The 55,874-nt window shown below is 66.9% G+C and carries 49 protein-coding genes and 1 CRISPR repeat array (1 of these 50 running past the window's edge); of the genes, 27 read left to right on the forward strand and 22 right to left on the reverse strand.

What is annotated here, in order from left to right; genetic code table 11:
- The first annotated feature begins 8 nt into the window (after window positions 1-8).
- Both AAN986_RS24875 and AAN986_RS24880 read left to right on the forward strand, forming a co-directional pair.
- Window positions 9-368 carry a type II toxin-antitoxin system RelE/ParE family toxin gene (locus AAN986_RS24875; RefSeq protein WP_047217758.1) on the forward strand — a complete coding sequence of 120 codons (360 nt, stop codon included), beginning with the start codon at window positions 9-11 and terminating at the stop codon, window positions 366-368.
- Complete coding sequence (locus tag AAN986_RS24880) at window positions 365-688, forward strand: transcriptional regulator (protein ID WP_012203174.1); 324 nt, start codon at window positions 365-367, stop codon at window positions 686-688. Before AAN986_RS24875 ends, AAN986_RS24880 begins: the two co-directional genes overlap by 4 nt.
- A gap of 27 nt (window positions 689-715) precedes the next feature.
- Here the strand turns inward: AAN986_RS24880 and AAN986_RS24885 are convergent, their stop codons facing one another.
- From AAN986_RS24885 to AAN986_RS24900, 4 genes are read right to left on the reverse strand one after another with little or no spacing between them, the layout of a single operon-like run.
- Window positions 716-2,443 carry an ABC transporter ATP-binding protein gene (locus AAN986_RS24885; RefSeq protein WP_047217759.1) on the reverse strand — a complete coding sequence of 576 codons (1,728 nt, stop codon included), beginning with the start codon at window positions 2,441-2,443 and terminating at the stop codon, window positions 716-718.
- Window positions 2,440-3,378: an ABC transporter permease gene (locus AAN986_RS24890; RefSeq protein WP_012203172.1), complete on the reverse strand. Its 939-nt coding sequence runs from the start codon at window positions 3,376-3,378 to the stop codon at window positions 2,440-2,442. Before AAN986_RS24890 ends, AAN986_RS24885 begins: the two co-directional genes overlap by 4 nt.
- The gene (locus AAN986_RS24895; protein ID WP_016446522.1) at window positions 3,375-4,340 is read right to left on the reverse strand and encodes an ABC transporter permease; all 966 of its coding nucleotides are present in this window, start codon (window positions 4,338-4,340) and stop codon (window positions 3,375-3,377) included. Before AAN986_RS24895 ends, AAN986_RS24890 begins: the two co-directional genes overlap by 4 nt.
- A 6-nt stretch (window positions 4,341-4,346) precedes the next feature.
- Window positions 4,347-5,939, reverse strand: a complete 1,593-nt coding sequence (locus AAN986_RS24900) for an ABC transporter substrate-binding protein (RefSeq protein ID WP_349335506.1) — start codon at window positions 5,937-5,939, stop codon at window positions 4,347-4,349.
- Between the two features lie 355 nt (window positions 5,940-6,294).
- Between AAN986_RS24900 and AAN986_RS24905 the strand changes: the two genes are divergently transcribed.
- Together AAN986_RS24905 and AAN986_RS24910 are read left to right on the forward strand one after the other, a co-directional pair.
- The gene (locus AAN986_RS24905; protein ID WP_239973598.1) at window positions 6,295-6,786 is read left to right on the forward strand and encodes a DUF2501 domain-containing protein; all 492 of its coding nucleotides are present in this window, start codon (window positions 6,295-6,297) and stop codon (window positions 6,784-6,786) included.
- 204 nt (window positions 6,787-6,990) lie between these two features.
- A complete protein-coding gene (locus tag AAN986_RS24910) occupies window positions 6,991-7,632 on the forward strand; it encodes a histidine phosphatase family protein (protein WP_349335507.1) in 642 nt (213 codons plus the stop codon).
- Window positions 7,633-7,656: 24 nt separating this feature from the next.
- On the opposite strand, the gene AAN986_RS24915 is transcribed toward AAN986_RS24910, so the two are convergent.
- Window positions 7,657-8,661 carry a tripartite tricarboxylate transporter substrate-binding protein gene (locus AAN986_RS24915; protein WP_047217760.1) on the reverse strand — a complete coding sequence of 335 codons (1,005 nt, stop codon included), beginning with the start codon at window positions 8,659-8,661 and terminating at the stop codon, window positions 7,657-7,659.
- Window positions 8,662-8,897: 236 nt separating this feature from the next.
- Between AAN986_RS24915 and AAN986_RS24920 the strand changes: the two genes are divergently transcribed.
- From AAN986_RS24920 to AAN986_RS24940, 5 genes are all read left to right on the forward strand, one after another.
- Window positions 8,898-10,733, forward strand: a complete 1,836-nt coding sequence (locus AAN986_RS24920; RefSeq protein ID WP_349335508.1) for a lysoplasmalogenase family protein — start codon at window positions 8,898-8,900, stop codon at window positions 10,731-10,733.
- A 291-nt stretch (window positions 10,734-11,024) separates the two neighbouring features.
- A complete protein-coding gene (locus tag AAN986_RS24925) occupies window positions 11,025-11,261 on the forward strand; it encodes a hypothetical protein (protein ID WP_012203161.1) in 237 nt (78 codons plus the stop codon).
- 214 nt (window positions 11,262-11,475) lie between these two features.
- Complete coding sequence (locus AAN986_RS24930) at window positions 11,476-11,874, forward strand: hypothetical protein (protein ID WP_349335509.1); 399 nt, start codon at window positions 11,476-11,478, stop codon at window positions 11,872-11,874.
- An 18-nt stretch (window positions 11,875-11,892) separates the two neighbouring features.
- Window positions 11,893-14,652 carry a magnesium-translocating P-type ATPase gene (mgtA, locus tag AAN986_RS24935; protein ID WP_349335510.1) on the forward strand — a complete coding sequence of 920 codons (2,760 nt, stop codon included), beginning with the start codon at window positions 11,893-11,895 and terminating at the stop codon, window positions 14,650-14,652.
- Between the two features lie 51 nt (window positions 14,653-14,703).
- Complete coding sequence (locus AAN986_RS24940) at window positions 14,704-15,420, forward strand: MgtC/SapB family protein (RefSeq protein WP_012203158.1); 717 nt, start codon at window positions 14,704-14,706, stop codon at window positions 15,418-15,420.
- A 7-nt stretch (window positions 15,421-15,427) separates the two neighbouring features.
- On the opposite strand, the gene ruvB is transcribed toward AAN986_RS24940, so the two are convergent.
- The gene (gene ruvB, locus AAN986_RS24945) at window positions 15,428-16,513 is read right to left on the reverse strand and encodes a Holliday junction branch migration DNA helicase RuvB (protein WP_016451874.1); all 1,086 of its coding nucleotides are present in this window, start codon (window positions 16,511-16,513) and stop codon (window positions 15,428-15,430) included.
- A 7-nt stretch (window positions 16,514-16,520) separates the two neighbouring features.
- On the reverse strand, window positions 16,521-17,093 hold the full coding sequence (gene ruvA, locus AAN986_RS24950) for a Holliday junction branch migration protein RuvA (RefSeq protein WP_016446532.1): 573 nt from the start codon (window positions 17,091-17,093) through the stop codon (window positions 16,521-16,523).
- A 125-nt stretch (window positions 17,094-17,218) separates the two neighbouring features.
- Here ruvA and AAN986_RS24955 point away from each other — a divergent pair, with 125 nt between their 5' ends.
- On the forward strand, window positions 17,219-18,190 hold the full coding sequence (locus tag AAN986_RS24955) for a PhoH family protein (protein WP_016446533.1): 972 nt from the start codon (window positions 17,219-17,221) through the stop codon (window positions 18,188-18,190).
- A gap of 76 nt (window positions 18,191-18,266) precedes the next feature.
- Window positions 18,267-18,725: an rRNA maturation RNase YbeY gene (ybeY, locus tag AAN986_RS24960; RefSeq protein WP_349335511.1), complete on the forward strand. Its 459-nt coding sequence runs from the start codon at window positions 18,267-18,269 to the stop codon at window positions 18,723-18,725.
- 14 nt (window positions 18,726-18,739) lie between these two features.
- On the opposite strand, the gene AAN986_RS24965 is transcribed toward ybeY, so the two are convergent.
- Window positions 18,740-19,726 carry an MDR family oxidoreductase gene (locus tag AAN986_RS24965; protein ID WP_349335512.1) on the reverse strand — a complete coding sequence of 329 codons (987 nt, stop codon included), beginning with the start codon at window positions 19,724-19,726 and terminating at the stop codon, window positions 18,740-18,742.
- Between the two features lie 41 nt (window positions 19,727-19,767).
- The gene (locus AAN986_RS24970) at window positions 19,768-20,358 is read right to left on the reverse strand and encodes a CoA transferase (RefSeq protein ID WP_349335513.1); all 591 of its coding nucleotides are present in this window, start codon (window positions 20,356-20,358) and stop codon (window positions 19,768-19,770) included.
- On the opposite strand from AAN986_RS24970, the gene AAN986_RS24975 reads away from it, so the two are divergent.
- A complete protein-coding gene (locus AAN986_RS24975) occupies window positions 20,345-20,650 on the forward strand; it encodes a LysR substrate-binding domain-containing protein (RefSeq protein WP_349335514.1) in 306 nt (101 codons plus the stop codon). The two genes, AAN986_RS24970 and AAN986_RS24975, sit on opposite strands and share 14 nt — an antisense overlap.
- Window positions 20,651-20,840: 190 nt before the next feature.
- Complete coding sequence (locus AAN986_RS24980; protein WP_013804301.1) at window positions 20,841-21,599, forward strand: sulfite exporter TauE/SafE family protein; 759 nt, start codon at window positions 20,841-20,843, stop codon at window positions 21,597-21,599.
- A 271-nt stretch (window positions 21,600-21,870) separates the two neighbouring features.
- Here the strand turns inward: AAN986_RS24980 and AAN986_RS24985 are convergent, their stop codons facing one another.
- On the reverse strand, window positions 21,871-22,293 hold the full coding sequence (locus tag AAN986_RS24985) for a helix-turn-helix transcriptional regulator (RefSeq protein WP_349335515.1): 423 nt from the start codon (window positions 22,291-22,293) through the stop codon (window positions 21,871-21,873).
- 199 nt (window positions 22,294-22,492) lie between these two features.
- Here AAN986_RS24985 and AAN986_RS24990 point away from each other — a divergent pair, with 199 nt between their 5' ends.
- Window positions 22,493-22,879 carry a hypothetical protein gene (locus AAN986_RS24990; protein ID WP_349335516.1) on the forward strand — a complete coding sequence of 129 codons (387 nt, stop codon included), beginning with the start codon at window positions 22,493-22,495 and terminating at the stop codon, window positions 22,877-22,879.
- 7 nt (window positions 22,880-22,886) lie between these two features.
- A CRISPR array of direct repeats spans window positions 22,887-27,293; the repeat unit is 28 nt; unit sequence TTTCTGAGCTGCCTATGCGGCAGCGAAC.
- Window positions 27,294-27,423: 130 nt separating this feature from the next.
- Here the strand turns inward: AAN986_RS24990 and cas6f are convergent.
- From cas6f to csy1, 4 genes are read right to left on the reverse strand one after another with little or no spacing between them, the layout of a single operon-like run.
- Window positions 27,424-27,990 (reverse strand): type I-F CRISPR-associated endoribonuclease Cas6/Csy4, encoded by a 567-nt coding sequence (gene cas6f, locus AAN986_RS24995; RefSeq protein ID WP_034366869.1) that lies wholly within the window; start codon window positions 27,988-27,990, stop codon window positions 27,424-27,426.
- 5 nt (window positions 27,991-27,995) lie between these two features.
- Window positions 27,996-29,024, reverse strand: coding sequence for a type I-F CRISPR-associated protein Csy3 (gene csy3, locus AAN986_RS25000; protein WP_016451881.1), 1,029 nt, complete (start codon window positions 29,022-29,024; stop codon window positions 27,996-27,998).
- Between the two features lie 54 nt (window positions 29,025-29,078).
- Complete coding sequence (gene csy2 / locus AAN986_RS25005) at window positions 29,079-30,161, reverse strand: type I-F CRISPR-associated protein Csy2 (RefSeq protein WP_349335517.1); 1,083 nt, start codon at window positions 30,159-30,161, stop codon at window positions 29,079-29,081.
- Window positions 30,158-31,507: a type I-F CRISPR-associated protein Csy1 gene (gene csy1, locus AAN986_RS25010; protein ID WP_349335735.1), complete on the reverse strand. Its 1,350-nt coding sequence runs from the start codon at window positions 31,505-31,507 to the stop codon at window positions 30,158-30,160. The genes csy2 and csy1 overlap by 4 nt, the downstream gene beginning before the upstream one ends.
- A gap of 166 nt (window positions 31,508-31,673) precedes the next feature.
- On the opposite strand from csy1, the gene AAN986_RS25015 reads away from it, so the two are divergent.
- Together AAN986_RS25015 and AAN986_RS25020 are read left to right on the forward strand one after the other, a co-directional pair.
- Complete coding sequence (locus tag AAN986_RS25015) at window positions 31,674-31,955, forward strand: type II toxin-antitoxin system RelE/ParE family toxin (protein WP_043789322.1); 282 nt, start codon at window positions 31,674-31,676, stop codon at window positions 31,953-31,955.
- A gap of 81 nt (window positions 31,956-32,036) precedes the next feature.
- A complete protein-coding gene (locus AAN986_RS25020; RefSeq protein ID WP_012203141.1) occupies window positions 32,037-32,348 on the forward strand; it encodes a HigA family addiction module antitoxin in 312 nt (103 codons plus the stop codon).
- Between the two features lie 3 nt (window positions 32,349-32,351).
- On the opposite strand, the gene cas3f is transcribed toward AAN986_RS25020, so the two are convergent.
- The 5 genes from cas3f to AAN986_RS25045 form a co-directional block, all read right to left on the reverse strand.
- The gene (cas3f, locus tag AAN986_RS25025) at window positions 32,352-35,840 is read right to left on the reverse strand and encodes a type I-F CRISPR-associated helicase Cas3f (RefSeq protein WP_349335518.1); all 3,489 of its coding nucleotides are present in this window, start codon (window positions 35,838-35,840) and stop codon (window positions 32,352-32,354) included.
- Window positions 35,837-36,859, reverse strand: a complete 1,023-nt coding sequence (cas1f, locus tag AAN986_RS25030) for a type I-F CRISPR-associated endonuclease Cas1f (RefSeq protein ID WP_349335519.1) — start codon at window positions 36,857-36,859, stop codon at window positions 35,837-35,839. Before cas1f ends, cas3f begins: the two co-directional genes overlap by 4 nt.
- Before the next feature lie 117 nt (window positions 36,860-36,976).
- Window positions 36,977-38,752: a dipeptidase gene (locus tag AAN986_RS25035; protein ID WP_349335520.1), complete on the reverse strand. Its 1,776-nt coding sequence runs from the start codon at window positions 38,750-38,752 to the stop codon at window positions 36,977-36,979.
- 122 nt (window positions 38,753-38,874) lie between these two features.
- A complete protein-coding gene (dtd, locus tag AAN986_RS25040) occupies window positions 38,875-39,345 on the reverse strand; it encodes a D-aminoacyl-tRNA deacylase (protein ID WP_099734741.1) in 471 nt (156 codons plus the stop codon).
- Window positions 39,342-40,334 (reverse strand): cation diffusion facilitator family transporter, encoded by a 993-nt coding sequence (locus AAN986_RS25045; protein WP_349335521.1) that lies wholly within the window; start codon window positions 40,332-40,334, stop codon window positions 39,342-39,344. Before AAN986_RS25045 ends, dtd begins: the two co-directional genes overlap by 4 nt.
- A 73-nt stretch (window positions 40,335-40,407) precedes the next feature.
- Between AAN986_RS25045 and AAN986_RS25050 the strand changes: the two genes are divergently transcribed.
- The 8 genes from AAN986_RS25050 (at window position 40,408) to AAN986_RS25085 (ending at window position 50,168) form a co-directional block, all read left to right on the forward strand.
- A complete protein-coding gene (locus tag AAN986_RS25050) occupies window positions 40,408-41,946 on the forward strand; it encodes an ATP-binding protein (protein WP_349335522.1) in 1,539 nt (512 codons plus the stop codon).
- Window positions 41,943-42,584, forward strand: coding sequence for a response regulator (locus AAN986_RS25055; protein WP_209799108.1), 642 nt, complete (start codon window positions 41,943-41,945; stop codon window positions 42,582-42,584). Before AAN986_RS25050 ends, AAN986_RS25055 begins: the two co-directional genes overlap by 4 nt.
- 157 nt (window positions 42,585-42,741) lie before the next feature.
- The gene (locus tag AAN986_RS25060; protein ID WP_026062812.1) at window positions 42,742-43,245 is read left to right on the forward strand and encodes a heme-binding protein; all 504 of its coding nucleotides are present in this window, start codon (window positions 42,742-42,744) and stop codon (window positions 43,243-43,245) included.
- A gap of 210 nt (window positions 43,246-43,455) precedes the next feature.
- A complete protein-coding gene (locus AAN986_RS25065; protein WP_349335523.1) occupies window positions 43,456-45,528 on the forward strand; it encodes an EAL domain-containing protein in 2,073 nt (690 codons plus the stop codon).
- A 3-nt stretch (window positions 45,529-45,531) separates the two neighbouring features.
- Entirely contained in the window at window positions 45,532-47,028 is a 1,497-nt protein-coding gene (locus AAN986_RS25070) for an AMP nucleosidase (protein WP_016446546.1), read from the forward strand.
- A 62-nt stretch (window positions 47,029-47,090) separates the two neighbouring features.
- A complete protein-coding gene (locus AAN986_RS25075) occupies window positions 47,091-48,374 on the forward strand; it encodes a GGDEF domain-containing protein (protein ID WP_017407066.1) in 1,284 nt (427 codons plus the stop codon).
- A 24-nt stretch (window positions 48,375-48,398) separates the two neighbouring features.
- The gene (locus AAN986_RS25080; RefSeq protein WP_034366837.1) at window positions 48,399-49,340 is read left to right on the forward strand and encodes an ATP-binding cassette domain-containing protein; all 942 of its coding nucleotides are present in this window, start codon (window positions 48,399-48,401) and stop codon (window positions 49,338-49,340) included.
- Window positions 49,341-49,346: 6 nt separating this feature from the next.
- Complete coding sequence (locus AAN986_RS25085; protein WP_016446549.1) at window positions 49,347-50,168, forward strand: ABC transporter permease; 822 nt, start codon at window positions 49,347-49,349, stop codon at window positions 50,166-50,168.
- 14 nt (window positions 50,169-50,182) lie between these two features.
- Here the strand turns inward: AAN986_RS25085 and AAN986_RS25090 are convergent, their stop codons facing one another.
- The gene (locus AAN986_RS25090) at window positions 50,183-51,775 is read right to left on the reverse strand and encodes a choline dehydrogenase (RefSeq protein WP_047219642.1); all 1,593 of its coding nucleotides are present in this window, start codon (window positions 51,773-51,775) and stop codon (window positions 50,183-50,185) included.
- A 157-nt stretch (window positions 51,776-51,932) separates the two neighbouring features.
- On the opposite strand from AAN986_RS25090, the gene AAN986_RS25095 reads away from it, so the two are divergent.
- Window positions 51,933-52,781: a 3-hydroxybutyryl-CoA dehydrogenase gene (locus tag AAN986_RS25095; RefSeq protein WP_016446551.1), complete on the forward strand. Its 849-nt coding sequence runs from the start codon at window positions 51,933-51,935 to the stop codon at window positions 52,779-52,781.
- A 75-nt stretch (window positions 52,782-52,856) separates the two neighbouring features.
- Here AAN986_RS25095 and AAN986_RS25100 read toward each other — a convergent pair whose 3' ends face one another.
- Both AAN986_RS25100 and AAN986_RS25105 read right to left on the reverse strand, forming a co-directional pair.
- Window positions 52,857-54,185 (reverse strand): HipA domain-containing protein, encoded by a 1,329-nt coding sequence (locus AAN986_RS25100; protein ID WP_016446552.1) that lies wholly within the window; start codon window positions 54,183-54,185, stop codon window positions 52,857-52,859.
- Window positions 54,182-54,586, reverse strand: a complete 405-nt coding sequence (locus AAN986_RS25105; protein WP_016446553.1) for a helix-turn-helix domain-containing protein — start codon at window positions 54,584-54,586, stop codon at window positions 54,182-54,184. Before AAN986_RS25105 ends, AAN986_RS25100 begins: the two co-directional genes overlap by 4 nt.
- A 212-nt stretch (window positions 54,587-54,798) precedes the next feature.
- Here AAN986_RS25105 and AAN986_RS25110 point away from each other — a divergent pair, with 212 nt between their 5' ends.
- Window positions 54,799-55,614 carry a crotonase/enoyl-CoA hydratase family protein gene (locus AAN986_RS25110; RefSeq protein ID WP_047218472.1) on the forward strand — a complete coding sequence of 272 codons (816 nt, stop codon included), beginning with the start codon at window positions 54,799-54,801 and terminating at the stop codon, window positions 55,612-55,614.
- 102 nt (window positions 55,615-55,716) lie between these two features.
- On the forward strand, window positions 55,717-55,874 hold the start of the coding sequence (locus AAN986_RS25115; RefSeq protein ID WP_047218473.1) for a MarR family transcriptional regulator. 313 nt of this gene lie beyond the right edge of the window; 158 of the gene's 471 nt are visible here — the first part of the coding sequence; its start codon is at window positions 55,717-55,719; its stop codon lies off the right edge, out of view.

The following is a 55,874-nucleotide window of genomic DNA, read 5'->3' on the forward strand; positions in this document are numbered from 1 at the left end:
TCCAATCCATGCGAATCCAGCTCCAGGAGTACATCCGCGAAGACGGCAGCAGCGCGTACCAGACATGGTTCAACGGGCTGGATGGCCAGGCGGCCGCCAAGGTGGCCGTCGCCATGGCCCGCATGGAGTTGGGCAACACCTCCAATATCGAATGGTTCCGGGGTATTGGCGAATACAAGATCGACTGGGGCCCGGGCTACCGCATCTATCTCGCCAAGGACGGGGAAAGATTGATCATCCTGTTCGGGGGCAGCACGAAAAAGGGTCAGCAGAAGGCCATCGACGAAGCCGTGGCCCTGCACAGCGAATACAAGGCTCGCAAGAGGCAACGCCCCTCGGACAATGCCAAAAGAGGAACGAAGGCATGACGCTCACCCGCGATTTCAAACAAACGGTCATTCAGCGCATTGAGCGCGACCCTGCTTTCGCACAGGCGCTGCTTGATGAGGCGGCCACTCTTTTTCTGAGCGGTGAGCCAGAAACGGCACGCCTCGTCCTGCGCGATCTCGTCAACGCAACGGTGGGTTTCGAGACGCTGGCCGACCTCACGCACAAGCCGAGCAAGAGCCTGCACCGCATGCTTTCGCCGAAAGGCAACCCCAGCATGGACAATCTTGCCGCGATCTTTGCCGCCATCAAGAACTGGCTTCAGGTCCGGTTCGACGTGCGGGTCGTTGCCGCGACCTGAACGCCAGGCCATGACAGTGCACTTTGCTCAGTGCACATGCTCCATATCCGGCACGGCAGCCATCAGCGCGCGCGTGTACGGATGCTGCGGCGCATCGAGCACGGCGCCAGCCTCGCCGGTCTCGACCAGGCGGCCGCGCCGCATGACGCCGATGTCGTCGCACATGTGGCGGATCACGGCCAGGTTGTGGCTGATCAGCAGGTAGGTCAGGCCGAATTCCTCCTGCAGGTCGCGCATGAGGTTGAGCACCTGGGCCTGGACCGAGACGTCCAGCGCCGAGGTGGGTTCGTCGCAGATGATGAACTCGGGCCGGCTGGCCAGGGCGCGCGCAATGGCGATGCGCTGGCGCTGCCCGCCCGAGAACTGGTGCGGATACTTGCGCGCATCGTCGGGCTTCATGCGCACGCGGCGCAGCGCCTCCTGCACGCGCTCGGCCGTCTCGTCCTTGCCGGCCGTGAGGGCCAGCACCTGCAGGGGCTCGGCAATCAGTTCCTGCACGGTCCAGCGCGGGTTCAGGCTGGCATACGGGTCCTGGAAAATCATCTGGAAGCGCCGGCGCATGGCCACGGTCTGGGCGGCCGGGCTCCACTTGTCCACGCCGTCGAACAGCACGGTGCCGCTGGTGGGCGGCGTCAGCCCGGCCACCATGCGCGCCACCGTGGATTTGCCCGAGCCGGACTCACCGACCAGGCCGAAGGTGGAGCCCCTGCGGATGGAGAAGCCGACGCCGTCCGCGGCCTTGAGGATCTTTTTGTCCTCGCGCGCCAGCAGCCGGGCCAGCCAGCCGCTGGACAGGTCGAACTCCTTGCACAGATCCCTGACCTCCAGCAGGGCAGCCGCGGGCTCCTGCGCTCCGGCCCCGGGCTGCCAGGGCACGGCGGGCGCGGCCGGGCCGCCGCCCACCTCGGGCACGGGCAGGCGCTGCACGCGGTGGTGCACGCTGGGAATGGCGCCCATCAGCACCTGGGTGTAGGGCTGCTGCGGCGCGTCCAGCACCTGGCGCACGGGGCCGGTTTCCAGCACGCGGCCCTGGTACATGACCATGACGCGGTCGGCCGTCTCGGCGATCACGCCCATGTCGTGGGTGATCAGCATGGCGGCCGCGCCGCGCTCCTTGCACACGCGGCGCAGCAGGGCAATGATCTGCGCCTGCACGGACACGTCCAGCGCCGTGGTGGGCTCGTCGGCAATGATGAGTTCGGGCTCGGCGCACAGCGCCAGGGCGATGGCCACGCGCTGGCGCATGCCGCCCGAGAACTGGTGCGGATACTGGGCCATGCGCTCGCGCGCCTGCGGGATCTCCACCTCTTCGAGCAGGGCCAGCGCGCGCGCCTCGGCCTCCTTCTCGGAGACGGGCAGGTGCGTGCGGATGGTCTCCACCAGGTGCCGGCCCACGGTATAGACCGGGTTCAGGCTGGTCAGCGGGTCCTGGAAGATGGAGCCTATGCGCCGGCCGCGCATGCGCCGCAGGTCCTCGCCGCGCAGCGTGTCGATGCGCTCGCCGCGCAGCTGCACCGTGCCGGCCGAGATGCGGCCCGGCGGCTCGATCAGGCCGATCACGGCGGCGCCCGTCATGGACTTGCCCGCGCCAGACTCGCCGACCACGCCCAGGATCTCGCCGGGCGCAATGTCGAAGGACACATCGTCCAGCACCTGCACGGGGCCCTTGTAGGTGTCGAAGGTGACGGACAGGCCGCGAACGCTCAGCACCGCAGGCTGTGCGGGGGGCTGCCCGGATTGTTGTGTCGTGCTCATTGCAGCTTGGGGTTCAGTGCGTCGCGCAGCCAGTCGCCGACGAGGTTGACGGACAGCGCCAGCGCCAGCAGCACCAGCGAGGGGAACAGCAATATCCACCACTCGCCCGAGAACAGGAAGCCCTGGCCGATGCGGATCAGCGTGCCCAGCGAAGGCTGGGTGGGCGGCAGGCCCACGCCCAGGTAGGACAGCGTGGACTCGGCCACGATGGCATGCGCGAAGCTGATGGTGGCGATCACCAGGATGGGCGCCAGCAGGTTGGGCAGGATGTGGCGCACCAGGATGGCCACGCGGCTGCGGCCTATGAGCTGGGCCGCCAGCACGTAGTCCTTGTGCTTTTCCACCATCACCGCGCCGCGCACGGTGCGCGCGTACTGCACCCAGTCGGACAGGCCGATGGCCACGATGATCACGAAAACCGCCATGTCGTCGCGGTAGCCCTCGGGCAGCAGGCCGCGTGCGATGCCGAAGACCAGCAGCGCCACCAGGATCACGGGAAAGGTCAGCTGCACATCGGCGATGCGCATCATCAGCGTGTCGAACCAGCCGCCCGCATAGCCGCAGACCAGGCCCAGCGGCACGCCGATCAGCAGGGACAGCCCCACGGCCGACACGCCCACCAGCACCGACATGCGCAGCCCGTAGAGGATGGCGCTCCACACATCGCGGCCCTGGTCGTCCGATCCCAGCGCGTACAGCGTGCCGCTGGTGCCCGCCTGGCCCGGCGGCGTGAAGGCATCCATCAGGTCCAGATTGGCCGGATCGAAGGGGTTCTGCCACGCCAGCCAGGGCGACAGCAGCGTGGCCGCCACGATCAGCGCCAGCACCAGCGCCGCCGCCTGCACCAGGCGCGAGCGTGCAAACGCGCGCTTGACCGGCGAGTCGCTAGCGCGCCAGCCCGTGGGAGGGATTGCTTGTTTGGCGGAATCGGTCATCGGTTTCTCAAGCGGGGGTCCACGATCACGTACAGGAAATCGACGAGCAGGTTGATGCCCACGTACAGCAGCGCGATGAACATCAGGTAGGCGGCGATCAGCGGCACGTCCACGCCCTGGATGGAGGAGATGAACAGCAGGCCCACGCCGGGCCACTGGAACACGGTCTCGGTGACGATGGCAAAGGCGATCAGCGAGCCGATCTGCAGGCCCGCGATGGTGATCACGGGAATCAGGGTATTGCGCAGCGCATGGCCGAAGTACAGATCGCGCTCACGCAGCCCGCGCGCACGGCCGAAGCGCATGTAGTCGGCGCGCAGCACCTCCAGCATCTCGGCGCGCACCAGGCGCATGATCAGCGTCATGTTGTAGAAGCCCAGCGTGATGGCCGGCAGGATCAGCGCCGACCAGCCCGAAGCCGTCAGCAGCCCGGTCTCCCAGCCGCCCAGCTTCACCGTCTCGCCGCGCCCGAAGGACGGCAGCCAGCGCAGCTCCACGGCAAACAGGTAGATCAGGGCGATGCCGATCAGGAAGGTGGGCAGGGACACGCCCACCAGCGACACCGTCATGATCGAGCGGCTCAGCCAGCCCTCGCGCCGTATGGCCGTGTACACGCCCAGCGCCACGCCGATGACCAGGGCGAACAGCGCCGCCGTCATCGCCAGCTCCAGCGTGGCGGGCAGGCGCTCGGCAATGATCTCGGTCACGGGGCGCTTGAGCCGGTAGGAGATGCCCAGGTCGCCCTGCAGCACCTTGCCCACGTAAGCCAGGTACTGCAGCGGCACGGGCTTGTTGAAGCCCAGGCTTTCCGTCAGCGCCTCGCGCTCGGCAACCGTCGCGTCCTCGCCCAGCAGGCTGATCGTGGGATCGCCGATATGGCGGAACACCATGAACGAGACAAAGGAAACGGCCAGCAGGACCAGGGCGGACTGGCCCAGCCGGCGCAGCAGATGGACCAGCATCGGCGCTTACTTCTTCTCGAACTTGACGAACTTGAAGTGCAGCGCGTTGTCCGGGTGCACGGGCACATTGAGCCGGGGCACGGACGCGAAGTGGATCACCTGGTCATGCAGCGCAATGTAGAAGCGCTCCTTTTGCACGGTCTCCCAGATGCTCTTGATGGTGGCATCGCGCTTTGCCTTGTCGCTCTCCGAGGACAGGGACAGGATCTTGGCATCCACATCGGCATTGCTGTAGTGCGTCGCGTTCTGCGCGCCACGGCTGTCCTTGCCGCGCGTATGCACCAGGAAGTCGAAGATGTAGGCCGAGTCGTAGGTGGGCACGCCCCAGCCGTACAGGTAGAAGTCGCTGTCCGCCTTGGTCAGCGAGACGCTGTGCATGGCGATCGGCCGGGCCGAGACTTCGGTCTTGATGCCGATGCGGCCCAGGAAGCCTGCCACCGCCGTGGCAATGGCCTCGTCGTTCACATAGCGGTCGTTGGGCGTGTTCAGCGTGATGGTGAAGCCGTTGGGGTAGCCCGCCTCGGCCAGCAGTTGCTTGGCCTTGGCGGCATCCGCCTTGGGATAGGCCGCAAAGGCCTTGTCGTAGCCGTTGACGAACGACGGCGCGATCACGCCCGTGGGAATCGACAGGCCGCGCATCACCGAGCGCTTGATCGCATCGCGGTCGATGGCCAGCTCGATGGCCTGGCGCACCTTGGGATCGGCCAGCGGATTCTTGCCCTTGACGTTGCTGCTCTTGAGCTCGGCCGCACCCACGTTCAGGCCCAGGAAGATGGAGCGGTTCTCGGGGCCTTCATTGATGCGCAGGCGCTTGTCCTGCTTCAGGCGCGCCACGTCCTGCGCGGGAATGTCCTGGGCGAAATCCACCTCGCCCGACAGCAGGGCCGCCACGCGCGTGGCCGGCGACTTGATGGGCAGGTAGACCAGCTCGGTCACCTGCAGCGGGAACTGGCCCTTGCCCCAATAGTCGGGGTTGAGCTTCATCACCGTCCGGGAATCGACCTCGCGGCTGGCCAGCACATAGGCGCCCGTGCCGTTGGCCGCGCGCGTGGCGCCGTTCTCGGTCTTGCTGGCCGTGTCCTGCGTGGTCTCGGCGCCGTTGGCCTTGGACCACTTCTCGCTCATGATGAAGAGATTGGTCAGGTTGTCGGGGAAGATCAGGTTCGGGCCCTTGGTCTTCACCTGCACCGTGAGATCGTCCACGGCCTTGGCCTCCTCCATCGAGGACAGCAGGGACTTGACCTGGGCGTTCTCGCCCTTGGCGCGGTTCAGCGAGAAGACCACGTCGCGCGCCGTGAACGGCGTGCCGTCATGGAACTTGACGTTGGGGCGCAGCTTGAACTCCCAGACCGACGGGTCTGAGGTCATCTTCCACGAGGTGGCCAGCGTGGGCACCAGCTTGCCGTCGGCCGAGCGGATGACCAGGGTTTCGTAGATCTGGTGCAGCAGCACGAAATTGGTGCCCACGTTGAAGGCATGCGGGTCCAGCGAAGTCGGATCGGAGCCGCGCGCCCAGCGCACGGTCTCGGCCTGGGCCAGCACGGCCGAGGTCAACAGGCCTGCGGCCAGCAAAGAACTGCCCAGAATCTTCATGATCATTTGTCTGCTCCCCTGTGGATTGATTGGAAGGGCGGCGGTCATGCGACGCAGCAGCCCGGACGCCGCAAGAAGCGGGCCATATAGGTGCGCCCCACTGTAAATAACTTTTACAGCTTGTTGAATTGATTTTTATACTTAAAAGCCATTTCCAAATAACAAGACCGCCGCCTGCGGCCCGCCATTGGCGTGCGGCCATCATGGACAGGCCAACGGCTTTGACAGCTAGTGAAAACGCGAAAGACCGCCACGGCCTGCTCTGGCAAAGGTTTGCAATCGGGCACAGGTCTGCGCCGCACGGCGTGCTAATTTCAGGCCCTGTATCGAGCCTGCGGGTTGCCGCGGAAAGGAAGCATCCATGAAGACATCCATTGCCAGCGCACTACTGTGCGCCATGCTGGGCCTGGGCGCCCTGCCTGCCCAGGCGTCGGGCCTTGGCGACTCGCTGCGCCAGGCCTCGGGCCTTGGCGGTGAGAAGGCCGCCGCCAGCAGCGAAGGCGCCGGCTCCGGCCTCGGCGGCATGCTGGGTGCGGGCGCAGGCGGTGCGGGCGCGCTGTCCGCCCTGGGCCTGAGCCCCTCGGCCACGGCCGGCAATGCGGCAGGCGTCATCTCCTACTGCATGAAGAACAACTACCTCAATGCCGACAAGGCGGCCCAGGTCAAGGACCAGTTGCTGGGCAAGCTGGGCATGCAAAAGCAGGAAGAGCCCAAGGACACGGGATTCCAGAACGGCCTGGGCGGCTTGGTCACCGGCTCCAACGGCAAGAGCTTCAGCATCGACAAGCTCAAGGGCGACCTCAAGGAGAAGGCCTGCGATTTCGTGCTGGACAACGCTAAATCGCTGATCTGACCCCCTGAGCGGCTGCGCCGCTTCCCCCTTCTCGCTTCGCGGAGGGGGACGACGCCTTCGGCTGGGCGCCCCCGCCGCGAGGCGGCTCTTGCTCGGCGTCCCTGAGTTGGGCCGCGCCAGTTTCAACGGTGGCGCGCGATGCAGGCTTGCCTGGCTTGCGGGACAATGCCTGCTCCTTTTTGCAGCACCCCACGCCAGCCCCTCATGCAAGCCACGCGCATCATTGCCATCCGCCACGGAGAAACCGCCTGGAATGTGGACGCCCGCATCCAGGGCCATCTGGACATTCCTCTGAACGACATGGGACTTTGGCAGGCCGCCCAGGCCGGCAAGGCCCTGGCGGGCGAGCCGGTGGCCGCCATCTACAGCAGCGACCTTCTGCGTGCCTATGCCACGGCCGAGGCCGTGGCCGCGACCACGGGCGCATCGCTGACGGCCGACAAGGGCCTGCGCGAGCGCTGCTTCGGCAGCTTCGAGGGCCAGACCTTCAACGATATCGAGGCGTCCCACCCGGAGGATGCGCTGCGCTGGCGCAAGCGCGATCCCGAGTTCGTGCCCGCAGGCGGCGGCGAGTCGCTGCTGATGCTGCGCGACCGCATCTCGGCCACGGTGAACCGGCTGGCCAGTGGCCATCCCGGCGAGCAGATCGTGATCGTGGCGCATGGCGGCGTGATGGATGTGCTCTACCGCCTGGCCACGCACCAGGAAGTGCAGGCGCCGCGCACCTGGGCGCTGGGCAACGCGGCCATCAACCGCCTGCTGTGGACGCCCCAGGGCCTGGGCCTGGTTGGCTGGGGCGATGTGCAGCACCTGGAAGGCGGTGCGCGCGACGAGGTTTTCAGCTGAACTCCCGCACTGCAGCGCAGTCCCTCATTCCACCTGGATATTGGCGGACTTGACGATCTGCGTGTAGCTCGCCTTTTCCTTTTTCAGGAATTGGGCGAACGTGGCCGGCGTGCCCGAGCCGGGCGTGGCGCCGCTGTCCTGCAGGCGCTTGCGGACCTCGGGCAGCTTCAGCACCTCGGCCAGTTCGGCGGCCAGGCGGCTGACCACGGGTTCGGGCGTGCGGGCGGGGGCGAACAGGCCGGTCCAGGCTTCCAGCTCGAAGCCCTTGAGATCGGGCGCCTCCGCAAAGCTCATCACCTCGGGAATCACATCGATGCGCTGTGCCGAGGTCACGCCCACGCCTTCCAGCTTTTTCTGCTGCACCAGCGGCGTGGCGCCGGTGGTCATCAGAATGCCCAGATCGACCTGGCCGCCCATGACCTCGCTGGTGACCTGTGCCACGCCACGATAGGGCACATGGACCAGGCGGATGCGGGCACGCTCCTGCAGCCGCTCCATGGCCAGGTGCAGCACCGTGCCCACGCCCGGCGTGGCATAGGTCAGCGCGCCGGGCCGGGCGCGGGCCATGCTGATCAGCTCGTTGAGGTTGTGCACGGGCAGGCCAGGGCGGGCCACGATCACCATGGGCGCCACCGAAGTCAGGCCCACGGGAGCCAGATCACGCTCGGCGTCATAGCGCACGGAGGAGTTCACCAGTTGCGCAATGCTCACCGGCCCGTCAAAGCCCAGCAGCAGCGTGTAGCCATCGGCATGCGAGCGCGCCACCTTGCTCACGCCCAGCACGCCGCCGGAGGCCGGCACGTTGTCCACCACCACCGACTGGCGCAGCCGCGCACCCAGCTTTTCGGCCACCAGCCGCGCCGTGGCGTCCACATCGCTGCCCGCGCCGAAGGGCACGATCAGCGTGATGGGCCCGCCTGCCGGCCAGGGCTTGCCCGCGCCCGGCGCGGCATGGGCGGCGGGTGCAGCAGCAAGGGCCGCAGCCACTGAGGCTGCAGCCGATAGCAGGGAGCGTCGGGACAGGTGCATGGAGCGTGGGCATGCGCGGCGCATGCCGGCGAAGGCGGTGCGGGCTGGCAATGGCCTGCAGGGCAGGGACGGCCAGCGCGTGGAAAGCGGGCGATTCTGCCATAGGGCGCAATTTTCCTGCCACACGCTTGCCACGAAGCCCTATTTATTGCAATCCGTTTCAACCCTTGTGATTCCGTGTCCTAGGGTTCTCGCCTAAGGCGCTGCCCCGCCGCCATGCCCAGAATTGGCTGACCATGCTCTCACCCAGCCAAGTCATTGTCTTCGCCACGCCTGCCTTTTTGCTGCTGATCGCGCTGGAATGGGGCGTGAGCCTGTGGCGCGGGCGCAATGCCTACCGGCTGGCCGACGCCATCAGCTCCATCAGCCTGGGCATGCTCAGCCAGACCAGCGCCGTCTTCACCACGCTGCTGCGCGTGGGCCTGTACACGCTGGCCTTCGAGCACCTGGCGCTGTGGCGCAACGATGCCTTCTGGACCAGCATTCCCGGCTGGCTGCTGGCCCTGCTGTTCTACGACTTCTGCTACTACTGGCTTCACCGCATGGGCCACGAGGTGGCCGTGCTGTGGGCAGCCCACGCCGTGCACCACCAGAGCCAGGACTACAACCTGTCGACGGCGCTGCGCCAGACCAGCTCGGGCGCGCTGCTGGGCTGGCTGTTCTACCTTCCCATGGCGCTGGCCGGCGTGCCGCCGCTGGTGTTTGCCATCGTGGGCCTGATCGATCTGCTCTACCAGTTCTGGGTCCATACCGAGCAGGTGCGGCGCCTGGGCTGGTTCGACCGCTGGTTCTGCGCGCCCAGCAACCACCGCGTGCACCACGCCGTCAATGACTGCTACCTGGACAGGAACTACGGCGGCATCCTCATCGTCTGGGACCGCCTGTTCGGCACCTTCAAGCCCGAGGACGACAGCGAGCCCTGCGTCTACGGCACGCGCGGCCTGCTGCAAAGCTGGGATCCGCTGTGGGCCAACGCCGTGGTGTACCGGCAACTCATCCATGACAGCTGGCATGCGCGGCGCTGGGGCGACAAGCTGCGCGTCTGGCTCAAGCCGCCCGGGTGGCGCCCTGCCGACGTGGCGCAGCGCTTTCCCAGGCCGGCCTTCGACCTGGACGCGCACCGCGTGCTCTACGCACCCGACATGCAGCGCAGCCTGCGCTGGTTTGCGGGCCTGCAGTTCGTGGCGCTGATCGCCGGGGTGTCGCTGTTCCTGTGGCATGCCGACCAGTCCTCGACGGCGCGCAATGCGCTGTGGTTTGGCGTGCTGCTGGCCTGCCAGTGGGCACTGGGCGCGGCCATGCAGGGGCGCATCAGCCTGTGGGTGGCCCTGGCCATCGAGGCCGGCGCGCTGGCCACCGCCACCAGCGTGCTGGACATGCTGCACTGGCACTGGCTGTTCAAGCCGCTGGCCATGGTCTTTGCGCTGATCGCTGTCATGCAGATGTGGCGCGGCAGCGCGGCGTTCTCGGCGCTGGCGAAACCCGCGCGCGGCGCCTGCTGGCTGGCCGCGGCGCTGGCGGCCTCGATGGCGGGCGACGTGTTCCTGATGCTGCCCGATCTGTTCATCCCGGGCCTGGCCAGCTTCCTGCTCGCCCACCTGGCCTATATCGTGCTGCTGCGCCAGGATGCGCCCTGGTTTGCGCACCGGCCCTCGCTGGCCGCCACGCTGGCCCTGGGCGTTGCCATGTATGCCGTGCTCTGGCAGGGGGGGCTGCCCGCCGCGCTGCGCCTGCCCGTGGCCGCCTATGTGCTGGTCATTGCGCTGATGGCGGCCCAGGCCCTGGGCCGCGCCAGGCACCTGGGCGGCCAGCCCGCCTGGACCGTGGCCATCGGCGCCTGCTTCTTCATGGTCAGCGACTCGCTGCTGGCCATCAACCGCTTCGTGCAGCCTTTCGACGGGGCGCAAGCCGCCGTGCTGACCACCTACTACGCGGCGCAGTTGCTGATCGTGCAGGGCTGGCTGGCCCGTCGTGCAGCGGCATCAGGGTTGACCCCAGGCAGATCGCAAGGCACAATGGCGGGATCGCATTTTCAGGAGTCCTTCCGTGGACAGTGCCAGTTCAACCAGTGACAAACAGCGCGCCGCAATGGCTACGCTTCTGGCTGACTGACCGACTCCTGTGATGGGAGCGGCCATGTCGGCCGGCTTCTATCCATTGCTGCGTTTCCCCTTGGATCTTCGCGCCGCCCGGCGCTGCAGTTGCGCTTGGCATGCATCAGGTACGCCGCTCCTGCACCGAAGATTCCAATGGCTGTTGATCACTGATCGCGTGCCCGTGTGGCTGCCATCGAGCAGCGCGCGGCCCACGCTGCTTGACGGCCCTGCCCGCGGCAGTCTTCCTGGTTCGCCAAGGAGAAAGCCATGTCCACACCGTTCGTCCGCCCCGCAATGCAACGCCTGCAGCCTGCCACTGCCGCGCCCTGCCCCGGCGCCACCGGCACGCGCGTGGCTGCCTCCCAGGCAGCAATGCAGGCCAAGGCACAGGCACAGATGCAAGCCCAGGCCCCATCGGCCATGGAGCACGCCATGCACCTGGACCTGCAGACCCACTGGCCCACGCACCGCATCCGCAGCTTTCTGAGCCTGCAGCCGCGCTGAGCGCGCGCCGCAGCCTTGTCCGCCCCATCGTCAGAAAGGAGTTCCCCCATGGACCCCGATCCGAGTCGATCTTGCCCTGACCCCTCCAATACGGTCCGGCCGCACATGCCTGCGGCCCTTCCGCCCCTTCCCAAGGCCCCGGCCGGGAGACCCGCGCACGTCCATTGACGGATAGGTGCCGGGCTTCTTTCGGCCGCAACGAAAGAAGCCCGACATGCAACACGCCATCACCGCGCTGCGCAACCTGCCCGCAGCCACGCCGGCCGCCACAAGCGCCAGCCACACCACCCGCGCCAGCACCTTGCAGCTGGCCCTGCAAGCCGCCATTGCGGCACGCCACACCGGGCAACTGCACACCCTGCTGCAGCAACACGGCCCCGACCTCTTCGCCCATGCCCTCGTGGCGCTCACGCAGCGCCAGCAGGCCGACGTTCTGTCCCTGCTGGCGGCGCAGGAGCGCGCCGAGGTCTACCGCCATCTGCCTGCCCATGCCCGGCGCCAATGGCTGCAGTCGGCCACCGTGACCCGCCCGCCGCTGCGCCGCCGCCTGCTGTGCGCCTGCCAGCGCAACTGGCACTGGCTGCGCGCCACCCTTCGTTCGAGCCAGGCCTGAGCCGCCAGGGAGGTCACCATGAAAAGCCTCAAGCACCTGTTCCAGGCGTTTCTGCGCAGCCGCCATGCCCTGGGGCTGTTCCGGCGCAATGCCCTGCCCTCGGGCATGGCCGTGCACCACTCGCGCTCGGTATCGCCGACCCTCACGCGCGAGCTGCTGCGCGCCTCGCGCGATGACATCGCCGCCGTGCTGGCGCGCACCGGCTCCAGCGAGGACGGCCTGACCCGCGAGCAGGCCCGCGCCGCGCTCGCACGTCTCGGCCCCAACGAGGTCGAGCACGAAAGGCCGCTGCCCGGCTGGCTGCACCTGTGGTACTGCTACCGCAATCCCTTCAACCTGCTGCTGACGCTGCTGGCCGTGGTCTCCTACGCCACGGAGGACATGAAGGCCACGGTCGTCATCGCCTCCATGGTGCTGCTGTCCACGCTGCTGCGCTTTGTGCAGGAAGGCCGCTCCAACCGCGCCGCCGCGCGGCTCAAGGCCATGGTCAGCAGCACGGCCACGGTGCTGCGCCGCAATGGCGGCCCCACGGCGCCGGCAGATGCCGACTCCGCAGACGCCCCGCACAGCGGCTTCGGCCAGCAGGCTCGCCGCTACGAGGTGCCGCTGCGCGAGGTCGTGCCCGGCGACTTCGTGGTGCTGTCGGCCGGGGACATGATTCCTGCCGACTGCCGCGTGCTCAGCGCCAAGGACCTGTTCGTGAGCCAGTCCGCCATGACCGGCGAATCCCTGCCCGTGGAAAAGCGCGCCGACGCCAGTGCATCGAATGGCACCGGCGTGCTGGACGCCAGCAACCTGCTGTTCATGGGAACCAACGTGGTCTCGGGCACGGCGCTGGCCGTGGTGCTGGCCACGGGCAACCGCAGCTATTTCGGCACCATTGCCACGCGGGTGACCTCCAACGACCGCGCGCCCACGGCCTTCGAGACCGGGGTCAACAGCGTCAGCTGGCTGCTGATCCGCTTTGCGGCGGTGATGGTGCCCGTGGTGCTGTTCATCAACGGCTACACCAAGGGCGACTGGGCCGAGGCCTTCCTGTTCGCGCTGTCCGTGGCCGTGGGCCTGACGCCCGAGATGCTGCCCATGATCGTGACCTCCACCCTGGCCAAGGGCGCCGTGGTGCTGTCGCGCCGCAAGGTCGTGGTCAAGCGGCTGGACGCCATCCAGAACTTTGGCGCCATGGACGTGCTGTGCACCGACAAGACCGGCACGCTGACCCAGGACCGCATCGTGCTGGAGCGCCACACCGACGCCTTCGGCCAGCCGTGCGATGAGACGCTGCGCTTCGCCTACCTCAACAGCCACTACCAGACCGGCCTGAAGAACCTGCTCGACCATGCCGTGCTGGAACACGTGGAGCTGCACACCCAGATGCGCCTGGCCGAGGACTACCGCAAGGTCGATGAAATCCCCTTCGACTTCGAGCGCCGCCGCATGTCCGTGGTGGTGGCCGAACGCAACCACCACCACGAGCTGATCTGCAAGGGCGCGGTCGAGGAGATCCTGGGCACCTGCACCCGGCTGCGCGAAGGCGACGGCACGCGCCCGCTGGACGAGGAGCAGCTGGCCCGCGTGCGCCGCGTGACGCGCGAACTCAACCGCGAGGGCCTGCGCGTGGTCGCCGTGGCCATGAAGGAAGTGCCACCGCACAAGAGCGACTACGGCGTGGCCGACGAGTCGGAGCTGACCCTGATCGGCTACATCGCCTTCCTGGACCCACCAAAGGAAACCACGGCCGAGGCGCTGGCCGCCCTGGCCGCGCACGGCGTGGCCGTCAAGCTGCTGACCGGCGACAACGAACTGGTGGCCGCCAAGGTCTGCCGCGATGTGGGGCTGCCCGCAGACCACATCATCCTGGGCACGCAGATCGAGCACATGAACGACGAGATGCTGCGCCAGACCGTGGAACGGCACCAGCTGTTCGCCCGGCTCACGCCGCTGCACAAGGAGCGCATCGTGCATGCGCTGCGCGCCAACGGCCACATCACCGGCTTCATGGGCGACGGCATCAACGACGCCCCGGCCCTGCGCGCGGCCGACATCGGCATCAGCGTGGACAGCGCCGTGGACATCGCCAAGGAAGCGGCCGACATCATCCTGCTGGAAAAAAGCCTGATGGTGCTGGAGCAGGGCGTGATCGAGGGTCGGCGCACCTTCAGCAACATGCTGAAGTACATCCGCATGACGGCCAGCTCCAACTTCGGCAACGTGTTCTCGGTGATGGTGGCCTCGGCCTTCATCCCCTTCCTGCCCATGCTGCCGCTGCACCTGCTGGTGCAGAACCTGCTGTACGACCTCTCGCAGATCGCCATCCCCTTCGACAACGTGGACGACGAACTGGTGCGCCAGCCGCTGCGCTGGAACCCGGCCGACCTGGGCCGCTTCATGGTGTTCTTCGGGCCCATCAGCTCGCTGTTCGACATCCTGACCTTCGCGCTGATGTGGTTCGTCTTCGCCGCCAACACGCCCGAGCAGCAGACGCTGTTCCAGTCGGGCTGGTTCGTCATCGGGCTGCTCACGCAGACGCTGATCGTGCACATGATCCGCACGCCCAAGATCCCCTTCCTGCAAAGCCGCCCGTCCTGGCCGCTGCTGCTGGCCACGGCGGCCGTGATGGCGGCCGGCATCTTCCTGCCGATGGGGCCGCTGGCCGGCTACTTCAAGCTGCAGGCGCTGCCGGCGGCCTACTTCCCGTGGATGATTGCCATATTGCTGGGCTACGCTTGCCTGGCCACGCTGCTCAAGCGCGTCTACATCCGCCGCTACGGCTGGCAGTGACGCACCCTTCAACGCTCCTTCAACCCAATCACCAGGAAAGCCCGGAACCCCATGCAGGCCCTGCAGAACCTCAACCCCGGCGCCATGCTGGACACCTTCGTCAGCCTGACCACGGCCTTCGTGTTCGGCGCCCTCATCGGCCTGGAGCGCCAGGTGCGCCAGCGCACGGCGGGGCTGCGCACCAACACCCTGGTCGCCGTGGGCGCGGCCGTCTTCGTGGACCTGGCCGTGCGCCTGGGCGGGGCCGAGGGCGCCACGCGCGTGGTGGCCTACGTGGTCTCGGGCGTGGGCTTCCTGGGCGCGGGCGCCATCATGAAGGAAGGGGCCAACATCACCGGGCTGAACACGGCGGCCACGCTGTGGGGCTCGGCCGCCGTGGGCGCCTGCGCGGGCGCCAGCCTGGTGGCCGAGGCCGGCCTGGCCACGCTGTTCGTGCTGGCCAGCAACACCTTGCTGCGCCCCGTGGTCAACCGCATCAACCGCCGCCCGGTGGATGACGAATCCACGGAATCGACCTACTACGTCTATGCCATCTGCCACCGCGGCGCCCAGGGCGATGTGCGCGAGCAGATGCTGGAGCTGCTGGAGAACGCCAGCTACCCCGTGCGCGGCGTGGAAACCCATGCCTTCGGCCCGCAGGACACCGAGATCGAGGCCATGCTCTACGCCACCTCGGTGGACTCAGACGAGCTGGACCGCGTGATCGCCGCCATCGAGGCCCTGCCCGGCGTGCTGCAGGCCTTCTGGAACGCCGGCACGGAGGAGTGAGCCTGCGTCAGCTGGCGTCGTCGCCCGGCACGGGAAGGCCCAGGTGGCGGTACGCCGCCTGGGTCGCCATGCGCCCGCGCGGCGTGCGCTGCAAAAAGCCCTGCTGGATCAGGTAGGGCTCGATCACATCCTCGATGGTGCCCGCCTCCTCGCCGATGCTGGCCGCGATGTTGTCCAGGCCCACGGGGCCGCCGTCGAAGCGGTGCACCACGGCCTCCAGCAGCTTGCGGTCCATGATGTCGAAACCCTGGGGATCGACATCGAGCATGGCCAGCGCACGGTCTGCCAGTTCGCGCGTGATGCTGCCGTCGCCACGCACATCGGCATAGTCGCGCACGCGGCGCAGCAGGCGGTTGGCAATGCGCGGCGTGCCGCGCGAGCGGCGCGCGATCTCGAAGGCGCCCTCGTCGTCAATCGGCGCGTTCAACAGGCCTGCACTGCGCCGCACGATGCGCGCCAGCTCCTCGGCCGTATAGAACTCCAGCCGCGCCACGATGCCGAAGCGGTCGCGCAGCGGGTTGGTCAGCATGCCCGCGCGCGTGGTCGCGCCCACCAGCGTGAACGGCTGCAGGTCCAGCTTGATGGAGCGCGCCGCCGGCCCCTCGCCGATCATGATGTCGATCTGGTAGTCCTCCAGCGCCGGGTAGAGGATTTCCTCGACCACGGGCGACAGGCGGTGGATCTCGTCGATGAACAGCACATCGTTGGCTTCGAGGTTGGTCAGCAGCGCCGCCAGGTCCTTGGGCTTTTCCAGCACGGGGCCGCTGGTCTGGCGCAGGTTCACGCCCAGCTCGGCCGCGATGATGTGCGACAGCGTGGTCTTGCCCAGGCCCGGCGGGCCGAACAGCAGCACATGGTCCAGCGCCTCGCTGCGCTTTCGGGCCGCGCCGATGAAGATCTCCAGCTGCTCGCGCGCCTTGGCCTGGCCCACGTACTCTTGCAGCAGCTTGGGGCGCAGGGCGCGCTCCATGGCCTCTTCCCCGCGCGAGACCGGCGCTGCCGAAATCATGCGCGGCTTTTCCGGTGCCTTGTCGGGCGCGAAACCGCCCTGCGGAAAGCCGCCCTGCCCGAAATCGTCGGTATGGATGCTCATGCGCCGCTCACTTGGCCAGCGCCTTCAGCGCCAGCTTGATGCCTTCGGTCACGCCCACGTCGGGCGGCAGCTTCTTGAGCGCGGCGGCCGCATCCTTGTCGGAATAGCCCAGCGCCATCAGCGCCTGCACGATGTCGTTCTGGTCGTTGTTCACGAACAGCGACTGCGCGCCCGTATCGGCGCCGATCTTGCCCTTGAGCTCCAGCAGCAGGCGCTCGGCCGTCTTCTTGCCGATGCCCGGCACCTTGACCAGGCGGCCCACCTCCTGCAGCGTCACGGCCTGGGCCAGGTCCTCCACGCTCATGCCGCTGAGCACCGACAGCGCCATGCGCGGGCCGATGCCGGTGATCTTGATCAGCTCGCGGAACGCCTGGCGCTCGCTGTGCGTGCCAAAGCCGTACAGAAGCTGCGCATCCTCGCGCACCACGAAGTGCGTCAGCAGGCTGACCCTGGCCCCACTGGCGGGCAGGTTGTAGAAGGTGCTCATGGGCACCTGCACCTCGTAGCCCACGCCGCCGCAGTCCACCAGCACCTCGGGCGGGTTTTTTTCCAGCAGCGTTCCTGTCAATTTGCCTATCATTGGTGTCCTTTGCCGCCCCAGGGGCGGCTTTTCATGCCCGTCCGCAACCGAACGCCGGCCCATTCACAGGGTATGGCACCACGCCCTCGCGCTGGCCGCCGCCCGGAATCTCTGGAATTATCCGCGTGATCCTGCGCCACACATTCACACCCCACGACAACAACCGGTTGAGCCATCTGTGCGGCCCGGCCGACGCGCACCTGCGCACCATCGAGATCGCACTGGGCGTCAAGATCGCCCACCGCCACGAGCAATTCAAGATCGACGGCCCCAAGGCCAAGGCCAACGACGCACTGGAACTGCTGCAGGCCCTCTACGAGATGGCCGACGACCCCATCCTGGACGATTCGCTGCAGCTCATGCTGGCCGGCGACACCGAACTCATCGAGCAGCCCCTGGACGCCATCCAGCTTTCCACGCGCCGCCCCGACCTGCGCGCGCGCACGGCCAACCAGTCGGCCTACCTGGAGAACATCGCCCGCCACGACATCACCTTCGGCATCGGCCCGGCCGGCACCGGCAAGACCTACCTGGCCGTGGCCTGCGCCGTGGACGCGCTGGAGCGCAGCGCCGTGCAGCGCATCGTGCTCACGCGCCCGGCCGTGGAGGCGGGCGAGCGCCTGGGCTTTCTGCCCGGCGACCTCACGCAGAAGGTCGACCCCTACCTGCGCCCGCTGTACGACGCGCTCTACGACCTCATGGGCTACGAGAAGGTGCAAAAGGCCTTCGAGCGCAATGTGCTGGAGATCGCGCCGCTGGCCTTCATGCGCGGGCGCACGCTGAACAACGCCTTCGTCATCCTGGACGAGGCGCAGAACACCACGCCCGAGCAGATGAAGATGTTCCTCACGCGCATCGGCTTCGGTGCCCGCGCCGTGGTCACGGGCGACGTCAGCCAGATCGACCTGCCCAAGGGCGCCCTGAGCGGCCTGATCGATGCCGAGCGCGTCTTGAAGCGCGTCAAGGGCATCGCCATCAACCACTTCACCAGCGCCGACGTGGTGCGCCACCCGCTGGTGGCCCGCATCGTGGACGCCTACGACGCACGCGGCCAGGCCCCGGCACGCCGTGCCGCACCGCGCCTTGCGGCGCCTTGATCCCGACAGCCACAGCAGACGCCCGCCCACGGGCGCTCCAAAGCTCAAGCCCAAGCACACGCCCACGCACTCCCCCATGTCCCTGAACCAACTGCAACTGTCCCTGCAATTCGCGCGCTTTGCCGAGGCGCCCGCCCACCGCGCCGTGCTGTCCCGCAGCAAGGTCACGCGCTGGATACGCCACGCCCTGGCCGTCGATGCCGAAATCACCGTGCGCATCGTCGACGCCGAGGAAGGCCAGCAGCTCAACCGCGAGTACCGGCAAAAGGACTACGCCACCAACGTCCTGACCTTCGACTACCAGCAGGAGCCCACGGCCATGGCCGACCTGGTGCTGTGCGCCCCCGTGGTCGAGCGCGAGGCGCGCGAGCAGAACAAGACGCTGGAGGAGCACTACGCCCACCTGCTGGTGCACGGCACGCTGCACGCCCAAGGCTGGGACCATGAAACCAGCGAGCAGGACGCCGAGGAAATGGAAGCCTACGAGACCGACATCATGGTCGAGCTGGGCTTTGCCGACCCCTACGCCAAGTAGGCCCCGCGCGGGCCTCAGCGCGCCGTATCGATGACGACCCGGCCGCGCACCTGGCCGGCAAGCAGCCTGGGCGCCAGCGCAACCGCATCGGCCAGGCCCGCCTCTTCGGTATTGCGCTCCAGCACCTCGCGCGGCAGTTCGGCAGCCAGCCGCGCCCAGGCCTGCTCGCGCCGCGCCTGCGGCGCATAGACGCTGTCGATGCCCAGCAGCGACACGCCGCGCAGAATGAACGGTGCCACGGAAGCCGGCAGGTCCAGCCCCTGGGCCAGCCCGCAGGCCGCCACGCAGCCGCCGTAGCGCAGGCTGGCGCACACATTGGCCAGCGTATGGCTGCCCACGCTGTCCACGGCCGCCGCCCAGACCTCCTTTTGCAGCGGCTTGCCGGGCGCATCCAGGCTGCTGCGCTCCACGATCCGCGCCGCGCCCAGCGCCTTCAGGTGCTCGGCCTGTTCGGGCCGCCCGGTGCCGGCGTGCACCTCGAAACCCAGGCGCGACAGCAGGGCCACGGCAATGCTGCCCACGCCGCCATTGGCCCCCGTCACCAGCACCGGGCCGCTGGCGGGCGTGATGCCATGCGCCTGCAGCGCCATCACGCACAGCATGGCCGTATAGCCGGCCGTGCCTATGGCCATGGCATCCCGTGCGCTGAAGGCCTCGGGCCGGCGGATCAGCCAGTCGCCGTTCACCCGCGCCTGCTGGGCGAGCCCGCCCCAGTGGGTCTCGCCCACGCCCCAGCCGTTGAGCAGCACGGCATCGCCGGGCTGGAAACGCGCGTCCTCGCTGTCCAGCACCGTGCCGGCCAGGTCGATGCCCGGCACCATGGGGAACTGGCGCACCACGGGCGAGCGCCCCGTGATGGCCAGTGCATCCTTGTAGTTGAGCGTGGAATGCGAGACGGCCACGCGCACCGCGCCGGCGGGCAGGCTGGCTTCGTCCAGCTCCACACACTCGGCACGGGTTTCACGCGGTACGGGTTGGGTCAGCAGCAAGGCTTTGAACATGGGGTCTCCAGCAAGGCAGTGGCAAAGGAATCCAAAGGCAATCAGGACTGCGGCGCGCCCAGCACGCCGCTGCGGCACAGGCGGGCGATGGCCTCATCCGCCATCCCCAGCTCCCGCAGCAGCGCGAGATTGCCATCGCCCAGGACGGGGGCCGGCGCACCCGGCAGGGGCTCGGCATCCATCCACCGGAACCCCAGTCCCGGAGTGTCCACCGCAGCGCCGCCGGCACCATAGCTCACAGGTGACACGGTGCCGGCAGCGCGGGCCTCGCCCAGAAATTCACCCAGGCGCCGTACCCTGGCGGCAGGCACGCCCACGGCGTTGAGCCGGGCTTCCATGTCCCGTGCGCTGCGTGCGGCGAAGGCCTCGGCCAGACAGGCCTGCAGCCGCTGCAGCGCGGACGCATCGCGCGCGGCGACAAAGCCGCCCTCGGGCGCGTTGAAGGCATCGAGGTCGAGCAGCGTGGGGGCCTCGCACAGGACATCGAGCCCCAGCACGCTGGCGAGCCTGCGGAACTGCTGCGGCGTGTTGGCGGCCGTGGACAGCCAGCCGTCGGCGCACCGGTAGGTGTCGGCCGCAGGGCTCCCCGTATAGCCCCGGTTGCCCGCGCGCAGCTCCATGCTGCGCCGCATGATGGAAGAGGTGTTCCGCCGCGAAGGCGTGATCGCGCCCACGCCCGTCATCGAATCCACCAGCCCCTTCACCAACCTGCAACTGGTCCGGGCCGGCCTGGGGCCCAGCGCCGTACCCGACTCCACGCTGCAGGCCTCGCCCCGGTCGCTGGGGGTGCGCAGGGTGCATGTCACACCCGCCATCTCCATGGGCCCCGTAGCGCTGATCTACCGCAGCGCCGTCGCCAACCCGCGCGTCGCCCTGCTGCGCGCCACGCTGGGCCTGCCCGGCCCGGTGGTGGCGCCGCCCTAGTCGCCAGGCGGCCACCACGCCGGCGCGATCCTGTCCTTTTGCGCAAAGCAGCCCTGACCCAGCCGCCATGCCGGTGCGACAGCCCGCCCGATGGTCCGGCACTAAGATCGGCCTCGACCTATAACACCGGCCTGGCCGCGCAAGGCCACGGCGGCCTGCCGATGCCCGGCCCCAGGAGGAGACAACACCCATGTGGGACATCGCACTGCTCATGAGCGCCGCCTTCGTGGCCGGCGCGCTCAATGCCGTCGCCGGGGGCGGCAGCTTCCTCACCCTGCCCGCCCTGGTCTTCACCGGCGTGCCGCCCGTGGCCGCCAACGCCACCGGCACCGTCGCCCTGCTGCCCGGCTACATGGCCGGTGCCTGGGGCTTTCGCCAGGACATGGAGCCGCCGCCCGGCCTGGGCATGCGCGGCGTCATCGTGCTGTCGCTCATCGGCGGCTCGCTGGGCGCGGCCCTGCTGCTGGTCACGCCCGACCACCTGTTCCGCAAGGTCGTCCCCTGGCTGCTGCTGGCCGCCACCGCCATGTTCGCCTTCGCGCCCCAGCTCAGGCGCATGGCATCACGCGGCAGCGCCGAGCATGCAGCCCATGCATCACCCGTCAAAGCCGGCGCCGGCATGCTGGCCGTGGCCATCTACGGCGGCTACTTCAACGGCGGCCTGGGCATCCTGCTGCTGGCCCTGTTCGGCCTGCTGGGCCAGACCAGGCTGCATGCCATGAACGGCATGAAGAACCTGGTCTCCGCCCTGCTCACGGCCATTGCCGTCGCCATCTATGCGGCCGGCGGCGTCGTGCAGTGGGAGCAGGCCCTGGTCATGATGATCGCCGCCACCGCAGGCGGCTACGGCGGCGCCCGCCTGGCGCGCCGCATCCCGCCCGAATGGCTGCGCGCGGGCATCGTGCTGACGGGGCTGGTGATGGCGGGGGTGTTTTTCTGGAGGCAGTGAGGCGGGGCTGCAGCGTACAAGTGCATTGCAGGTAAACAGCAACTCACCCCAAGGCAAACGCATCTGCCGCACAGGTCCTCGGGCCGGGTCAAGTGGAAGATTGCCGCCAATCCAAAGAGGTCTCGGGATCAGCACCCACCCAGGAAAGCCTACGGCGGGGGACGAGGCGTCAGATGCGCTTCAGGCGAAGTGGCCCTTCCCGGCACGCGCGGCTCCTCAGGCACGAGGCCGCTGTTGAAGGGTCCAGATGCTCTGCGCCCTCGACCGCAAGCTAGGGGCTTTGCTGACGCTTCAGGAAATCCGCCAGATCAGCCGGATGTCTATCGAAGCGCTCGAGCATTTCCCGCATCAGCGCAACGCAGAGCACCTCGTAGGCCATTCCTGTACGTTGGGCAAACCGTTGCACAGCCGCATGGAGAGCATCCTCCACCTCGATCTCCACTCGCTTGACCTGCACGGGCGGATATCCGGGCTCCTTGCCTGCGGTGTCATCCTGTCCAAACGCCAACCACTCGAATCGGACCCCCAGTGCCTTGGCCAACTTGGCGACAACGGGAGGCCGTGGCGTCGTACGGCCTTGCTCGTACCGAGAGATCTGCGCAGCAGCTACGCCGCTGGACTCTGCCAAATCGGCTTGGCTCCAGCCATGACTTGAACGCGCCTTGATGAGCCGCTGAGCCAGTGCGTTGTTCATACATCTTTCTTGTCGATGGTACTGAAAAGTATTGACAAGTCATTTTTAGTATTGAAAATACTGTTCATGACTGTTTGATACCAATCTGGATGATGAGTGATTGTATGCCCCGCTCCAAGGCAGGGGGTGTGCACGCCTTCGCCATCGCTCCGCGCCTTTTCACATGCAAGCCTCCCGTGAGAGCACAAAGGAACTTGATATGCATGCCACATCTGCCCATGCTCGCGGCACCTCTCAATGCCCCGATTCACAACAAATGATGGCGCTTGCCATCCGTTGTGCAGAGCACCGCCTGGAGGTCCTGGTTGCCACCATCGACACAGATAACGCACGAGACGAAACCGACGTTGAAGTGGAACTGGTTGCCGAGTTGGCCCTGCATCACATCCGGCGAATGAAAAGCATGGAGTTCAGCTCCGGCCGCGATTTCGACAACGAGTGGTACCGCGCCCGCGCTGCTGTCGCATTAGCAGTGCAAGCATTCAGCCGACCGGACTCTGTCTACGGTAAACGCCTGTCGTTGGTCCTGAGGGGGTTTGATGAAGGTGCGAGTTTTGTGGAATTTGTGGAGCAGGGAATGACGTGAGGGAGTCAGGAGGTCTCGGATATGCGGCAGCGAACCCTGGGCCTAGGTCATGCGCTGAGTACCCGCATTTCTGAGCTGCCTATGCGGCAGCGAACCTGTGGCGTGGTGGTGGTTATGGCGTTCTCCCTTTCTGAGCTGCCTATGCGGCAGCGAACGAGCAGGAAAGGACCGAGATCCTGCAGCGCCATTTCTGAGCTGCCTATGCGGCAGCGAACGGCATGGCGGGCTCGTTGTGCACGGCGCAGTCTTTCTGAGCTGCCTATGCGGCAGCGAACTCAGCGACGGCGACACCCTCACTGCCCGCTGCTTTCTGAGCTGCCTATGCGGCAGCGAACCCGTCGATGAGGGTGATGCGCTTTTCCTTCACTTTGTGAGCTGCCTACGCGGCAGCGAACCCCAGGGCCTGCAGGCCCTCTCGCTGGCTCTTTTTCTGAGCTGCCTACGCGGCAGCGAACATGTGCTCGAAGCTGGGCTATTCCACCTTCATTTTCTTAGCTGCCTACGCGGCAGCGAACACCGAGCAGGCACTGATGCTGCAACTCTGCGATTTCTGAGCTGCCTACGCGGCAGCGAGCGTTGTAGCGAGTCCAGCCCGTGGAGTCCTCTTTTTCTGAGCTGCCTACGCGGCAGCGAACCCCATCGGCGCGGACAGCCTCACCCCTGAGCATTTCTGAGCTGCCTATGCGACAGCGAACGCGCCGGTAGTCGCCCCACCACTGCAGGATCTTTTCTGAGCTGCCTACGCGGCAGCGAACCAGGCGCCCCCTTGGCTGCTGCCTGGGCTGCTTTCTGAGCTGCCTACGCGGCAGCGAACGTCATCCATGGGTCACCTCTCTACTGTGATCCTTTCTGAGCTGCCTACGCGGCAGCGAACCCGCCGTAGCTGTTGCGGCCCCAGACATCGACTTTCTGATCTGCCTAAGCGGCAGCGAACCACGTTGCCCCGATCTGGCGCGATTTGAGAATTTTCTGAGCTGCCTACGCGGCAGCGAACGGCGCTGGAGGCTCAAACTGGCTGGGGGGCTTTTTCTGAGCTGCCTATGCGGCAGCGAACGTGTGGCGGGCACTTCTCTCACTCGTTGTTTTTTCTGAGCTGCCTATGCGGCAGCGAACTCCGCGTCCTTGGCCACTTGATTTGCGAGCTTTTTCTGAGCTGCCTATGCGGCAGCGAACCGAGCAAACCGTGGTCCGTCACGGAAGGGGCTTTTCTGAGCTGCCTATGCGGCAGCGAACTCAGCATCCTTCGCAATGTGGTTCGCAAGCTTTTTCTGAGCTGCCTATGCGGCAGCGAACTGGATCACGTCATGCACAAGGGCGAGCACCCTTTTCTGAGCTGCCTACGCGGCAGCGAACATGGCATCTCGCTCTTCGAGTGACACCTTGCCTTTCTGAGCTGCCTACGCGGCAGCGAACGGGCAGACGCTGTTGCCACACATGCGGACCTGTTTCTGAGCTGCCTACGCAGCAGCGAACCTCGGCCTGAGCGGTTCGCACAATGCCCAGCATTTCTGAGCTGCCTACGCGGCAGCGAACTGGATCAGCAATACAGAGGTCCAGTGCCTCAATTTCTGAGCTGCCTACGCGGCAGCGAACCTCAAGATCGCGCGAAAGATCAAAAACCGCAATTTCTGAGCTGCCTACGCGGCAGCGAACCCTCGCGCGCCTGTTCGGCGGATTGCTGAACTTTTCTGAGCTGCCTACGCGGCAGCGAACGGGAATCAGCTCACAAGAGGGATGACCCAGGTTTTCTGAGCTGCCTACGCGGCAGCGAACCACATGCCGCGATGGGCCAGCCGCATCCTGCTTTTCTGAGCTGCCTACGCGGCAGCGAACGCAGCCACCTTTACAGACCGCTTTTTTTCCTTTTTCTGAGCTGCCTATGCGGCAGCGAACGCCACCAACATGCCGCCCTCGTTCATGCAGCATTTCTGAGCTGCCTATGCGGCAGCGAACGATGAAGGCGGCAGAGCTGCAGGTCGAGATCTTTTCTGAGCTGCCTATGCGGCAGCGAACCTCGCGGGCCAGCATGAACTCGGCAGTCCGCATTTCTGAGCTGCCTATGCGGCAGCGAACGAGCAGATTACGAAACAACTTCTACACCTAAATTTCTGAGCTGCCTATGCGGCAGCGAACGGCTGCGGACCTGGGCTGCGAGATGCCGGCGTTTTCTGAGCTGCCTATGCGGCAGCGAACGACGATTACAGGCAGGCCCTTGAGAGCTGGGCTTTCTGAGCTGCCTATGCGGCAGCGAACGTCCACAGCGCGCCATCGTCGGACCATTGCAGTTTCTGAGCTGCCTATGCGGCAGCGAACCTCGAAGACTTCCCAGGCCTCCTGTATGCCCTTTTCTGAGCTGCCTATGCGGCAGCGAACCAAGCCGCTCCCATTTCAGTGCGCAATGTGTTTTTCTGAGCTGCCTATGCGGCAGCGAACTGGAAAACCTGGGTGCGCCTGGCATTCGTGCATTTCTGAGCTGCCTATGCGGCAGCGAACGATCATGCGGAGGTCGCGCCCGGCATTGCTCATTTCTGAGCTGCCTATGCGGCAGCGAACAGCGATGATGTCGAACATGAAGCCCTGATCAATTTCTGAGCTGCCTATGCGGCAGCGAACCCCGGCTGTGATTCACTGCCTGCGACCGAGCTTTTCTGAGCTGCCTATGCGGCAGCGAACTTCGATGTACCGGGCCCCTAGATTCGGAGCCGTTTCTGAGCTGCCTATGCGGCAGCGAACCAACGCGTGGCCTCTGCTTTGACGGTTTCAATTTTCTGAGCTGCCTATGCGGCAGCGAACTCTGGCGCATCACCACCTGAAAGGCACCAAATTTTCTGAGCTGCCTATGCGGCAGCGAACCTGCCCGGACTCGTAGTTCGCGATGTTTCCTTTTTCTGAGCTGCCTATGCGGCAGCGAACTTAGTGGTTGCGCAACGGTTAGCGAAACCCTTTTTCTGAGCTGCCTATGCGGCAGCGAACGCTGAGTGCGATCTTTGCGGCTGACTTGCGCTTTTCTGAGCTGCCTATGCGGCAGCGAACAGCAGGAGACGATCATTGCCAACTGCCTGGCATTTCTGAGCTGCCTATGCGGCAGCGAACGCAAGCACAACGCGAATCTGCGTTTTGCTTTTTTTCTGAGCTGCCTATGCGGCAGCGAACGTCGCGCAGCAGGGCTTCGGTAAGCAGGACGATTTCTGAGCTGCCTATGCGGCAGCGAACAGAGCCGGCGCGGTGCTGGCCGCGCTTGTTTTTTTCTGAGCTGCCTATGCGGCAGCGAACCTCGTTCTGCCCCTACGGCCAGCCCGGCGACATTTCTGAGCTGCCTATGCGGCAGCGAACGCTTTGGTCTTTCCCCTGTTTACGTACAGGGTTTTCTGAGCTGCCTATGCGGCAGCGAACCGATGGCGCGAACCGGGATTGGCTTTGTGTATTTTCTGAGCTGCCTATGCGGCAGCGAACTTCCTTGGAACTGTCCGCTGCCAGCATGTGCATTTCTGAGCTGCCTATGCGGCAGCGAACAAAAGCCCACCTGTTGCGTGGGCCTGACTTGTTTTCTGAGCTGCCTATGCGGCAGCGAACCGACAGACGGCATGGGACCTCAATTGGCCGATTTTCTGAGCTGCCTATGCGGCAGCGAACATCTGCTCCCAGAGGGATAGGTACGACGCGCCTTTCTGAGCTGCCTATGCGGCAGCGAACATGAGCGAGTCCCAGTTCTTTGTCCTCATGAGCTTTCTGAGCTGCCTATGCGGCAGCGAACATGCACTTCATGAGCTCTCTGCAGTGGTTGCTTTCTGAGCTGCCTATGCGGCAGCGAACAAGGGCACACCTCCCGCAGCCCGCCAGCCTGTTTTCTGAGCTGCCTATGCGGCAGCGAACCTGCTCGCAGGCGACATCCGTTTTGCACGCTCGTTTCTGAGCTGCCTATGCGGCAGCGAACTATTCCTCGCGCAGACGCATCAGCTCATCCCTTTTCTGAGCTGCCTATGCGGCAGCGAACGCGGTGCCAACCTGAGCGATGCCAACCTGAGCTTTCTGAGCTGCCTATGCGGCAGCGAACCGTGTACAGACGTCTGTACCGGCACAAGTGCATTTCTGAGCTGCCTATGCGGCAGCGAACAATATGAGGCCGTGTTGGCCGTGATCGATGGGTTTCTGAGCTGCCTATGCGGCAGCGAACCGAGCCATGCTGGGAGACAGGAAAGAATGTGTTTTCTGAGCTGCCTATGCGGCAGCGAACGCGTGGCCGATCAGTCAGTAGGCTCGGGCTCTTTTCTGAGCTGCCTATGCGGCAGCGAACCCGAGTTCCGGAAAGGGCTCCACGCCGGGTAATTTCTGAGCTGCCTATGCGGCAGCGAACCTGTGTCGGCTTGCTATGACTGCATGCTTCAATTTCTGAGCTGCCTATGCGGCAGCGAACTAGACAAAAATCCTCCCAATCCATTGATTTTGAAAGAGCTTTCACCCCCAACCCGCAAATACCCCAAATTCCGAGACATCCGCCAAGCTGTTGATTTGAAAGGCGACCCCACAGGCCGCCAGAAAAAGGGTCAGAACCAGGGAACAGCAGTTCCCAGGCTCAGCCCGTAGGTGTTGAAGCCTTCCTGGCCCGCCGTGCCCTGCACCGCTTTCTGCTCCACGAACAGGCAAAACGGCTGGCCGGTGCTGGCGCTGCGCAATTGAACGTAGGGCAGGTCCGGGGTGCGCTCCACGCTGTCGGGGATGGCGGCCGCGGCCTGTTCAGCGGTTTCTCCCTTGCGCCGCATGCGGCGGCGGCGCAGGCGGTCGGGGCTGGTCTTGAATTGCCGGCGTTGCACCAGGTAGGGCACGGCGCCCTCTGGTACCAAAGCTGGCGGCGTGCAGTGCACGTGATCGCGCATGCCCTGCAGCCAGGGCTGCTCCATCAGGCCGCGCAGCGCGGCTTCACTGCCATGCAGGCGCAGGATGGTGCCCAGAGTGCGTGGACGCAGGCTGTAGCCGGGAAAGCTGATGCCTATGTCCGCGCTGCCCAGTTGCACGAGCGCGCGGTGCAGCTTGGCGACCAGCGCGCCCAGCAGGTGGGCGTGGCTGAATTCCGGGTCTGGCAGCAGCGTGATGTCGATGTAGTGCGAGGTCATGGCCATCAGCTCGCATCGCCGAAGACACCACCGCGGATCAGCACGGCCATCACGAAATGCTGCTGCTCGACGGGCGGCACCTTGTCCTTGAGCAGCCAGTCGTCCAGCAGGGTGTAGAAGTCCTGCTTTTGCTTGGGCTGGCGCCAGGCCTTGCCCTGGGTGGTGACGGAGCCGTAGGGCTCGACCGCGATGGGGCCCAGGTCCTGCGCGCCGTCGTACCAGGTGTCGATGGTGCGCAGGGCGTTGCCGATTTTCTGGGAGTGGATGGCGGCGACCTCCTGGCCTTTTTCACCGATCTGGTAGAGCGTCTTGCTCTTTTTGGTGCTGCCCTTGTCGAGGATCAGTTCCTGCGAGGGGAAGACTTCCTGGCCCGCGCCCAGGCGCACAAAGGCGGTGATCTGCAGCAGCACATGGGCCTTGCCCTCAAGCCCCTGCGCGATCACGCTGCCCAGCGCAGCCACTTTCTCATCAGGCTGCTCCAGCGTGCGCAGGTTGTGGGCCAGCGCATCGAACGACCATGCCTGCCCGGCCTTGCCATCCTTGAGCTGCACCACCTGCACCTGCACGCTTTCCGCGCCCACGCGGTTGCGCCACAGAAAGCGCCCGTTCGCCAGGTTCGCCGCATAGCGGTTGGCCAGTTCGGCAAAGCCCTGGGCCGAGGCATAGGCCTGGACGGTCTGCGCGAGCCTGGCCTGGTATTCGGCGCTGTTGCAGGCAGACGGGGTGCCTGCGCCAGACAGCACGCGCAGCGTGAACTGCACCTTGAGCGTGTCGGCATCGGCGGGCAGGGCTGCCACGTCCACGGTCTGCAGGTTGGGGTTCTCGATGGCTGCGTCGAGCTTGGCCGGGTCCTGGTCCTTGGTCTTGAGGCGGTTGGAGATGGTGCCGCGCACGGATTTCTCGCGCAGCTTGACGGAGGGCCAGGAGGCGGAGGCCGCCCGGTCATCCCAGTTGCCTGCGTGGAAGACGGCGTCGGAGGGGTCGAGCTTGCGTTCGAAGGCGAGGACGGATGCGGTCTTGAGGGTGCTGGACATGGTGTTCAATCCTTTGGCAATACGGTGTGAAAGGCGGCGGTGCAAGGACGCGGGTCAGGTGTATGCATAGCTGTCGTCGTCTTCCTGCTCCTGGGCTGCGGCGTCGTCAGGGTCAGCCACGGCTGCGGGGTCTGGGATGTAGCCGCTGCGGCAGCGGTAAAGGCCCCGCTTTTCATCGGTGTGCGCATGCCACAGCAGTTGCTCCAGATGGGTGAGGCGGTGCGGGCTGATCCATTCGCCCAGCGAATAGACCGACTCCACGAAGCGCAGCGGCGTGGTGGCATCGCGGGCGTTGAGCACTTCGCCTGCGGCATGCGATGGCGAGAGCGCCGCATAGCCCACGGGCACAGGCACGATCCAGCCGCTGCCCGGGCCGCGCCAGGGGTCTGCCCATGGCTGCTTGCCATCGGCAGGCGGGGGCTGGCCTTCGGCCGCTGCCACGGGCTCGTGGTTGAAGCGCGATGCATGCAGCCAGGCGTCGAGCAGCGTGGTGTGCGCCGCTTTGTCGCGCAGCCTGTGCAGGCGGTCGGCCAGCAGGTCGTCACGCCCCACCAGGGCGAAGCCCGGCAGCCACTGGCGCCGCCATTCTCGGAACTGTCGGCTGCGCTCCGTGGCGTCTTCTGCCAGCACGGACAGCCTGGGGCGCACGCGCCTGCCGGGCGCGGCGCGTGATGGCAGCAGGCTGCCGCCGGCCACCCGCATTTGCGACAGGATTTGCCCGGCTTCATCGGCCCATTGCTGCATCGGCTCGGCAGCGCTTTGCACCAAGGTCGGGGCCGAGTTGGAGCCAGGGACGCGTTTTTCCGAGACGGTGAAGACCAGGGAGATGTCGAGGTGGATGCGCCCTTCCTCCACGATGGCGGCGGTGCTGCCGTCCTTGTCCACCGGGTTGCGCGTGAGGTTGAAGCTGCGCACATAGCCCTGCGTCACCTGCTCCTGATGGTGGTGGCAGACCACGCCCACCGCGTGCAGGCGCAAGGGGATGCCGGCCTGCGCCAGCTTGCGCTCCAGCGCCCACATCAGGCCGGTGAAGGCGGTGATGGAGGGGAAGCCGTGCGTAAGCGGGCTGGAGATGGCGTTGGCGTTTTGCACGCGCAGATGGGGAAAAACGAGAAGCGCTTGTGGAGACTGGCTCATTGCGCGTCCTCCCTGTCTTCAATCCGTTTGCGCAGTTCACGCAACTGCTGCACAAAACCATCCTCATCGGTCAGCAGCTCTTTCTTCCACACACGCGCCTCGGCGTCGCCCACGGGCAACTGGCCGAACAGCTGGCTGTTGAGCCAGTTGGCAAAGCGCTTGCCTACCTCAGCAGGCCAGTCCATCCAAAGCCATTCGCGGGCGAAATCTGCTTCATCGCGCAGTTCGGCCCGCAATGGGTCCAGCCACAATTGCTCTTCACGCACCAGCTTGCCGAAGCGTTCCGCATCGCGGCTCCAGCCAGCGGGCAGGGCCTGCTGCACTTCGCCGGCGAGCGAGACCATTTCATCGATCAGCGCATCGACGAAGGCTTCGCGGCGCTCGCGCGTTTGCAGGTTGGGCTCCGGGTCGGTCGCAAGGAAGGCACGCAGCTTGCGCACCGTGCTGCGCACCTCGGGACGGCCGATGAACAGCTTGTCGAACACGGAGCTGGCATGCACCGGCAGCCGTACATCGCTGCTGCGCCAGACCGGTGGCAGCGACGCCAGCAGGTAGTTGACCCCGCCACGCTCGCTGTTGAGCTGGGAAATATTCTGTGGCTTTGTCCCTCCCATCTTCTGGACGGCCAGCCCCAGGTAGTCATGGAAGACGCCGTCATGCGCCTTGCGCTCGCGCCGCGCCTGCCGGGCCGCCTTGTTGCTTTCCCCAAAGCGGTCTTCCTGCACCTGCGCATGCACGGCATGCGCCAGCGAGGTGGCAAACAACGGCGCCAGCAATTCATAGCCTTCATCGGCACAGGCATCGCTGCCCGTCAGCCAGTACAACTGCTTGGCCCGCGTGTGCGAACTGGGTGCGCCCGCGCGCGGCTGGGTCAGGCCGACGAAGGCATCGCGCAAGCCCATGGCCTGCTGCGGGTCCTCATGCAGGGCCTGGAGCGCGCCCGGGTCCTGCGCCAGCAGCGCGGCCAGCAGGCTGGTGCCGTCCACCTCGACCTTGAGGAACTTGTAGACGTCGAGCGCCGCCGCATTGCCCACCACGTCGCCGGCGAATGACTGCCCCAGCGCATGGCTTCCCAGTTCCTGCAGCGCTGGCAGGCTGGCCGGCTCCACATAGAGATTGGTGCCGCGCGCATCGGGATGTATGGGCTTGAGGGAGTGGGTGACGGCCTGGATTTGCGTCACCCGGCGGGCGGCGTCTTCCATCCAGGTATCACGCTGGTGCTGAGCCAGCAGCTCCTGTCGTTTGGGGTCGTCTTCGGCCAGCTTGTCCAGCTTGGCCTGAAGCCGTTCCTGGATAAAGATGGCGATGGCGTCATGCCAACGCATGGCGCTTGGGGTGGGCGGCATTGCTTCTCCTCCTTGCAAGAAATTCAGAACAAACCCACGATCTGCGTGGTCTGCAACGATGTCCTTCAACGAACGGTGCGGGTGGTCTTGCTCCTCTGCGCTTCGTTTCCTTTCTGATGCGAAGCGATATACCGAATAACGGTAAACGGTATAAAATTCCTGACTTATGGCGATCACTTCCTTCAAGTGCCCGGAAACACAGCGCCTGTTCACCAGCGGCAAGACCCGCCGCTTCGCCAACATCCAGAGCGTGGCGGAGCGCAAGCTGGCTCAGCTGGATGCGGCTGTGACACTTGAATTTCTGCGCAGCCCTCCTGGCAATCGCCTGGAAATGCTCGTGGGAGATCGGCAGGGCCAGCACAGCATCCGCATCAACGACCAGTGGCGCCTCTGCTTTGTCTGGACGGAAAAGGGAGTGGTTGACGTAGAGATAGTGGATTACCACTGACGAACAATGACATGCCTTCGCTGCCGCATCGGCGGCTTGGGAACCGGCGCCTCCCGGCAATGAGGGGCACAGGAGAAAGACATGCTTAAAAACGGCATGCGCCCCATACACCCAGGTGAAGTCCTGCGCGAGGACTACCTGAAGCCCATGGACATGAGCGCCAACGCGCTGGCCAGGCACCTGCACGTTCCCGCCTCGCGCGTGAACGACATCGTGCTGGAGCGGCGCGGCATCACGGCCGACACGGCGCTGCGGCTGAGCCGCTTCTTTGGGGGCGACGCGCAGTCCTGGCTGAACCTTCAGACCGCCTACGACCTGCGCACGGCAGAGCTGAACGCGGAGTTGCAGGCGTCCGTGAGGCAAGTTCATCCGATGCAGCTGCATACCGCCTGATCCTCAGGCCCGGCCCACAAAGCCCAGCGCGCCATGCCAGCGCCAGCCCTGTGCCTTGTCGGGCAGGCTGGCCGTGGCGTACTTGCTTGCACAGGCATCCAGCGCCAGCCCCTTGCCCTGCGCCAGGGCAAGCAGTTCATGCATCAGGTCGGCCTGCCCCCATGCAGTGACAGACCCCTTCCGTGGGTCCAATGGCTCCCGGTGCAGCAGGCTGTCCTGCACCAGCACATACAGCTTGTCACCCCGCCGCTGGCTATCGACCACGCGGTGCAGTTGCAGGCCCTCTTCCTCCTCGTCCGGCAGAAACACCACATCCACGCGCGGCAGCGGGTCGTAGCGAAAGCGCTGGAACTGCGGCAGCAGGCCCGTGAGCCAGAAGCAGGCTGGGCTGGCCCAGTGCAGGCTGGCGGCGCGCAGCACCGGCGTGGCATCCTGGCTGTCTGCGGGGCGCGGCAGCATGGTGTCGTGCATGCGGGCGTGTTCCAGGTCCACGAGGTTCCTGGCCGGGTGGAACTGCTCCCTGGCCACTTCGATGCGTGCGCGGGCATCCACGGGCCAGAGGGGCTCGCCCTTGGTGTGCTTGGCCAGCAGCGATTGCAGGTCATGCGAGCGCAGGTGGAAGTACCGCGCCGTATCTGCCTTGTCATCCACCGGCTCCATCTCGAAACCCGGCTTGCAGAATGCCGCCCTGCCTGGATGCTCGAAAGCGCGCAGGTTGCTGTCCAGCACCCGCATGTTGGCCTCCTGCACCGCACCCGGCCGGTGGCGCCGCACGCGTCCGGCCAGCTGGATCAGCGAGCGCATGGACGAGGGCTCGACCACGGCCCAGTCATAGTCATGGTCGCGGCCCACTTCGGTGACGGGGGAGCCGAGCACGATGAAGAGGTGGTCGACCTCATCGTTGGCATCAAGCAATGCGCGGATGGCCGGCCTCTGGAAGATGGGGTCTGCGCCGTCGGAGGAGCGGCGGTCCAGCACGTTGTCCAGGTGCCGCTCGATGCTGGAGCGCGCCAGCAGCGGAAACTGCGAGTGGTAGACGCACAGGTGCACCCGCACACCCGGCGCAGGAGCGCCCTGGCCATACATGGCCACGGCCACGTCGAACAGCGGTTCGATGTTGGCCATGCGGATGAGGCCGAAGCTCACACGCTTGCCGCTGGCGGGGTCAATGCCATGGTTGCCCGGCTGCTGGTGCAGCTGCCATGCATGCTCCAGCGCGATGCGCGCAAAATCCCGGCGCCGCGCGGCCGGGTCCAGCCCCTGCCAGCCGGCAGGCAGGGGAGCGATGGCCGCCAGGCGCCGCACCTCGGCCCGGGCGAGCTGGGCCACGCGCTTTTGCACAAAGCTTCCGTGGCCTGTGCGAAACCCTGCGCCATCGGCGCAGTCCAGTGCCTGCTGGTGGAATTCGTCCACCCACAGGCAGCAGATGGCCACGGGCTCGCCGGGCCGCTCGCCGCGATGGCGCTGGAAGATCTCGCGCCCGGCGCGGTAGGCCAGGTACAGCCCCTCCACCAGCGCTGGCGGCAAGGTGGCCGAGGACAGCAGCACGCGCGAGCCGAGAAGGCCCGCCCAGTGCACGAGCCGCGTGAGCGCGGGCAGGTCGGCCATGTCGAAATCATCGGGCTCGTCCAGTACCAGGTCGCCCGTCATGAGGCGCAGCATGGGCGCGATCTGCCGGCCGCCGCGCAGGCTTTCGGTGGCGGGCGTGAGGTGGTCCACGGTGCAGGCCAGCACGGGCGCGGCGATCAGCGAGCGCACCTGCGCATCGTCGGTCAGGCGCTGCAGCAGTGGGTGCTGGTCATTGCCGTCGAACAGGACTTGCCCGCCTTCGTCGAGCAGCGCCTGGCGCGAGGCCGAACCCGTGGCCTCGGCCTGCGCTTCCCAGTACTCGAACAGCGCGCGGCTGGCCGCGCCGCCGACCTTGATGGCGAGCTGGTCGTCGCCCAGGCCCAGGTCGCTCTGGAACACCCGCCCCGTCTGCAGCGTGAGCGTGCGCAGGCCGATGGCGAAGGCACAGCGCATGCCCACGCCCGGGTCGGCCAGCGCGTTCATGATGCGGGCATTGCCCAGAGTCTTGCCGCAGCCGGTGGAAGCCATGTTGACGATGAAGCCGCCCTGGCTGGCGGCCCGGTGGCGCACGCTGGCAGCCAGGTCGGCGGCCTTGTCCTGCCACTGGAAGCGCGCATTGCTGCTGCGCTTCTTGAGGCCGCGATGGCTGCGCAGTGCCGGCAGGCTGCGCGCCAGCGTGGGCAGCGAGCGCGCCACCAGCGTGGCATGGGCCTGCACGCCCAGCAGGTGTTCGTCCAGCGTCTGGTTGAAAGCGGACGCGGCGCCTGGAGCTGCACTCTTGCGCCGGGTGTTGGCGTACAGCGGATAGCCCGCGTTGCGGAAAGGCTGGCGGCGCGCTTCGTCCTCGATGCTGGAGTAGTGGTGGTCGGCCAGCATCAGGCACAGGCGCGAGAGGTGCAGCGTGAACGGATCGCCCAGGCTTGCAGCGTCAAGCGACCGGCCCGCCAGCTCCTGCAGCTTGAGCGCGTAGCGCGCCGCCTGCTTGCGCCAGGCGGCCGTGGTCACTGGAAGGCCCTGCGGGAAGTCCCAATGGGAGCGCACTTTCGCCGGGTCGGCTTTCTCGCGCGGCTCGTTCCAGTCGGCGCTGATGCACTGCAGCAGCTGCTCGATCTCATTGCTGTTGACGAAGCGCGGGCGCGCGCCGAAGCGGCACCATTGGCGGCGGTCGGGCTCCAGCTCGTCGTCGGACTCCTGCCGGCCTGCAGCGACCGGCATGCAGGGCAGCCGATGGTGTGTCAGAACCAGCCAGGCCACGGCGGTGGCCAGCGGCGGCAGCGCCTTGAACGGCAGAAGCTGGCTGGCCTGCGGCTCGTCCAGGCCATCGCGCAGAAGGCGGCCGCTGCGGTGATCCAGCCATTGCGCCTCAAAGGCCCGGGCGTCGGCAGCCTCATCCACACAGGCTGCCAGCCTTTGCAGCCATGCCGCGTCGCCGTCGCCGCCCACGAAAGCCTGGAACAGCCGCACCGACACCCATTCATGGCGGTAGTGGTTGCGCTCGCGCAGGCCCGGATTCTTCAGCCGGTCCTGGAATGCCTGGGTGGCCTTGCCCAGGTCATGCACCAGGGCCGCCAAAGCGGCCAGCGCCGTGATCAGTGGCAGGTGGTGCCAGTGGCTTTCGTCTTCTGCGCGCAGCACGTTGCTGGCCGTGGTGTTGGTGGGCACGGCGCCTTCTGCGTTGAACTGGCGCCCGTCGCCCACGATCCACAGCAGTTCGCTGTGGTCGCGCCCGCGTATCCAGTGGCAGGCCACGGCGGTGTTCTTGCGCGCGCTCTGGCGCAGCAGCTTGCGCACGGTGTCGAGCCCAGCCGCGGTGATGGGCGTCTGCCAGGTGCGATCGCCGCGCCGCTCGGCAAACTGGTCGAGGATGCGGCGCGTTTCGGTGAGGGCGCGCTTGCTGCACTGGGAGACGAAGAGCACGTTCATGTGTCGGCCTCCTGCGCAGCGCCGGGCGTTGTGGGCGTTGTGGGCGCGCCGGCCAGGCGCGCCGTGTCGACGGCAATGCGCTTGAGCGTGTCGATGATGAAGTCCAGCGATTCGCTGCGCGTGAGCGCCTCGATGCATTGGCGGCGAAATTGCGGCTCGTCGTCGCCGCGCATGGCCGACAGGAAGGCCTGGGGCAGGATGGCGGCATCCTTGACCAGGTCGGCCGCATCGAACACCAGGCCACCACGCCGCGTCTTGCCATGCAGAACGGCCAGGCCGTGGGGCAGGCCCAGCACCCAGGTGGCCGTGGCGCCCAGTCCGTAGGCCAGGTAGTTGCCATGGTCCAGATAGCGGTTGGCTGCACCGGTGCCGGTGCCGCGCTTGGCGCGCGTGAATTCGCCATATCCCACGGCGTCCACGGCGAGCTTGAACAAGGCCTTGGTCAGCCGTGCCTCATCGGTCAGCAGTGTCATAACATCGGGCGCATTGGCCGTCAGCGCCGCAAATTGCTGCACCAGCGCCTTCAGGCGCTCCATGTCCACGGAAAACCCTGCTTCGCGCAAGGCTCGTGCGCCCCATTCCTGCTGCATCCGCTGCAATCGCAAAGCCTGCAATTGTTTGGCGGCATGCAGGCGCAGTTCATCGTCAAACCAGAATTGGACCCAGGCCTGCAGGTATTCAGTGGGGCGGTACTCGCTTTGCGGAGTGAGCCAGGCGACTTCAACGTCAACTTCATTGGCGCTGAACAAGGGCGTTCCGCCGCCACCACAAAAGCCCACCAGCACCCCAGCCTTGGCCAGCTCCCGCATGGCCGCCTGCGTGATGGAGGTGCCGGTGCCCAGCAGGATGCTGGTGGTGTTGGCAATGGGAATATTCCAATACAGGCTGCGCTTGCCGGCATCGGTCACATATTCCACCCGCCCGCCATTGACCAGGACACGGCAGTGCTCAAGGTAATAGATGTTGGCGCGTTTGGAATGGATAATGGTCTTGAGATCCTGGCCTTTGATGTCCTGCATGAATGCCTCCCGCAGGGATTTTCATCAATGCTCCAATCCCCTTCGCCGGATTGTCCCAGGAATAAAAAAGCGCCTTGCTTTCACAAGGCGCTTTCGCATTTCAATAGCCGGAGAATGTCACTGCATCTGCTTCAGATTCCCGATGCGCACCAGCATTTCCGTGAACATCTGCATGTCGGCGCGCAGGTCGGGCAGTTCCTTGTATTCGAGCGCGTTGTGCGCCGTGTACTTCTTGCCGGGCATGGCGGGGCCGAAGTTGATGGCGTTGGGCATGAGCTTGGCCGTGGTGCTGCCGGCCGTGGGCACGGGCTTGGCGTCCAGGCCCGTGGTGTCGCCGAAGATGTTGAGCAGGGTGGACAGCCAGGCCCCCTTGGGGTCGCGCGCCATCCAGTTGCCCTGGGTGTATTGCAGGGTCAGGGGGACCTTGGCGGCCGCGCTCCAGCGGGTGATGCGTTGCTCGACTTCGGTGCGCAGTTGCTCGGGCGTCTTGCCGCGCGGCATGCGCACGTTGGTGGTGACTTCCAGCTTGCCGTCTGCCGCCTTGATGAGGTTGGGCGACAGGGTCAGCGGGCCCATGAAGTCGTCGGCATATGCAACGCCCAGCTGCTTGCCGAAGTAGTCGAGGCCGAAGGCGCCGTTGATGTAGCGCAGGGCGTTGCTGTAGGCATTGGGCTGGACCAGGGCCACGCCATCGGTGGGCATGAGCACCTGCTGCAGGAACAGCGTCAGGCGCGGCACGGGGTTGACGCCTTCCTCGGGGCGCGAGCCGTGGGCCGAGGTGCCCGTGACCTTGACGGTGGCTGCGGTGCCGCTGCGCTGGATGTCGATGGTGAACGGCCCGCCCTGCCCTGCATAGCTGGTGGTGAAGTCACCCTTGGCCGCCTGCAGGCGCGCGGCGATGGCTTCGATGGCGGCTTCGTCGCCGGCCGTGATGGTGGCCGTGGCGGTCTGGGCAATGGCGTTGGCCGAGGCGGCGCCGGCCATGGCGGTGATGGCGGGCTGGGCGGGGTCGGCCTTCACGTCGTCGAACACGGCCTTGAGCGCGCCCGAGCCTTTTTCCGCGACGACGGCGGGGTACTTGCTGTCCAGCACGATGTTGTAGGCGGGCAGCGTGGTCTTGCCCTGGTAGTACTTCATGGCATCGCCGCCGGTTTCCTCGGTGGTCTCGATCATGAGGCGTATGCCGCGCGACAGGGGCAGGCCGCTGTCCTTGACGGCCTTCATGGCGAACAGCACGGTGGCGATGGAGCCCTTGTCGTCGATGGTGCCGCGCCCGTAGAGCTTGTCGCCCACGCGCGTGACCTTGAAGGGGTCGATGGCCTGGCCGTCCAGCACCCATTCGGCGGGGACGACGGGGACGACGTCTGCATGGGTAAGGATGCCGAATTCATCGGTGCCCGCGTTCATGGCGTTCGTGGTGTTCGCAGGCAGGGTGACTTCGAAGATGCGGTTGTCCACGTTGCGGTACTGCAGGCCGAAGTCCCTGGCCATCTGCTGCACCAGTTCGCCGAAGGCGAGGATGGCCGGGCTTTCGTGCGGCGGCACCTTGGGGTCGCGCACCGTGGGCAGGGCGACCATGCGCTCGATGCTGGCCAGCACGGCCCGCTCCTGCGTGAGACGCGTGTACAGGCCCAGCAGGCGGGCGATGTGGTTGAGTTCATCCCCCGTGAGCGCGGCGCCTGCGGCATGGCGCTGCACGGCCTGGGCGATGGCAGGCTGCGCGGCCGCGGCCTGCTTCAGGAAGCTGGCGAAGTCGGTAGGTGCCGGCTGCGCCTGGGCCAGTGCGTCCAGCGCGGGCTTCCTGAGGGTGTCGGCGCCGGCCGCGCCGCTCCACGCCAGGGCCATGCTCATGGCAAGGGCCAGGGTGGAGGCTTTGAACGGATGGTTCTTCATGGTCGTCGGTCTGTCGATGAATGCTGAGGCCGCAAGAATACGGGCTTTGCAGGGCTTTTCCGGCCAGGACGTGCTCGCAGATCGCGCCAGAATCCGCCCCAGAACAGCAGGTCTGCGGCGCGCTATGCCGCGGTGGCCGGAGCTATCGACAGCGGGATGGTCACGGGCCCGTCGTTGAGCAGGTGCACCTGCATGTCGGCCCCGAAGCGGCCCGTGGCGACTTCCGGATGCAGGGCGCGCGCCCGCTGCACGATGTAGTCGTACAGGCGCTCTCCCTCGGCCGGTGGCGCGGCGCGCGTGAAGCTGGGGCGGTTGCCGCCGCCGGTGTCAGCCGCCAGCGTGAACTGGCTGACGATGAGCAGGCCCCCGCAGGCGCCCTGCCCGTCCAGGTCCTGCACGCTGCGGTTCATCTTGCCCGCGTCGTCGGCAAAGATGCGCAGCTTGAGCATCTTGGCCAGCAGCTTGTCGGCTTCGGCCTCGGTGTCGCCGCGCTCTGCGCAGACCAGTGCCAGCAGGCCGGGGCCTATGCTGCCGGCGAGCTGGCCGTCGATTTCCACGCGCGCCTGTTTCACGCGCTGCAGGATGCTGATCATTGTTCGGGGTTCGGGTTCTTGTCGGTGGATGGGGAAAGAGTCTCCGCCTGGCCTGCCGCCTCGATGGCGGCTTCCATGGCGGTCTGCATGCCCAGCGGCAGCAGCTCGATGCGCGCGTACAGGCCGGGCACGGCCTGCAGCAGTTCGGCCTCAATCTCGGTGCGCAGCCGGGCGGCGCGGGCCACGCTCCAGTTGCCGGGTACATGCATGTGCAGGTCGGCAAAGCTGCGCTCGCCGGCGCGCCGGCTGGAGATGTTGTCGAAGACCACACCCTGCTCGCGGTGCGCGTGGCGGTCCAGCACGGTGTCGATGCGCAGGCGCTCGGGCGCGTCCAGCGCCTGGTCCATCAGGCCCTGGGAAGACTGCCAGACCAGTTGCGCGCCCTGCACGCAGATGTTGATCGCAACCCCTATGGCCACGGCCGCATCCAGCCACAGCCAGCCCGTGAGCGATGCGCCGATCAGGCCGATGACGACGCCGGCCGAGGTCCAGACATCGGTGAGCAGGTGGCGGGCATCCCCCTCCAGCGCCATGGAGCGGTGCTGGCGCGCCGAGCGCAGCATGGCCACGGCCAGCAGCCCGTTGAGGGCCGAGCTGACCACGGACAGCGCCAGGCCCCAGCCCAGTTGCTCCAGCGGCTGCGGGTTCCACAGCCGCGCCAGCGCCGCCCAGGCGATGGCCAGGCTGGCGCCGATGACCAGGATGCCCTCGAAGCCCGCGGAGAAGTACTCGGCCTTGTGGTGGCCATAGGGATGATCGGTGTCGGCCGGCCGCTTGGCGATGGTGACCATGGTCAGCGCGAACACGGCACCGGCCAGGTTGACGAAGGATTCGAGCGCGTCCGACAGCAGGCCCACCGAGCCCGTGAGCCACCAGGCCAGGGTCTTGAGCACGATGGTCAGCAAGGCCACAACGACCGAGATGCGCAGCAGGCTGTGCGGCGCCATCCAGTCGGGTGCGTTGGCGGTAGATGGAGTGGACTCGGCCATGCTGCGCTGCGATAGGTGGGGGTGCTGCGGATTAGACCACTGCCTGCGCGGGCCGCATGCCAGAATCCGCGCCATGAATGGATGGCAGCGATCAGCGGGGTGGGTGCTGGCCTGGGCCGTGGCCGCAGGCTGCGGCGCGGCCTGGCTGGCACACGCTCGCCTGCAGTCGCTGCGCGAGGTCTTCGATACCGATGCCCGCATTGCCCACCGGCTGCTGAGCCAGCGCATGGTGCAGCACGATGCCATCCTGGGCACGCTGGCGCTGCTGCAGCCGCGCCAGCCCGCTCCCGATCAGGCCTCATGGAAGCAGTTGCCGCGCCTGTATCCGCAGGTGCTGGATGTGGCGCGCCGCTCGGCCGCCGCAGGCGAGCCCTGGCCCGAGACCTGGCCGCCCGGCATGGCCGAGGCCGAGCGCCGCTCCCAGGCCAGCGGCCAGGCCGAACTGGCCCTGGCCGACCTGGTCCGGGGCCGGCTGTACCTGGTGCAGGCCGGGCTGCCGGCCAGCTACGCGCTGCTGCTGGACCTGCGCGCCACGATTCCCGCCGACGAGTGGCCGCTGCCGCCCGCCACCAGCCCGGTGCGCGCATGGCTGGCCCTGGGCGGGCAGGAATTCGTGATCCAGCCGGGCCGAGCCGCCGCGCACGGCTGGAACACATGGTCGTGGGAGGTGAGCAAGCCCCTGGCCTCGCCCAGCCAGCCTCTGGTGCTGTACCTGCGCCAGCCGCTGGACGCCACGGTGCTGCCCTGGACGGCCATGCTGGGCTGGGCCCTGGGCTGTGCGCTGGCCGTGGCCGCGCTGCACGCCCTGCTGCGCCAGCGCGTGGCCCGCCGCCGCGCCGAGCAATTGCTGCAGCTGGGCCAGGTGGCGCGGCTCAATACGCTGGGCGAACTGGCCGCCGGCATGGCGCATGAGCTGAACCAGCCGCTGACGGCCGTGCTCTCCAACAGCCAGGCCGCGCGCCGCCTGCTGGCCGAGGACCCGCCCGAGATGGACGCCGCACGCCAGGCCATGGGGCAGGCTGCCGAGCAGGCCAAGCGCGCATCGGCCGTGGTGGGCAGGCTGCGCCGCCTGGTGGAGCGGCCGGGGCTGGCGCCCCAGGCCGAACCGCTGGATCTGGGCCAGGCCGTTGCCGAGGCGCTGTATCTGCTGGAGCCCGAGCTGCGGCGCCGCCAGGTTCAGGTCATGGTGCAGGCCGCCGATCTGCCCGCCGCCCAGGCCGACCCCGTGGCGGTGCAGCAGATACTGCACAACCTGCTGGTCAATGCACTGCAGGCCATGGACGAGCAGCCGCCCGCAGCCCGCCATCTGCGGGTGGAGCTGGCACGCCGCGACAGCCGCCTGATGGTGGCCGTGCACGACAGCGGCCCCGGCGTGGCGCCCGAGATGCGCCAGCGCCTGTTCACCCCGTTTGCCACGGGCCGCGCCCAGGGCCTGGGACTGGGCCTGACGCTCAGCCAGAGCCTGGCCGAATCCATGGGCGGCAGCCTGGGGCTGGCCGCATCCGCCGCCACCCCGCCGCAAGGCGGAGCGCGCTTCGAGCTGCTGCTGCCTGCGGCCCATGGCCCGGCACCTGCCGTACCCAACGCCCCTCAGGAACCACTGACCCCATGACTGCCGCGCCCGCCCAAGACCTGTCCCCGCTGATCCATCTGGTCGATGACGACGAGGCCGTGCGCGACAGCCTGGCCCTGCTGATCGGCACCGTGGGCCTGCGCGTGCAGTGCTGGGCCGATCCGCTGGCCTTTCTCGACGGACTGGACCGCCAGGGCATAGGCGCCATCGTGCTGGACGTGCGCATGCCCGGCATCGGCGGGCTGGCCCTGCTGGGCCGGCTGATGGAGCAGGGTGTGGACCAGCCCGTGATCATGCTCACCGGGCATGGCACGGTGGACATGTGCCGGCGCGCCTTCAAGGCCGGCGCGGCCGAGTTCCTGGAAAAGCCCGTGGACGACGAAGTGCTGATCGATGCGCTGCAAAGCGCCGTGCGCCAGCATGTGCAGTCGCGCGAACGCCAGCAGGCCGACCGCGATGCCCAGCAGCGCTTTGCGCAGCTTTCCGCGCGCGAACGCGAGGTGCTGGGGCTGATCGTGCAGGGGCTGACCAACAAGGAGATAGGCCGCAGCCTGGAGCTGTCGCCCCGCACGGTGGAGACGCACCGCGCCAACCTGTTCGCCAAGCTGGATGCGCCCAGCCTGGCGCAACTCATACGCCGCTACGCCAGCCTGGCCGATCCGGCGGCAGGCACCTGAAGCTCCACCGCCGCGCCCAGCGCGCCTGGCTTCTCCGTATTTCTACGCAGCGGCGCGCGTAACCGTCCGAATGGTGCGCGGCGACGGCATTTTCTACAGTGCATGCATGCCGTCCGGGCTTGTGTCCCGGGCCGTCCTGACCCCCAAGGAGAAGACCATGCAACGCCGCACCACCAAGCTCGCCACCCTCGCCGCCCTGACCCTGGGCCTGATCGCCACCGCCGCCCAGGCCGATGCCGTGCGCACGGAAAAGAACATGTCGCTGGAGCTGGCCAACCAGATCGCCGCACGCAGCGTGGCCGCCTGCGCCGCCGACGGCCATGCCGTCACCGCCACCGTGGTGGACCGCGCCGGCACCGTGCGCGCCGTGCAGCGCGCCGACAATGCCGGCCCCCACACGCTGGAGGCCAGCCGCCTGAAGGCCTACACGGCCGCATCGGCCAAGAACAGCACGCTGGCCATCATGGAGGGCGCGCAGAAGAACCCCGGCGCCGCCAACCTGGTGAATATTCCCGGCTACCTGCTGCTGGGCGGTGGCCTGCCGGTGAAGGTGGGCAACGAGGTGATCGGCGCCGTGGGCATCGGCGGCGCGCCTGGCGGCCACCTGGACGACAAATGCGCCCAGGCCGCGCTGGGCCAGGTGCAGGAACTGCTCAAGTAAGGCGCCCGCAAGGGCTACCACACTGCGCCGCACCGCGCCCGGCCGCGCCTGCCCTTGATGCGGCGCTGCAAAAAAAAGACAGGCCGCCACGGCGGCCCCTGATGCCCGACAGCCGCACGCGCCCCCACGCGTCAGCGGCCGCTCACCCTCGCACAAGAGCGCTATCAAAATCTCTGCGATTCCGCTATAAATCCCCAGCGAGGGGGACGCATGCCAGAGAACATCGATGCGCAAGACACGGGGCCCGATGATGCGCTGTTGCGGCTGATAGCAGACACGGCTCCGGCCATGCTGGCCTATTTCGATGCGCGCACGCTGCGCTGCCGCTTCGCCAACATCAACTACGCACGCAATTTCGGCTTGACGCCCGCCGAGGCCGTGGGCAAGACCGTGCGCGAGATCGTGGGCGAGGCCGTGTGGCAGCTCATCGCGCCGCAGGTGGAGCGCGGCCTGCGCGGCGAGCATGTGCGCTACGAGCGCGAAGTGCCCCAGCCGGATGGACCGCCGCGCCATATCGAGTCGCTGCTGATGCCGCACTTCGAGCAGGGCCGGCTGCAGGGCGCCGTGGTGCAGATCACCGACGTGAGCCACCACCACCATGTGGCGCAGAAGGTGCGTGACAGCGAAGAGCGCATGCGCAAGTTCACCGAGGTCACGACCGAGGCCATCGTCATGCACCGCGACGGCCTCATCATCGACGGCAACGAGGCCCTGTCCCGCCTGGCCGGCTACACGCTGGACGAGCTGATCGGCCGCCCCATCCTCGACTACATCTGCCCGGAATTCCGCCTCTACGCGCTGCAGTACATGCGCAGCGGCCGCGAGGACCGTTTCGACGGCGCCATCCAGCACAAGGACGGCCACCGCATCCCCGTGGAGATAGAGGCCAAGACCATGCCGGCCGAGGGCGGGCCCTACCGCATCGTGCTGGTGCGCGACATCACGCTGCGCCAGCTGGCCCAGGAGCGCATGGACTTCCTGGCCCAGCACGACCAGCTGACCCAGTTGCCCAACCGGGTGCGCCTGATCCAGATGCTGCGCCAGGCGCTGTCGCTGGCCTCGGTCAAGCAGCGCACGCTGGCCGTGCTCCTCATCGACCTGGACCATTTCAAGACCATCAACGACTCGCTGGGCCACCAGGCCGGCGACCTGCTGCTGTGCGAGGTCGCCCAGCGCCTGCGCGGCAGCGTGCGCGCCCATGATCTGGTGGCGCGCGTGGGCGGCGACGAATTCGTGGTCGTGCTCACCGATGATCCCGATCCGCAGGAGACCGAGACCCAGGCCAGGCACCTGCAACGCATCATCGAGGCACCCTGCACCATCGACGGCACGCCGCTGGTGGTCTCGCCATGCATGGGCATCGCCATGTACCCGGGCGACGGAAAAAGCGCCGAGGAACTGCTCAACCGCGCCGAAAGCGCCACGCATACGGCCAAGGACAGCGGCCGGCGCAACCTGCAGTTCTACGCACCCGCCCACGGCGGCCAGGCCACCCAGATGCTGATGCAGGAGCAGCAACTGCGCGGCGCGCTGGAGCGCGGAGAGTTCGAGCTGCACTACCAGCCCCAGACCTTCACGGCCGATGGCCGGCTGGCGGGCTTCGAGGCCCTGGTGCGCTGGCGCCACCCGCAGCGCGGCCTGGTGCTGCCCGGCGAGTTCATCGGCTTTGCCGAGGCGCGCGGCCTGATCTCGGCCATAGACCACTGGGTGCTGCGCGAGGCCTGCCGCCAGGCTCGCCAGTGGCAGGACGAGGGGCTGCGGCCCGTACCCCTGTCCGTGAATGTCTCCGCGCTGGAATTTCGCCAGCGCAACATGGCGCGCGAGGTGGCCCTGGTGCTGGAGGAAACCGGCCTGGAAGCGCGCTGGCTGCACATCGAGCTGACAGAGTCCACGCTGATGCACACCAGCGGCCAGGTGCAGGACACCTTGCAGGCGCTGCAGGCCCTGGGCGTGGGCCTGGCCATCGACGACTTCGGCACCGGCTATTCCTCGCTGGCCTATCTGCGCCGCCACCCCATCAACCAGCTCAAGATAGACCGGTCCTTCATCGCCGACGTGCCCGATAGCGAGGACGACACGGCCATCGTCACCGCCATCGTGCAGATGGGCCACAGCCTGCATCTGGACATCGTCGCTGAAGGCGTGGAAACACCTGCCCAATTGGAGCTTTTGCGCGACCTGGGCTGCGGCATGATGCAGGGGTACCTTGTGGCGCCGCCCATGCCGGCCGACAGAGCGCGCGCCTGGCAGTTGCACAACAGTCATCCAGTCCAACGACAATAGCCCATGGTTTCGCTTCACAACCCCTCGCAGGCCTCACGGGCCGCAGCCACCTTGCACACCGACCCCCAGCGGGCCCTGGAGCACGTACAGCAGATCTACCGCGAGCAGATAGAGCACCTGCGCACGAACATGCAGCGCTTCGTCTCCGGTGAAACCCCGGCCGCCCCCGTCCACGCCTACTACCCCTTCGTGCGCATGCATACGGCCACCGTGTCACGCGCGGACACGCAGCTGGCCTACGGCTTCGTCGAGGGGCCGGGCACGCACGAGGCCACGCTCACGCGGCCCGACCTGTTCTCGCGCTACTACGCCGAGCAGTTCCGCCTGCTGATCAAGAGCCACGGCGTGCCGCTGGAAGTGGGCCTGAGCGACAAGCCCATCCCCATCCACTTCTCGTTTGCCGAGAACGACCACATCGAAGGCACGCTGTCGCGCGAGCGCCGGCAGCTGATGCGCGATGTGTTCGACCTGCCCGACCTCGAGGCCATGGACGACGGCATCGCCAACGGCACCTGGCGCCCCCAGCCGGGCGAGGCCCTGCCGCTGTCGCTGTTCACGGCCCCGCGCGTGGACTATTCGCTGCACCGGCTGCGCCACTACACGGGCACCCAGCCGGAGTGGTTCCAGAACTTCGTGCTGTTCACCAACTACCAGTTCTACATCGACGAGTTCATCCGCCTGGGCCACGCCGAGATGGCCCGGGAGGACAGCGAGTACGTGGCCTTCATCGAGCCCGGCAATGTGGTCACGCGCCGCACCGGCCTGCCGGCCCAGCCCAATGACGAGCTGGGCACGCCGCCGCCGCGCCTGCCGCAGATGCCGGCCTACCACCTGGTGCGCGCCGACCACAGCGGCATCACCATGGTCAACATCGGCGTGGGGCCGGCCAATGCCAAGACCATCACCGACCACATTGCCGTGCTGCGCCCGCACGCCTGGATGATGCTGGGCCACTGCGCGGGCCTGCGCAACAGCCAGCAGCTGGGCGACTACGTGCTGGCCCACGCCTATGTGCGCGAGGACCATGTGCTGGACGAGGAGCTGCCGCTGTGGGTGCCCATTCCCGCGCTGGCCGAGATCCAGCTGGCCCTGCAGCAGGCCGTGGCCGACGTCACGCAGATGGACGGGCCCGACCTCAAGCGCATCATGCGCACCGGCACCGTGGCCAGCACCGACAACCGCAACTGGGAGCTGCTGCCCAACAACCTGCCCCAGCTGCGCTTCAGCCAGAGCCGCGCCGTGGCGCTGGACATGGAAAGCGCCACCATCGCGGCCAACGGCTTCCGCTTCCGCGTGCCCTATGGAACGCTGCTGTGCGTGTCCGACAAGCCGCTGCACGGCGAGATCAAGCTGCCCGGCATGGCCAACCACTTCTACCGCGAGCGCGTGGACCAGCATCTGCGCATCGGCATGCGCGCCATCGACATCCTGCGCGAGGGCGGCACCCAGCGCCTGCACAGCCGCAAGCTGCGCAGCTTCGCGGAGGTGGCGTTCCAGTAGCGCCCCGCCACCGGCCACCTTCTTCCAAGGGCCCCGCTTCGCACCGCCATCCAGGGACGCACATGCCATCCACGCTGCCCACCCTGGATTTTTTCTCCATGACCTCGGTCGTGGCCCTCAACATGATGGCCATGTCGGCCGCCCTGCCGCTGGCCATGGGGCGGCGCGTCAGCGGTGCCGCGCGCCATGCCCAGCATTTCTTCCTGATCCAGGCCGGTGCCTGGATCTTCATCCTCATCGCCAGCCGCCTGCCGCAAGGCCTGCTCTCGCGCGAACTGCTGTCGCTGGGCGCAGCAGCCTGCGCGGCATCGGCACAGTGGCAGATGGCGCGCGCCTTGCGCGAATGGCTGGGGCCCCGGCCGCCCTGGCTGGAACGCGGCCTGATCGCGCTGTGCTTTCTGGGGCCGCTGGGCTTCACCCTGCTGCTGCCCCACTTGTCCTTGCGCACCGGCTGGTTCAGCGCCGCCCACGGACTGAGCCTGCTGGCGCTGGCCGGCCTGTGCCTGGAGCCACGCCGCCCCGTGGCACGCAGCTGGCGCTATCTGATGTGCGGCGTGGCCGTCTTCATGGGGCTGGTACTTCTGGTGCGCAGCTACCTGGCCCTGGCCACGCCCTTCCTGCCCAGCTTCACGGCCGACAGCGGCGCCAACCAGATATTCGCCCTGCTGGTCACGTTGAGCAGCACGCTGCTGATGGTGGCCGTGCTGGTGGCCTGGCGCGACGAGACCAACCAGCAGCTGCGCGACATGGCCTTGCAGGACATGCTCACCGGCCTGCCCAACCGCCGCGCCCTGCTGGAGCGCGCCCCCGCCATGCTGGCGCATGCCCAGCGCCACCGGCAGGCCCTGGCCCTGGTGATGCTGGATCTGGACCACTTCAAGCATGTCAACGACGAATACGGCCATGCCACGGGCGACCGTACGCTGTGCCTCTTCGCCCGCCTGCTGCAGCAGCAATTGCGCAGTGACGAAATCGCTGCGCGCTGGGGCGGCGAGGAGTTCTGCCTGCTGCTCTACACCACGGACGACGGTGTGGACACCCTGTGCACCCGGCTGCAGTCCGCGCTGCTGCAGGCCTCGACGCAGACGCTGGGCTTCGAAGTCCGCTTCAGTGCCGGCTGCGCCCACGCGCCCCAGGTCTGGGACGGCCTGCGCCTGGAAATGCTGCTGCCCGCCGCCGATGCCGCGCTCTACGCTGCCAAGCGCCGCGGGCGTGACTGCTGGACGCAGGTGCGGCTGAGCCCACCGCAGCAGCAGGCCTGCGCCGATGCGCCAGCTGTATCGGAGACGCCGGAGACGCCGGATGCGCCGGCCAGGCCCGCCCTGGCCGCCAAGCCTGCGCGCTAGCCCCGGACCCCAGGAAAACGCTCCATGCCCGCGCTCTTCGACGCCCTGAACCTGCGCAAGCGCTACGGCGACACCACGGTGGTCGATGACCTGTCCTTTTCCATCGCTCCCGGCGAATGCCTGGGCGTGATCGGCCCCAATGGCGCGGGCAAGACCACCACGCTGCGCATCTGCCTGGGCCTGACGGCACCCGATGCGGGCCATGTTCTCTACCACCCCGAAGACGGCTCGCCGCCGCTGCACATGCCTGCCGATGCACTGGCCATCAAGGCGCGGCTGGGCGTGGTCTCGCAGAACGACACGCTGGACCCCGACTTCAGCTGCGCGGAAAACCTGGGCGTCTACGCGCGCTACTTCGGACTGGGTACGGCGCAGATGCGTGACCGCATACCGCAGCTGCTGGACTTCGCGGCGCTGTCGCACAAGGCCGCGGCCAGGCCGGGCGAGTTGTCCGGCGGCATGAAACGGCGCCTGTCCCTGGCGCGCGCCCTGGTCAACGACCCGCGCCTGCTGCTGCTGGACGAACCCACCACGGGCCTGGACCCGCAGGCACGCCACCTGATCTGGGAGCGTCTGCAGTGGCTGCTGCAGCAGGGCAAGGCCATCTTGCTGACCACGCATTTCATGGACGAGGCCGAGCGCCTGTGCTCCCGGCTGCTGGTGCTGGACCACGGCCGCAAGATCGCCGAAGGCCGCCCGCGCGAACTCATCGCCGAGCACCTGGAGCCCGAAGTGGTCGAGGCCTACGGCAACGGCGCCCTGGGCCTGGCGCATGACGCGGCACTGCGCCCACTGGCCGGGCGCACCGAGGTCAGTGGCGACACCGTCTTCTTCTATACGCACGACGCGCGCCCGCTGCTGCAGGCGCTGGCCGCGCACAGCCACCTGCGCACCCTGCACCGCCCGGCCAACCTGGAGGACCTGTTCCTCAAGCTCACCGGCCGACAGATCAGAACCGACGGCTGAACCACCATGACCGAACCCGCATCGGACACCCCCAGCATCTGGCGCCCGCCCGACCTGTCGCTGCGCTGGTGGCCGGTGTTCCTGCGCAACCTGCTGGTGTGGCGCAAGCTGGCCCTGCCCAGCCTGATCGGCAACATCGCCGAGCCGCTGATGTGGCTGGTGGCCTTCGGCTACGGCATGGGCGCCTTGGTGGGCGAGGTCACCGTGGGCACCACGGGCCGGCAGGTGCCCTACATCCTGTTCCTGGCCAGCGGCTCCATCTGCATGAGCGCCATGAATGCCGCCAGCTTCGAGGCGCTGTACTCGGCCTTCTCGCGCATGCATGTGCAAAAGACCTGGGACGGCATCATGAACGCGCCCATCAGCCTGGACAGCGTGCTGCTGGCCGAGATGCTCTGGGCCGCCTTCAAGGCGCTGTTCACGGTCACCGCCATCCTGGGCGTGATGCTGGCGCTGGGCATCAGCCACTCGCCCAGGCTGCTGGTGGCCTGGCCCGTGCTGCTGTGCGTGGGCATCATGTTCTCCAGCATCGCGCTGATCTTCAACGCCCTGGCCAAGGGCTATGACTTCTTCACCTACTACTTCACCCTGGTGCTCACGCCCATGATGTTCCTGTCCGGCGTGTTCTTCCCGCGCGAGCAGCTGCCCGAGGCCGTGCGCCTGGCCTCGGACTGGCTGCCTCTGACCAATGCCGTGGAGCTGGTGCGCCCGCTATTCATGGACGAGTGGCCGGCCCACCCGCTGCGCCACGGCCTGGTGCTGGCCGCCACCACGGTGGCGGCCTACTGGTTTGCGCTGGCGATGACGCGCAGGCGCTTCAGGGCCTGAGATCCGGCCGTTCTTCAGCGCGCTGCGGCGCGGATCATGTCCACCGCCTTCTCCGCGATCATCACCGTGGGCGCATTGGTGTTGCCGCTGACGATGCGCGGCAGGACCGAGGCATCGACCACGCGCAGGCCCTTGATGCCGTAGACGCGCAGCTGCGCATCGACCACGTCCATGGGCCCCGGCCCCATGCGGCAGCTGCCCACGGGGTGGTAGATGGTGTCGGCATGGCTGCGGATGAAGGCCTCGATGCCCGCATCGTCCTGCGCGCCGGCCGAGGCCGGCATCTCGCGCCCGCCCAGGGCCGCCAGCGCCGGCTGGGCCAGGATCTCGCGGGCGCGGCGCACGCCGTTCACCATGCGCCGCAGGTCCTGCGCATCGGAGAAAAAGGCCGGATCCACCAGCGGCAGGGCCAGCGGGTCGGCACTGGCCAGGCGCAGGCTGCCCCGGCTGGCCGGCTGCAGCACGCAGACATGCAGCGAATAGCCATGGCCCCAGACCGTCTTGCGCCCGTGGTCCACCAGCTTGGCGACGACGAAGTGCAGTTGCAGATCGGGCGCACGCTCCCCAGGGCTGCTGCGGATGAAGCCGCCCGCCTCGGCAAAGTTGGTGGTCAGCATGCCGCGCCGCTGGCTGCGCCATTGGCCCACGGCGGCCAGCAATCTGCGCGCACCGCCCAGTGACAGGCCGAAGCTGTCGGTCAGCTGCGCGCCATCGACCACCAGCACCACATCCGGGTGGTCATGCAGATGGGCGCCCACGCCAGGCAGGTGGTGGACCACATCGATGCCCAGCGAACGCAGGTGATCGCCCGGCCCCACGCCAGACAGCATCAGCAGCTGCGGCGACAGCAGTGCGCCGCCGCAAAGCAGCACCTCGCGCCGGCAGTGCAGTTGCTGCACCGTACCGCCCTGCAGGTACTCCACGCCCACGGCGCGCCGGCCCTCGAACAGAATGCGCAGCACCTGGGCACCCGTTTCCACGCGCAGATTGGGCCTGGCACGGTGCGGCGCCAGATAGGCCTTGGCGACGTGGTGGCGCTCGCCATTGCGCTGGGTGACCTGGTACAGGCCCACGCCCTCCTGTGCCTGGCCGTTGAAATCCGCGTTGTGCGCATGGCCGGCCTGCACGCCCGCCTGCACGAAGGCCCGGGACAGCGGGTTGGGATCGCGCAGCTCGGCCACGTTCAGGGGCCCGCCCGTGCCGTGCCAGGCATCGGCGCCGCATTCGTTGTGTTCGGCGCGCAGGAAGTAGGGCAGGACTTCGCTCCAGCTCCAGCCCGGATTGCCCTGGGCGGCCCAGTGGTCGTAGTCGGCCGGCTGGCCGCGCACATAGACCATGGCGTTGACCGCGCTGGAGCCGCCCAGCACCTTGCCGCGCGGCTGGTGGCCACGCCGCCCGCCCAGGCCCGGCTGCGGCACGGTGGACAGGCCCCAGCTGTGGCGCCCGCCCTTGGCCATGGCGGCCATGCCTGCCGGACAGTGGATGAGCACGCTGGAGTCGGCCGGCCCGGCCTCCAGCAGCGCCACCTGCGTCTGCGCATCCTCGCTGAGCCGCCCGGCCAGCACCGAGCCCGCCGAGCCGCCTCCGATCACGATGTAGTCCAGCATGCCTCTCCCTCCCCTGCGGTGTAGCCATCCACTGTTGCAGTCGCCTGCGCGGCGCCGCAAGCCGGGGCAAACCCGGTGGATGCTCCGAATCCCGCTACGATCGCTGGATCGCATTCACGTTCGCATTCACTTTGTTCGTTTGAGGAGACTGACAGTCATGGCAATTCAAACCGTAGGCATCATCGGCGCAGGCACCATGGGCAACGGCATCGCGCAGGCCTGCGCGGTATCGGGCATCGACGTGGTCATGGTGGACATCTCCGATGCCGCCGTCCAGAAGGGCGTGGCCACCGTCTCGGGCAGCCTGGACCGCCTGATCAAGAAGGAAAAGCTGACCGAGGCCGACAAGGCCGCCGCCCTGGCCCGCATCAAGACATCGACCGACTACGCGGCGCTCAAGGGCGCGCAACTGGTCATCGAGGCCGCCACCGAGAACTACGAGCTCAAGGTCAAGATCCTCAAGCAGCTGGACGCCCTGCTGGATGCCGACGTCATCGTCGCCACCAACACCTCGTCCATCTCCATCACCCAGCTGGCCGCCGTGACGGGCCGTGCCGACAAGTTCATCGGCATGCACTTCTTCAACCCCGTGCCCATGATGGCGCTGGTGGAGATCATCGTCGGCCTGCAGACCAGCGACGAGACGCACGCCACGGTCAAGGAACTGTCCGAGCGCCTGGGCAAGAGCCCCATCACCGTGAAGAACGCGCCCGGCTTCGTGGTCAACCGCATCCTGGTGCCCATGATCAACGAGGCCTTCTTCGTGCTGGCCGAAGGCCTGGCATCGGCCGAGGACATCGACGCCGGCATGAAGCTGGGCTGCAACCAGCCCATCGGCCCGCTGGCCCTGGCCGACATGATCGGCCTGGACGTGTGCCTGGCCGTGATGGAGGTCTACCTCAAGGAATTCGGCGACAGCAAGTACCGTCCCTGCCCCCTGCTCAAGGAAATGGTCGCCGCCGGCCGCCTGGGCCGCAAGACGGGCCGCGGCGTGTACAGCTACTGATACACCGCCCCCAAGGCCAAGCGAAGGCGAAGGCAGCTCAGGCTGGCCTTCGCCTTTTGTTTTGGTGGCCGCGCGCTACTTGGTTTTGCGCACCAGCGCCAGCATGTCCTCGATGACGATGTGACGTATCGACCTGAGCATTCTCAGGTGGGCACTTCTTGTGGAATGGTCCATTGCAGAGTCGGCAGGCTGGTGGAGCTGGCCAGCCTCGAATTCTGCGATCAACGTATCGGCCTGCGGAGCCAGCATGCCAAGCATCCTGTCGAGCACACGTCCGCTTGTGCTCTGGGTCAGGCCCAAGGCCGTACCTGCGGCCAGCAGCTTTCCGTAGGTCACGTCGGCAAAGAAGGCCGCACCCGCAAGCGGAACCGTCAGCCGCTCCTGTGGCCATACCGCATGTTCATCGGCGTAAGCCCGCGTGTGATAGACGGCGGTGCTCAGGAGATCGTAGAACGGCGCCAGCCTGACGCCGCCCCGGTCCACCAGGAACGACAGATTCTTCAGATGACTGTCGCTGTTGCCCACCAGGGTGTTGAACAGCAGCCACTGATAGATGCCCATCCGGGCTTGCGCCTTTTCGCGGCAGCGGTCCATCAACGACGCCAGTGTCTGGATGCTGGCTCCTTGATATTTGAAAGTCCGGGCCAGGTCGAGCAGTTGGCAGGCATCCACCACATGCAGTCGCAGCCACTCTTGGGACGCTTCATCAAACACGCGGTCAAAGCGGTTGATGACATAGGCCGGCTCGGGCGTGTACAGCAGGTGTACCGGCGGCACATCAAGCCCCAGGCGCCCGGCAAGCTTCATGGTGAAGGCCTCGTTGACGGTCGAGTGCGGATAGCCTTCGGCCGTGGAGTCCGGCTTGAGGATATGGCTGGAAGCCGTCCCTTGGAAGGGTTCCTGCAGGCGAGCGGTTTTCTCGTCGTACAGCACCACCATTTTGTGCTGCGCTCCAGCCAGGGACATGCGCTTGGGTGATCCGGCATGCAAGGATGTGCGCGGCAAGTTCCTGAGTCTCAGCGACAGTTCGCCGAACTCCAGCCTCCTTGCGCCGCGCTCGGCTGCACCCGCCCCAGGCGGCAGCAGGACCAGGGATCCGGCCGATTCCGCGCCAAGGGCCTGCAAAAGGCCGAAGGCATCGTGCTCATTCACCTCCAGCTCTTTGCTGATCGCACTGCGCAGTGCTTCCTCGGGCAGCAGGTTGTCGAAGAACCATTGGACGCTGCGGTGCGTAGATCCGTCGATGTGCCTGCGCTTTGCCAAGGAAATGCCGGGCGCCAATGGGAAAGCGCGAGGGTCGCCCATCCACTCCTCCTCATAGGCAAAGCCCCAGACATCCCTGTTTTCGACCAGCTTTCCGGCAAGCCGGCCGTTGATGAATACGTCCAGGATGCGTGCGGTCACGGCCTGTTCTTTTCGAAGGCGGTGCGGAAGAACGCATCGTCCGAGTCGCGGGCACCGGGCTCCTCCCTGACTTCAGCGGCTGGCCCTCCGTCCGGTGCGCCCTGGCGCGTTCGGTACTCGTGGGAACCATGGGACTCAGGTGGCAGCCTGGCCTGGCGGCGCTGCAGATAGGCCTGCTCGGTTCCCTCGGGAAGGTCGATGAGCACCTCGATTCCCAGTTCGGACAGCAGTTGCAGCACGCGCCCAAACTGGACCGTGGGCTTGCCGCGCTCCACGTCCCGCACAAAGACATGGCTCACGCCTGCGGCGCCTGCTGCATCGTCCTGGCGCAAGCGCCGCGCCTTGCGAACGGCCCATACCGCGTCACCGAGTGCATCCACAGAGTCGATGGAGATCTTCATGGCTTCAATGAAATCGAAAGCATGGTTTCGATCTTATCGATCGGCAATGGCGCTGGCAATGAATCGAAACGAACTTATCGATTTTCATCGATCAGCTTCCCAAACCTCAGAAAACGAAAGCATTGCTTAGATATTCATTTCGTTTTCAACCGTCCTCTGCGCGACTGCACCCATCCCTGGCCTGCTCTAAGGTCCATGCGCAGGAGACACGCATGGACATCAACACCCCCACCCCGCCGCCCGAAGGCTGCATCAGCTGCGAAGTGCGCGGCCATGTGCTGCTGATCGGCATCAACCGTCCCGCCAAGCGCAACGGCTGGACGCCCCCCATGTTCCAGCAGCTGGCCGAGGCCTATACCCGGCTGGACGACGACCCGCAATTGCGCGTGGGCGTGCTGCATGCGTTCGGCAGCCATTTCACGGCGGGGCTGGACCTGCCGGTGATGGCGGAGTACCTGCGCTCGGGCAGGAAGGCCATCCCGCAAGGCCTGGTGGAGCCGCACGACTACGGCCTGGTCGGCTACCGGCGCCGCGCCAAGCCCATGGTGGTGGCCGTCAAGGGCATCTGCTTCACGGTGGGCATCGAGCTGATGCTGGGCGCCGACATCGTGGTCGCGGCCGACGACTGCCGCTTTTCCCAGCTGGAGGTGCAGCGCTGCATCATGCCCACGGGCGGCGCCACGCTGCGCATGGCCGAACGTGCGGGCGTGGGCAATGCCATGCTGCACCTGCTGACGGCCGACGAATTCGACAGCGCCGAGGCCTATCGCCTGAACTTCGTGCAGAAGGTGGTGCCAGCCGGTGAGGAGCTGGCCGAGGCGCTGCGCATTGCCGAGCGCATTGCCGCCCAGGCCCCGCAGGCCGTGGTGGCCACGCGGCTCAATGTGCTCAAGGCCATCGAGCTGGGCCAGGCCGCCGCCGTGGCCGATTTCATTCCCGTGCAGCAGCGCCTGGCCAGCAGCGAGGATGCGGCCGAGGGCGTGCGCTCCTTCATCGAAAAACGCCCCGCGCGCTTCACGGGCCGATAGGCCCCCTCGGTCCCTCGACCCCTGCGGATCTTCACCTTCCGATCCGAAGGGGTTTTTCAAATTAAGTTGTGCACAATTTAATTGACAGCAATAATTCAACCCATGCCCAGCAGCCACCCCCTTCCTCTCGACAGCTCCGAGCTTCTGCGCCTGGACAACCAGGTCTGCTTCGCGCTGTACTCGGCATCGCTGGCCATGACCAAGCTGTACAAGCCCCTGCTCGATGGCATCGGCCTGACCTATCCGCAGTACCTGGTGAT

The organism is Delftia sp. DS1230 (genome assembly GCF_040112715.1).
In the GTDB taxonomy this organism is placed as follows: Bacteria; Pseudomonadota; Gammaproteobacteria; order Burkholderiales; family Burkholderiaceae_C; genus Comamonas; species Comamonas tsuruhatensis.

What these genes read in the sequence shown, in the direction of transcription:
- AAN986_RS24875 (WP_047217758.1), top strand. Translation starts at nt 9, where the DNA reads ATGCGAATCCAGCTCCAGGAGTACATCCGCGAAGACGGCAGCAGCGCG.
- AAN986_RS24880 (WP_012203174.1), top strand. Translation starts at nt 365, where the DNA reads ATGACGCTCACCCGCGATTTCAAACAAACGGTCATTCAGCGCATTGAG.
- AAN986_RS24885 (WP_047217759.1), bottom strand. Translation starts at nt 2,443, where the DNA reads ATGAGCACGACACAACAATCCGGGCAGCCCCCCGCACAGCCTGCGGTG.
- AAN986_RS24890 (WP_012203172.1), bottom strand. Translation starts at nt 3,378, where the DNA reads ATGACCGATTCCGCCAAACAAGCAATCCCTCCCACGGGCTGGCGCGCT.
- AAN986_RS24895 (WP_016446522.1), bottom strand. Translation starts at nt 4,340, where the DNA reads ATGCTGGTCCATCTGCTGCGCCGGCTGGGCCAGTCCGCCCTGGTCCTG.
- AAN986_RS24900 (WP_349335506.1), bottom strand. Translation starts at nt 5,939, where the DNA reads ATGATCATGAAGATTCTGGGCAGTTCTTTGCTGGCCGCAGGCCTGTTG.
- AAN986_RS24905 (WP_239973598.1), top strand. Translation starts at nt 6,295, where the DNA reads ATGAAGACATCCATTGCCAGCGCACTACTGTGCGCCATGCTGGGCCTG.
- AAN986_RS24910 (WP_349335507.1), top strand. Translation starts at nt 6,991, where the DNA reads ATGCAAGCCACGCGCATCATTGCCATCCGCCACGGAGAAACCGCCTGG.
- AAN986_RS24915 (WP_047217760.1), bottom strand. Translation starts at nt 8,661, where the DNA reads ATGCACCTGTCCCGACGCTCCCTGCTATCGGCTGCAGCCTCAGTGGCT.
- AAN986_RS24920 (WP_349335508.1), top strand. Translation starts at nt 8,898, where the DNA reads ATGCTCTCACCCAGCCAAGTCATTGTCTTCGCCACGCCTGCCTTTTTG.
- AAN986_RS24925 (WP_012203161.1), top strand. Translation starts at nt 11,025, where the DNA reads ATGTCCACACCGTTCGTCCGCCCCGCAATGCAACGCCTGCAGCCTGCC.
- AAN986_RS24930 (WP_349335509.1), top strand. Translation starts at nt 11,476, where the DNA reads ATGCAACACGCCATCACCGCGCTGCGCAACCTGCCCGCAGCCACGCCG.
- mgtA (WP_349335510.1), top strand. Translation starts at nt 11,893, where the DNA reads ATGAAAAGCCTCAAGCACCTGTTCCAGGCGTTTCTGCGCAGCCGCCAT.
- AAN986_RS24940 (WP_012203158.1), top strand. Translation starts at nt 14,704, where the DNA reads ATGCAGGCCCTGCAGAACCTCAACCCCGGCGCCATGCTGGACACCTTC.
- ruvB (WP_016451874.1), bottom strand. Translation starts at nt 16,513, where the DNA reads ATGAGCATCCATACCGACGATTTCGGGCAGGGCGGCTTTCCGCAGGGC.
- ruvA (WP_016446532.1), bottom strand. Translation starts at nt 17,093, where the DNA reads ATGATAGGCAAATTGACAGGAACGCTGCTGGAAAAAAACCCGCCCGAG.
- ybeY (WP_349335511.1), top strand. Translation starts at nt 18,267, where the DNA reads ATGTCCCTGAACCAACTGCAACTGTCCCTGCAATTCGCGCGCTTTGCC.
- AAN986_RS24965 (WP_349335512.1), bottom strand. Translation starts at nt 19,726, where the DNA reads ATGTTCAAAGCCTTGCTGCTGACCCAACCCGTACCGCGTGAAACCCGT.
- AAN986_RS24975 (WP_349335514.1), top strand. Translation starts at nt 20,345, where the DNA reads ATGCTGCGCCGCATGATGGAAGAGGTGTTCCGCCGCGAAGGCGTGATC.
- AAN986_RS24970 (WP_349335513.1), bottom strand. Translation starts at nt 20,358, where the DNA reads ATGCGGCGCAGCATGGAGCTGCGCGCGGGCAACCGGGGCTATACGGGG.
- AAN986_RS24980 (WP_013804301.1), top strand. Translation starts at nt 20,841, where the DNA reads ATGTGGGACATCGCACTGCTCATGAGCGCCGCCTTCGTGGCCGGCGCG.
- AAN986_RS24985 (WP_349335515.1), bottom strand. Translation starts at nt 22,293, where the DNA reads ATGAACAACGCACTGGCTCAGCGGCTCATCAAGGCGCGTTCAAGTCAT.
- AAN986_RS24990 (WP_349335516.1), top strand. Translation starts at nt 22,493, where the DNA reads ATGCATGCCACATCTGCCCATGCTCGCGGCACCTCTCAATGCCCCGAT.
- cas6f (WP_034366869.1), bottom strand. Translation starts at nt 27,990, where the DNA reads ATGACCTCGCACTACATCGACATCACGCTGCTGCCAGACCCGGAATTC.
- csy3 (WP_016451881.1), bottom strand. Translation starts at nt 29,024, where the DNA reads ATGTCCAGCACCCTCAAGACCGCATCCGTCCTCGCCTTCGAACGCAAG.
- csy2 (WP_349335517.1), bottom strand. Translation starts at nt 30,161, where the DNA reads ATGAGCCAGTCTCCACAAGCGCTTCTCGTTTTTCCCCATCTGCGCGTG.
- csy1 (WP_349335735.1), bottom strand. Translation starts at nt 31,507, where the DNA reads ATGCCGCCCACCCCAAGCGCCATGCGTTGGCATGACGCCATCGCCATC.
- AAN986_RS25015 (WP_043789322.1), top strand. Translation starts at nt 31,674, where the DNA reads ATGGCGATCACTTCCTTCAAGTGCCCGGAAACACAGCGCCTGTTCACC.
- AAN986_RS25020 (WP_012203141.1), top strand. Translation starts at nt 32,037, where the DNA reads ATGCTTAAAAACGGCATGCGCCCCATACACCCAGGTGAAGTCCTGCGC.
- cas3f (WP_349335518.1), bottom strand. Translation starts at nt 35,840, where the DNA reads ATGAACGTGCTCTTCGTCTCCCAGTGCAGCAAGCGCGCCCTCACCGAA.
- cas1f (WP_349335519.1), bottom strand. Translation starts at nt 36,859, where the DNA reads ATGCAGGACATCAAAGGCCAGGATCTCAAGACCATTATCCATTCCAAA.
- AAN986_RS25035 (WP_349335520.1), bottom strand. Translation starts at nt 38,752, where the DNA reads ATGAAGAACCATCCGTTCAAAGCCTCCACCCTGGCCCTTGCCATGAGC.
- dtd (WP_099734741.1), bottom strand. Translation starts at nt 39,345, where the DNA reads ATGATCAGCATCCTGCAGCGCGTGAAACAGGCGCGCGTGGAAATCGAC.
- AAN986_RS25045 (WP_349335521.1), bottom strand. Translation starts at nt 40,334, where the DNA reads ATGGCCGAGTCCACTCCATCTACCGCCAACGCACCCGACTGGATGGCG.
- AAN986_RS25050 (WP_349335522.1), top strand. Translation starts at nt 40,408, where the DNA reads ATGAATGGATGGCAGCGATCAGCGGGGTGGGTGCTGGCCTGGGCCGTG.
- AAN986_RS25055 (WP_209799108.1), top strand. Translation starts at nt 41,943, where the DNA reads ATGACTGCCGCGCCCGCCCAAGACCTGTCCCCGCTGATCCATCTGGTC.
- AAN986_RS25060 (WP_026062812.1), top strand. Translation starts at nt 42,742, where the DNA reads ATGCAACGCCGCACCACCAAGCTCGCCACCCTCGCCGCCCTGACCCTG.
- AAN986_RS25065 (WP_349335523.1), top strand. Translation starts at nt 43,456, where the DNA reads ATGCCAGAGAACATCGATGCGCAAGACACGGGGCCCGATGATGCGCTG.
- AAN986_RS25070 (WP_016446546.1), top strand. Translation starts at nt 45,532, where the DNA reads ATGGTTTCGCTTCACAACCCCTCGCAGGCCTCACGGGCCGCAGCCACC.
- AAN986_RS25075 (WP_017407066.1), top strand. Translation starts at nt 47,091, where the DNA reads ATGCCATCCACGCTGCCCACCCTGGATTTTTTCTCCATGACCTCGGTC.
- AAN986_RS25080 (WP_034366837.1), top strand. Translation starts at nt 48,399, where the DNA reads ATGCCCGCGCTCTTCGACGCCCTGAACCTGCGCAAGCGCTACGGCGAC.
- AAN986_RS25085 (WP_016446549.1), top strand. Translation starts at nt 49,347, where the DNA reads ATGACCGAACCCGCATCGGACACCCCCAGCATCTGGCGCCCGCCCGAC.
- AAN986_RS25090 (WP_047219642.1), bottom strand. Translation starts at nt 51,775, where the DNA reads ATGCTGGACTACATCGTGATCGGAGGCGGCTCGGCGGGCTCGGTGCTG.
- AAN986_RS25095 (WP_016446551.1), top strand. Translation starts at nt 51,933, where the DNA reads ATGGCAATTCAAACCGTAGGCATCATCGGCGCAGGCACCATGGGCAAC.
- AAN986_RS25105 (WP_016446553.1), bottom strand. Translation starts at nt 54,586, where the DNA reads ATGAAGATCTCCATCGACTCTGTGGATGCACTCGGTGACGCGGTATGG.
- AAN986_RS25110 (WP_047218472.1), top strand. Translation starts at nt 54,799, where the DNA reads ATGGACATCAACACCCCCACCCCGCCGCCCGAAGGCTGCATCAGCTGC.